Source organism: Candidatus Hydrogenedentota bacterium (assembly GCA_018005585.1).
Classification (GTDB): domain Bacteria; phylum Hydrogenedentota; class Hydrogenedentia; order Hydrogenedentales; family JAGMZX01; genus JAGMZX01.
Genome location: JAGMZX010000014.1, coordinates 1 through 49,601 on the forward strand (window position 1 = coordinate 1; position 49,601 = coordinate 49,601).

The 49,601-nt window shown below is 65.0% G+C and carries 30 protein-coding genes; 16 read left to right on the plus strand and 14 right to left on the minus strand.

Going from position 1 to position 49,601, the window contains the following annotated elements; all coding sequences use genetic code 11:
* Positions 1-734: hypothetical protein (locus tag KA184_04070; protein ID MBP8128733.1), on the minus strand; the 734-nt coding region annotated here is incomplete at its 3' end.
* A gap of 302 nt (positions 735-1,036) precedes the next feature.
* Positions 1,037-1,936 (minus strand): histidinol-phosphatase, encoded by a 900-nt coding sequence (locus KA184_04075; GenBank protein ID MBP8128734.1) that lies wholly within the window; start codon positions 1,934-1,936, stop codon positions 1,037-1,039.
* 222 nt (positions 1,937-2,158) lie between these two features.
* Between KA184_04075 and KA184_04080 the strand changes: the two genes are divergently transcribed.
* The 7 genes from KA184_04080 (at position 2,159) to KA184_04110 (ending at position 14,628) form a co-directional block, all read left to right on the plus strand.
* The gene (locus KA184_04080) at positions 2,159-3,241 is read left to right on the plus strand and encodes a GntR family transcriptional regulator (GenBank protein MBP8128735.1); all 1,083 of its coding nucleotides are present in this window, start codon (positions 2,159-2,161) and stop codon (positions 3,239-3,241) included.
* A 224-nt stretch (positions 3,242-3,465) separates the two neighbouring features.
* Positions 3,466-5,220, plus strand: coding sequence for a leucine-rich repeat domain-containing protein (locus KA184_04085; protein ID MBP8128736.1), 1,755 nt, complete (start codon positions 3,466-3,468; stop codon positions 5,218-5,220).
* Between the two features lie 273 nt (positions 5,221-5,493).
* Entirely contained in the window at positions 5,494-7,725 is a 2,232-nt protein-coding gene (locus tag KA184_04090; GenBank protein MBP8128737.1) for an SLC26A/SulP transporter family protein, read from the plus strand.
* Positions 7,726-7,914: 189 nt separating this feature from the next.
* The gene (locus tag KA184_04095) at positions 7,915-9,309 is read left to right on the plus strand and encodes a DUF2961 domain-containing protein (protein MBP8128738.1); all 1,395 of its coding nucleotides are present in this window, start codon (positions 7,915-7,917) and stop codon (positions 9,307-9,309) included.
* Between the two features lie 170 nt (positions 9,310-9,479).
* Positions 9,480-11,348 carry a sulfatase-like hydrolase/transferase gene (locus tag KA184_04100; protein ID MBP8128739.1) on the plus strand — a complete coding sequence of 623 codons (1,869 nt, stop codon included), beginning with the start codon at positions 9,480-9,482 and terminating at the stop codon, positions 11,346-11,348.
* Complete coding sequence (locus tag KA184_04105; protein ID MBP8128740.1) at positions 11,345-13,243, plus strand: glycosyltransferase family 39 protein; 1,899 nt, start codon at positions 11,345-11,347, stop codon at positions 13,241-13,243. Before KA184_04100 ends, KA184_04105 begins: the two co-directional genes overlap by 4 nt.
* On the plus strand, positions 13,219-14,628 hold the full coding sequence (locus KA184_04110) for a hypothetical protein (protein MBP8128741.1): 1,410 nt from the start codon (positions 13,219-13,221) through the stop codon (positions 14,626-14,628). Before KA184_04105 ends, KA184_04110 begins: the two co-directional genes overlap by 25 nt.
* Before the next feature lie 12 nt (positions 14,629-14,640).
* On the opposite strand, the gene KA184_04115 is transcribed toward KA184_04110, so the two are convergent.
* From KA184_04115 to KA184_04145, 7 genes are all read right to left on the minus strand, one after another.
* Positions 14,641-16,044: a HAMP domain-containing histidine kinase gene (locus KA184_04115; protein MBP8128742.1), complete on the minus strand. Its 1,404-nt coding sequence runs from the start codon at positions 16,042-16,044 to the stop codon at positions 14,641-14,643.
* A 155-nt stretch (positions 16,045-16,199) separates the two neighbouring features.
* Complete coding sequence (locus tag KA184_04120; GenBank protein ID MBP8128743.1) at positions 16,200-16,571, minus strand: response regulator; 372 nt, start codon at positions 16,569-16,571, stop codon at positions 16,200-16,202.
* Positions 16,572-16,576: 5 nt separating this feature from the next.
* Entirely contained in the window at positions 16,577-17,026 is a 450-nt protein-coding gene (locus KA184_04125; GenBank protein MBP8128744.1) for a hydrogenase maturation protease, read from the minus strand.
* A gap of 5 nt (positions 17,027-17,031) precedes the next feature.
* The gene (locus KA184_04130; GenBank protein MBP8128745.1) at positions 17,032-18,483 is read right to left on the minus strand and encodes a Ni/Fe hydrogenase subunit alpha; all 1,452 of its coding nucleotides are present in this window, start codon (positions 18,481-18,483) and stop codon (positions 17,032-17,034) included.
* Positions 18,484-18,558: 75 nt separating this feature from the next.
* Positions 18,559-19,101, minus strand: coding sequence for an NADP oxidoreductase (locus tag KA184_04135; GenBank protein MBP8128746.1), 543 nt, complete (start codon positions 19,099-19,101; stop codon positions 18,559-18,561).
* A gap of 33 nt (positions 19,102-19,134) precedes the next feature.
* The gene (locus KA184_04140) at positions 19,135-19,851 is read right to left on the minus strand and encodes a (2Fe-2S)-binding protein (protein MBP8128747.1); all 717 of its coding nucleotides are present in this window, start codon (positions 19,849-19,851) and stop codon (positions 19,135-19,137) included.
* Positions 19,852-19,856: 5 nt separating this feature from the next.
* Positions 19,857-21,623: an NAD(P)H-dependent oxidoreductase subunit E gene (locus KA184_04145; protein ID MBP8128748.1), complete on the minus strand. Its 1,767-nt coding sequence runs from the start codon at positions 21,621-21,623 to the stop codon at positions 19,857-19,859.
* 414 nt (positions 21,624-22,037) lie between these two features.
* Here KA184_04145 and KA184_04150 point away from each other — a divergent pair, with 414 nt between their 5' ends.
* From KA184_04150 to glgX, 9 genes are all read left to right on the plus strand, one after another.
* Positions 22,038-22,898 carry an SMP-30/gluconolactonase/LRE family protein gene (locus KA184_04150; GenBank protein MBP8128749.1) on the plus strand — a complete coding sequence of 287 codons (861 nt, stop codon included), beginning with the start codon at positions 22,038-22,040 and terminating at the stop codon, positions 22,896-22,898.
* 244 nt (positions 22,899-23,142) lie between these two features.
* Positions 23,143-30,894, plus strand: a complete 7,752-nt coding sequence (locus tag KA184_04155; GenBank protein ID MBP8128750.1) for an AMP-binding protein — start codon at positions 23,143-23,145, stop codon at positions 30,892-30,894.
* Complete coding sequence (locus KA184_04160; GenBank protein MBP8128751.1) at positions 30,891-35,195, plus strand: amino acid adenylation domain-containing protein; 4,305 nt, start codon at positions 30,891-30,893, stop codon at positions 35,193-35,195. Before KA184_04155 ends, KA184_04160 begins: the two co-directional genes overlap by 4 nt.
* Before the next feature lie 103 nt (positions 35,196-35,298).
* Entirely contained in the window at positions 35,299-36,042 is a 744-nt protein-coding gene (gene recO, locus KA184_04165; GenBank protein ID MBP8128752.1) for a DNA repair protein RecO, read from the plus strand.
* Positions 36,033-37,862 (plus strand): translation elongation factor 4, encoded by a 1,830-nt coding sequence (gene lepA / locus KA184_04170; GenBank protein MBP8128753.1) that lies wholly within the window; start codon positions 36,033-36,035, stop codon positions 37,860-37,862. The genes recO and lepA overlap by 10 nt, the downstream gene beginning before the upstream one ends.
* Complete coding sequence (lepB, locus tag KA184_04175) at positions 37,862-38,746, plus strand: signal peptidase I (protein ID MBP8128754.1); 885 nt, start codon at positions 37,862-37,864, stop codon at positions 38,744-38,746. Before lepA ends, lepB (KA184_04175) begins: the two co-directional genes overlap by 1 nt.
* 100 nt (positions 38,747-38,846) lie before the next feature.
* Entirely contained in the window at positions 38,847-40,355 is a 1,509-nt protein-coding gene (gene lepB / locus KA184_04180) for a signal peptidase I (GenBank protein MBP8128755.1), read from the plus strand.
* Between the two features lie 19 nt (positions 40,356-40,374).
* Positions 40,375-41,451, plus strand: coding sequence for a radical SAM family heme chaperone HemW (gene hemW / locus KA184_04185; protein MBP8128756.1), 1,077 nt, complete (start codon positions 40,375-40,377; stop codon positions 41,449-41,451).
* A 197-nt stretch (positions 41,452-41,648) separates the two neighbouring features.
* Positions 41,649-43,715 carry a glycogen debranching protein GlgX gene (gene glgX / locus KA184_04190; protein ID MBP8128757.1) on the plus strand — a complete coding sequence of 689 codons (2,067 nt, stop codon included), beginning with the start codon at positions 41,649-41,651 and terminating at the stop codon, positions 43,713-43,715.
* Between the two features lie 3 nt (positions 43,716-43,718).
* On the opposite strand, the gene KA184_04195 is transcribed toward glgX, so the two are convergent.
* The 5 genes from KA184_04195 to KA184_04215 form a co-directional block, all read right to left on the minus strand.
* On the minus strand, positions 43,719-44,621 hold the full coding sequence (locus KA184_04195) for a PspC domain-containing protein (GenBank protein ID MBP8128758.1): 903 nt from the start codon (positions 44,619-44,621) through the stop codon (positions 43,719-43,721).
* Between the two features lie 155 nt (positions 44,622-44,776).
* Positions 44,777-47,410, minus strand: a complete 2,634-nt coding sequence (gene mutS / locus KA184_04200) for a DNA mismatch repair protein MutS (GenBank protein MBP8128759.1) — start codon at positions 47,408-47,410, stop codon at positions 44,777-44,779.
* A gap of 101 nt (positions 47,411-47,511) precedes the next feature.
* The gene (locus tag KA184_04205; protein MBP8128760.1) at positions 47,512-48,453 is read right to left on the minus strand and encodes an SDR family oxidoreductase; all 942 of its coding nucleotides are present in this window, start codon (positions 48,451-48,453) and stop codon (positions 47,512-47,514) included.
* Between the two features lie 23 nt (positions 48,454-48,476).
* Positions 48,477-49,142, minus strand: coding sequence for a cytidyltransferase (locus KA184_04210; protein ID MBP8128761.1), 666 nt, complete (start codon positions 49,140-49,142; stop codon positions 48,477-48,479).
* A gap of 110 nt (positions 49,143-49,252) precedes the next feature.
* Positions 49,253-49,601 (minus strand): ATP-binding cassette domain-containing protein (locus KA184_04215; GenBank protein ID MBP8128762.1); only part of this gene is annotated, 349 nt, incomplete at its 5' end.

Below are 49,601 nucleotides of genomic sequence, written 5' to 3' on the forward strand. Positions count from 1 at the left end.
TACCACCACTCACCGGCGTGGTGAATTTCCCCGTTAAGGCTGCCATAGTAGCCACTGGCAATGGCCGCGCACATGCCTTCTCGCTGCATGAGATTTGAGAATGATACGTGCATGGGCAGCATGAAGGAAATACCCAGAAAACCGGCAGAACAGGTGTCATAGACATGTTTTATGTTCGTTCCCGGCTGTTGGATCATATAAGCCCCTGATGGCGCAATGACATTCAGGGAACATGTCGGTCCCATGCCTGCGGACGGCCCCGCTGCCACCTGGAGTCGAATGGACGCTTGCCCCGGCACGGCTCCCGCATCAAAACGGTTTTCGTCCAACCGACCAATACCATTGACCTTTACCCATTCGAGATCCACTGCCACGCCGTCTGGCGTCTTGTCATGCTGGAGCGTAATCTCTTCTTCGACCCCAAAGTCGACGAGGCTGCGCCCTTGGAAATTGTCGTTCGGCTCCAATATCACCTCCAAATCAAATACAGCGACGTTAACGCTCATCTCATTGTTACAGGTGGCAACGACTGTCTTGTAATCACCGGCAGACTGCGAAAGCGTGTTGAAGGTGACCGTCGTCTCTTCGCCAATGCCGGAGGCGCCCGAGGTCAGTTCCCGGTAGGCCTCGGCTTCGGTCTTCCCGATTTCCGCCTGGAACTGCGCGGTGGCAAGCCCCGGAACCAGTAGAGAGCAGACAAAAATCGCCTGAAAGGAGAAACTTCCCAATCGCATGGCCTGTATCCCCTGCGGGCACATGCCCTTTTCCCGTCAAGTCCCGCTACTTGACCTACACATATCCTACCCCCCCCCGCCGAGATTTGTCAAGGGGGGCAGCAGGCTCTCAGAAAACGGCGTCGATGATGTAGACAATGACGGCGACGGGCAGGAACAGCCAGAAACAGACGCTGCCGGTGTCGCTGATGTCGCAACTGTCGAAGAAGCCTTTGCGCATGGTTGGCCCTCCTTCCGCCGTGCCCGCGATCTCCGAATCGTGCGTATCCGTACCGTCCAGACGGATGGTAGTCAACGCGGACCTATGGGTCAAGCAGGGAGATGGGGCGCTGCTCCAACCCGTTCGGACCCCGGCCGAAGGTTATGATCTCGCGCACGTCGAGGTCGAGCAGGTATTGGCGCGCGGTGTCGAGGTCGGCGGCCACCTCGGACGGGCGGTGGCTGTCGTCGCCGAACGTGAAGGGGATGCCGCGTTCGCGCGCGGCGCGCACGACCCACGGCGCGGGGTAGGGGCGGCCGAGGCCGCGCCGGTAGCCGGACGTGTTGACATCGAGAATGCCGCCGTGCTCCTTCACGGAGTCGAGCGCGGCGCAGGCAGCGGCGCGCACGCGCGATGTGCTCACGGACGCCTCATCGGCAGCTTGTTTGCGGACCAGGTCGAAGTGGCCGATGATTTCGGGTTTCAACGCCGCCGCCATCTCGGCGAGGGTCTCGTAATAGCGGACCGCAAGCGCTTCGAGACCGCCGCAATGGGCTACGGCGCGGTCGAATTCCGCGCGCGTGTAGTCGATGATGATCTCATCGACATAATGGACGGAACCGACGATGTAATCGAAGGCGTGCTCCCGCCGCAAGCCGGTCATGACCTCGACATAGCGCGCCCGCGGCACGACCTCGATCTCGAAGCCCTTGAACAGAACGATACGGCCCCCGTATTGCGCCGCCAACGCATCCACGCGGCGCGCGTAGCGGTCAAACAGCCGTTCCAAATGGGCAACGTCCCAGCCAAGGGCGCGTTCTTCGGCAAAGAGAAACCGCGGTTCGATGCGGGGCGCATGTTCCGTAAGACCGTAGGCCGGACATCCGGCCGCGACCGCGGCCAGCACAAACTCTTCCAGTGCGCCTTCGCCATGGTCGCAGAATTCGCCGGAATGGCCGCCATGAAACGACACGCGCCAAGGGCCTGGACAATCTGAAGACATTCATCCTCCGTCCGAAACTGTAGCTACAAAAGTTGCGAAAAACACAAATTCTCGGCGCCGTTGAGGTACTAATCAATCGGAATGTCGTTTCTAATAACCGCTCGGTTGTGATTGGGATTCCGCCGCTGCTATAATCATTGTCTGGAAGGGGCTATTATGGGGGTGTGGCGATTATGATGCAATATTCCGCGTCCGGCGCGATTTGGGAGTACCAATAGCCTCGTGAAATTCTCGTCGGAATTGCCCTTGTATGAGTCGTTGAAACGCGCATTGCTCGAGCGCATCAAGAACGGCGATCTTCCCGAGGGTACCCGCATCCTCCCTGAAATCGAGTTGGCCAGGACGATGGGCGTCAGCCGTAGCACCGCGCGCAAAGCCTTGCAGGCGCTGGAGATGGACGGATATTTGTCCCGGACAGCGGGCCGGGGTTCGTTCGTGAAGTCGCGGCGGAAGACAATGGGTTCCGCCTCGGCGGCACGGGGTACCTTCGGGGCGGCGTTTTGCGCGGCGGACCGGTTCAACCACGTGGGGGAGGTGCTGCAGGGTTTCACGAACAAGGCGGTGGCGGACGGTTTTCGGGTGCTGGTACACCCGCAGAGCGCGGAGCAGGCCGATCAATTCGAGTATCTGGTGGGGGTCTGCAACAGCGATATGGACGGGTGGGCCTTGTGGCTGGCCGCGCCCACGGAGAAGACCGTCGGGTTGCTTCGCCACGTTCAGGATGCCGGCTGTGCGCTGGTGCTCGTGGACCGTTTCGTGCGCACCCTGGACACGGACAGCGTGGTGACGAAGAACGAGAAAATGACCTTCGAACTCACCCGGGAGCTGACCCGGCGCGGCCGGCGCGAAGTGGGGTTCATCAATTTCAGCGATGCAAACACGGTGAACGAAGACCGCGAAACGGGCTACCGCCGCGCGCTTGCCGATGCCGGCCTGGATGTGAACCCGGATTACTTGATCCGGGACGGGCAGGGCGGCCAGGAAGCGTTGCGCCTGCAGATTCTCGCGACGTTGGGGCTGCGCCGCCGCCCGACGGGCATGTGTTGCGCCTCGGCACGCCACGCCGCCGTGCTGGCCGAGGAACTGCAGCGTCTCGGCTACGGCATCCCGGAAGACGTGGAACTGGCCGTCATCGACGACGAACGCATGGCGGACCGGGCGGAGTTTCCCATCCTCTGCGCTCGTCAGCGGTCCTACGATATGGGGAGTATCGCCGCGGAACTGCTCTTGAACCGGCTGGAGCACCCGGACAGCGAATGGCAACAGGTCCGGCTCGACTACGACCTCAATTTCCCGCGGGAATAGCCGTCCCGGCCCGCACGCCTGACCTGTAGCGTTCCCGTGCAACGGCTACGCCTGCATTGGCACTATTGTCAACTACTATTTCTGTTGCGCTCGCGCGGGTGATGTGGTATGCTGCAGGGGTGCGCGGTTGCGTAGACTGGTCGCTCGGGGAGGCGGCGATTGCGTGGTGCGGGGAGGACAGAACATGGCACAGACTGCGCGCCAAACGTGAAAGGGTGGGACGTATGAAGCACGCATGTTGCCTGGTTGCCGTATTGTTGTCGGCGGGCGCGCAGGGGGCGGTCATAGTCGAATTCTCGGACCGGGGGCTGGAGGAACGCGTCCGGGACACGATTGACAAGCCCACGGGCGATATCCTGGACACCGACCTTCTGTACTTGACCTATCTGGACGCTCGAGAATCCGCGATATCGGACCTGACCGGTCTCGAATACTGCGTGAACCTGCTGCACCTCAATCTGCGGCATAACCATGTCCGGGACTTGCAGCCGATCGCCCGATTGACAAAGCTGGACTCGTGCTACTTGACACGGAACGGACTTGGAGACGAGGACCTGGCTGCGCTCGCGGACTTACAGGGTCTGGCCGAACTGGACCTTTCGGGCAATCAGATTACGGACATGTCCGTTCTCGGCGGCTTGACGAACCTCGCCCACCTGTATCTCGCCCAGAACGAGATTTCCGATATGAGCCCCGCGGCGAATCTGCCGCGATTGCGTTCCCTGGACCTTTCGTGGAACAAGATTTCGGACATCAGCGCGGTGGCTTCGCTGCCGCTCCTCTCATGGCTGGCCTTGAGCGGCAACGAGATTTCGGACATTTTCCCCGTCGCGGAACTCGTGGAACCGCGACACCTGGACCTGGCCTGGAACCAGATTTCCGATATCAGCGCGATAGCGAATCTGACCCGGCTGACCCGTTTGGACCTCGGCGGCAACCAGATTACGGACATCAGCCCCGTCGCCGGGCTGACTTATTTGTTGGAGGAGCTGTATCTCGACAACAACGCCATTGTTTCCATCGAGCCGGTTACCGGGTTGCACGGACTGAGGACGCTGTCGCTTTTCTCGAATCAGATCGCGGACCTCGGCCCCGCGGCGGCGAATCCCGGGCTGGGCAGCGGCGACCTGGTGGTCGTGACGTACAATCCGCTGGCGGAATCGGCGTTTTGCGTGGACATTCCCGCGCTGGTGGAACGGGGGGTGTTTGTGATCTTTATTGGCGCCTGCTCCAGCGGCGAAGGCGAGGGCGAAGGCGAAGAACCGGTGGCGTGCGGGGGCGCGGAGCCGGTCCGGCCGCACAGCGCCGACCAGGATGGGAACTGGAGCATTTCGCTGCCGGAACTGATGCGGGTCATTCAGTTCTACAATTCGGACGGCTACCACATCGACCCGGTGAGCGAAGACGGCTACGCCGCAGGACCCGGAGAGACGGCCGCCAGCGGCCGCCACGACAGCGACTACGATGCGGCCGACTGGCGGATCAGCCTGAGCGAAATGCTCCGGCTGACGCAGTTCTATCATGCAAAATCGTATGCCGTCGCCGTATATCCCACGGAGGACGGGTACGAAGCCAATCCCAGCCCAATGCAGGAGGTGATGACGCTGGCGCGCGCCGTGACGCAAGGCGGCATCTGCGAAGCGGGACAGACGGTCGAGGTTACGCTGACGCTGAATTACGATGGCTTGGAGAGGATAACGGCTCTGGCCGTATATGAATTGCTTCCCGAAGGTTGGACCCTGGACGGGTGGGTGTCCGGCGCCATCCCGAACATCGTGCTGGGGCAAAGCGACCTGCTCCAAATGGCCTGGATTTTCGTGCCGGCCATGCCCGTCACGCTCACGTACCGCGCCAAGGCCCCGGCCGTGCCCGTGGGCTGCCAGGATATCCGCGGCCAGGTCGTGTACCGAACGTCCGGGGGGGAACTTCGCTCACAAGCGACCGTGACCGCGGTCGAGGTTGTTGCGCCGACGCAATAACGCCACTGATTGAGATGTTGCCGCCGAGCACTATCGTTTCACATCGGTCCACAGGTTCTCTCTTGGGGCGTTTGCGAAGGGAGAGAGCGGGGTGTCCCCTCGACAGGGACGCAAGGGCCGGCATGGGATTTCGTTGCCGAACCCCGAACGCCTGCTTGACGCGTTTGTCTTTTCGTTCTCTGATGCCTTAGGGTAATTCCGGTTTTGGGGAATAAGGGTTCTGCAAAAGTCTGGCGGACGCCGGGCAGTACCGCGTGCGCCGAGAGGCGAGGCATGCAAGCGGAGTCAGGGCATCTCTCCGATAGAACTTGGTCCTGGTCTGCTGAGGCGTGGGGCGGCCTGGCCGCCATGCTCGTGGCGTTGCCGTCCGCGGTCGCGTTCGGCATGCTGGTCTATGCGCCGTTCGGCCCGGACTACGTGGGGCAGGGCGCGCTGGCGGGCGTTGTCGGCGCGGCCGCGCTGGGTCTTGTGGCGCCGTTGATCGGCAGGAACGGCGGGCTCATCTCGGCTCCCTGCGCACCCGCGGCAGCGGTGTTGTCGGCGCTGGCCGCGGATCTCGTCTCCGGGAACACGGGCGGCATTGAGCCGTCCAGCCTCCCCGCGTTGCTTGCGCTGACGGTGATGTTGTCATCGGTGCTTCAGGTACTGTACGGGGCCATCGGCGGCGGCCGGCTGATCAAGTTCATTCCCTATCCGGTGGTGAGCGGCTACATGTCCGGCGTGGGCGCGCTGATTGCGATCAGCCAGCTGCCCAAACTGCTGGGGCTGCCGCCGGGCACTCCGCTGGTTCAGGGAGTGACGTCGCCCGCGCTGTGGCAATGGCAGGGCCTGCTGGCCGGCATGGTCACGATCGCCGCCATGTGGGTGGGGCCGCGCATTACCACAAAAACCCCGCCGGCCATACTCGGCCTGCTGGCCGGCATAGTGGTCTATCTGGTTCTTGCCTTGTTTTCTCCCGGGCTGCGGACACTCGAAGGCAACACGCTCGTCATTGGCCCCTTGCTTGCCACCGGCTCGTTTCTTGACGCGGCGGCGGAACGCGCCGCGTCTTTCTTCACTTTCGACCCGGCCGCGCTCCGCCACGTACTGATACCCGCGCTCACCCTCTCCGCGCTGCTGTCCATCGACACGCTGAAGACCTGTGTCGTGCTCGACGCGTTGACCCGCAGCCGCCACAACTCGAACCGCGAACTTATCGGCCAGGGCTTTGGCAACGCCGTCGCGTGCCTCGCCGGCGGCATGCCCGGCGCGGGCACGGTGGGGCCGACGCTCGTCAATGTCACTTCCGGCGGGCGGACGCCGCGTTCGGGTGTTATCGAAGGGGCCTTGACCGTCGTGGCCTTCCTGCTCATAGGCAACTTGATAGCCTGGCTGCCCGTCGCCGCGCTGGCGGGCATCCTGCTGCTGGTCGCATGGCGGATGGTGGACAAGAGCATGCTCCGGCTGCTGCGGTATCCGGGCGGCCGCCTGGACTTCGCCGTGATCGCCGGGGTCATCGTCGTGGCGGTCACAGTTGACCTGATCGCGGCCGCCGGGGTTGGCGTGATCCTGGCGATCGTCTTGTTCATCCGCGACCAGATGCGGGGGTCGGTCATTCGCCGGAAACGGTATCTCAGTGAAGTCTCCTCGAAGACACGCCGCCTCGCCGCGGAGCGGGAACTGCTTGCGCAACACGGCGGCCAGGGGGTCTTCTGCGAACTGCAAGGCAACCTGTTCTTTGGCACCACCGACCAACTGTTCTCGCAGTTGGAACAGGATCTCCGCAGGAGAAAATATATCCTGTTCGACATGCGCCGCGTGCAGTCCCTGGATTTCACGGCCGCCCATCTTCTGTACCAGATGCAGGCGCAACTGGCGGAACGGGGCGGGCGCCTGCTGTTCAGCGGTATGCCCTCCACCGTGCTCGACCGGCGTCACTTCGAGCACGACCTGGCCCGTGCCGGGGTTCTGCGCAAGGATGGCGGCGCGATGGTATTCGAGACCCTGGACGCGGCCCTGGAGTGGATGGAAGAGCAAATCCTCGAGAGCGCCGCGCCCGGGCCGCCGAACGAGGAACCGCTCCTTCAATTGCGGGACATCGACCTGTTCCGTGGTTTGGACGAAAGCGCCATGCACGTCCTGGGCGCGTGCGCGCGGGAGTTGTCGATACCGCCGGGCGAGAAGGTCTTTGCCCAAGGCGATACCGGCGACGAGTTGTATCTGGTGCGGCGGGGCAGCGTTCGCATCCTGCTGCCTCTCGAAGGCGGGAAGCGCCATCACGTGGCCACGTTCGGCCACGGCGACTTCTTCGGCGAGTTGTCGTTCCTGGACCGCGGCCTGCGCTCCGCCGACGCCGAGGCGAAGGCGGCGACGGAGTTGTACGCGTTGCCGCGCGCGCGGTTCGACGCGGAAGTGCAGCGTTCGGCGGCGGCGTTCAGCGGGCAGTTTTTCGCGCGGCTCGCGCTGGTCATTGCGAAGCGCATGCGGCAGACCGATATCGAGCTCCAGGCATTGGAGGAGCGTTAAGAGGCTTCCTGCCTTGAGCCGGGGGACTCCGGGCCAGCCCCGCTCAACCGGGAAGCGCGCCGACAATTCAGCGCGGGCTGAGTAGAATAGGAACCACAGGGGAACAATAACCTGGAGGAGGAACTTGTCATGGCCTATGGAAGAAGGACCGCGGCGCTGTCTGTCTCGATACTGGCATTCGCCTTTCTGATGACCGGTTCGTGTGGTCAGCCGCAGCAATCCCAAGCGCTTGACGATGAGCCGCGGCTTCCGGCCGCGTATGAGGTGTCGCTCAGGGAATCCCTTTTCTCCGACCTGTTGTATCTGCGCGACAGCACCAGCGCGCGCGTTTCCAGCTGGGACCGCAGCGGTGCGAACGTGGATTTCCGGGACGTACCCGCGGGAGAAACGCTCGAACTCGCGAATATTCCGGGGGCGGGCTGCATCCGGCACATCTACTTCACGGTCATGACCTCGATGGGTCACATCGGCGATTCGCGGTATCTTCGCGACCTTGTTCTGCGCGCGTACTGGGACGGCGAAGCCGAACCCAGCATCGAGACGCCGTTCGGCGATTTCTTCGGCCAGGGCCATGGCTGCATCCGGTATTTCCGTTCGCTTATGGTCACGGTGAACGAGGGCGCCGAGACCATGGGCCCCAATGCGCCGGCGTTCTCGGTGGGCTTCAACAGTTATTTCCCCATGCCGTTTTCGCACGGTGCGCGGCTGACCCTGACCAATGATGGCGAAACGGATGTGGGCGCCGTCTGGTATCACATTGATTACGAGGCGATGGGCAGTCTCGAGCCGAATATTGGGCGCTTCCACGCGCAGTGGCGGCGGCAAAACCCCACGCCGCCCGTCGGTGACGCGCAGACCCCCGTCAACACGACGATCACAGGCGCGCGGAACGGGGACGGCGCAAATAACTACGTCATCCTTGAAGCGGAGGGGCACGGGAACTTCGCCGGTTATTTCCTGAACGTGCACAATTTCTTCACGACGTGGTACGGGGAGGGCGACGACATGATCTTTATCGATGGCGCTGCATGGCCGCCCGCGGTCCACGGCACGGGCACGGAAGAGTGCTTCGGCGGCGGCGCGTGCCCGAACATCGAGTATGCCGGGCCGTATACGGGTTTTCACCTGATTGGCAACAAGGATTACGCGGGCAAGACGTCCATGTACCGGTTCTACGTGGCCGACCCGCTGCGGTTCCGGAAGTCGATCAAGGTGACGATTGAGCACGGTCACGCGAACAATTTCGCGAACGATTATTCGAGCACGGCGTTCTGGTACCAGGAGGAGCCGCATGCGCCATTCCCCGCGCTGCTTTCTGCCGCGCAGCGCAGGCCGGCCGTGGGCGACGACGCGCACGACCGCGCGGCGGCGGGTTATCAGCGGCTGCAGGCGAACAGAGGCCGATACGCCGCGTTCCTGCATGAAAAGCAGGTTGACCCGCCCGCCGACATAGAAGAGACGGTCATGCAGCAGCTCCTGCCGCAGATTGCGGACGCGCTCACCGCGCACGACTACGCGGCGGCGGCGGAGAAGTGCCAGTCGGCGAATCAGCTGCTCGAAGACTTTCTCGGCAAGAGCCAATAACCGCGCGGCAAACCGTGCCGGCGCGCGCCAATCGCCGGAACCGCGGAAGGGTCTGTTGACCCCTTCCTGATACGCCGCTATACTCGCGACGGGCGTGGCGGCGCGCCCCAAAACGCGTGTGCCGCGGCGTCTCTTTGCCCGAACGCCCGCGCGATTTTACGAGTGTCTTCATGAGCGTAGCGACAAGGTCTTCGCGTATTCGCCGCTGTTCCCTCGCGGCGATTTTGCTGTTGTCTGCGGCGGTGCTCCGCGGCTGCGGAGACCGGGCCGGCGCGCCGCCCGCGCGCGTGATCTGGATTACGATCGACTCGCTGCGCGCGGACCATCTCGGCTACGCGGGGTATGACCGGCATGTTTCGCCGAACCTGGACGCGCTGGCGGCTGCGTCCGCCGATTTCCGTTTTGCCATGGCCCCCTCGAACGTGACGCGGCGGTCCGTGACCGCGTACATGACGGGCAAGCATTACTCACAGGTCCACGAAGACCCCATGCAGATTGGCCTGCCCGAGGACGAGGTTTCGATAGCGGAGGCATTCCAGGCGTCGGGCTGGCGCACCATCGGCTGCGTGACCAATTTCTTCCTCAGGCCTGAAGAAGGCCAGGCGCAGGGCTTCGACGTCTATCACGCTCTCTATCAATACAATGCCCCCTACGGCACGATTGATGAAATCATCGAAACGCTGCGCAAGACCTATGCGAGGAGCACACGTTCCGAATTCATCTACATTCACACGATGGACGTGCATCATCCGTACCGTCCGCCGCTGCCGTATGGCGCGGAATTCATACCGCGCTATGACCGCCGCGTCGTCCGCGAGGGCAACCTGTACAACGACGACGGCTCGGTAGTGATCGGCGACCTGCCCTACTATGCCGAAGGGCACGACGTGCAGCCGGAGGACATCGCGTTCTTGATGAGCCTATACGACGGGGCCATTCAGTACACGGACGCGCGTCTGCCGGAACTGCTGGACGCGCTGGCCTACGACCCGGCGCGCGACATGCTCGTCATAACCTCCGATCACGGCGAGCAGTTTTTTGAACATGGATTCTGGCGGCATGGCGCCATGCTCATGCCCGAAGAACTGCATGTGCCGCTGCTCGTGCGCTGCCCGGGCGTGCAGCCCGGACGACACGGCGGCGCGGTGAGCCTTCTCGACCTTTACCCCACCTTCTGCGAACTCTTCTCGCTGCGGCGGCCCGGCGGGCTGGCCGGTGAGAGCCTGGTGCCCGTCCTGCAGGGCGGGGCCCCGTCCGGCCGGACGGTCTACTGCGAAACGCCTGATGGCACCGGCCCCGCGGCCGCCGTCGTGAACGGCACGCACCTTTACTCCGTGTGCGCCGACGCGCAGTACACTCGACCGGAGGCCATCTGGCCGTTTGCCGAAACCCTGTACGACCTGCGTACGGACCCGGGGTGCGTGCGCAATATCGCGGCCGAGTCGCCGGAAATCGCGGATACGATGAACGCGGAGTTGCGGCGGCTTAACGCGCGCTGGATGCACTTCACGCGCGATGTGTTCCAGGGCAGTGACGGCGCGGTCACTCTCGGACCCGACCTGCTTGCTCCCGCGTGGGCGCGGAGCCCCAGCGTGCCCGCCGCTCAGGTTGCGGGCGCCCAAGACAGCGTGCGCTTCGACGCGCCCGCCCCGGAATTGGTGCTGGCCGCGCCCGTCGACGCGCCCGGCGCGCCTCACGTGCTGGAAATTCCCTACCGGCTTTCCTCAGGCGTGCTTGAGGTCACGTTGTCCGAAGGGGACGGCACGGACACCGTCTGGCGTTACGCGTGCAGGAAGGCGTCGCCCGCGTGGAAGACGCTGCGCCGCCGTGTTTACCCAAACGCGGCGGAGGTGCGGCTCGTAATGCGCATGCGCGAACCCGGCGCCGTGGAGTTTCGCGCGCCCTCGTTGCGCCGGGCCATGCTGCCCGCCGCGCCGTTCGCGTCGCCGGCGACGCGCGCCGCCGCGCCCGATGAGGCGCAGGGTTTGAGCGATGAGGAGCGACAGCGCCTCGAAACGCTGGGGTATATCGGGCCATGACGCAACCCGGAACGCAAGGAAACGCATCCCTGGAACGCGCGGGCAGGCTGCGGTGGGTCTGGTGCGGAGGTGTGTTCTCGGCGGCGTGCTGTCTCCTGATTCACGGGCTTGCGGCGGGCCGCGTCGCGTGTCCGCTGATGCGCGCGTGGTATCCCGTGCCTCTTGTTGCCATCGCAGCCGCGATGGCATACGTGTTGCTGCTGCGGGGCTGGCTGCGCCTGGAATCCGCTCCCTTGACGCGCGAGACGGAGTCTCAACTGGGCCGGGCGCATGCGCCCTTGTACGCCGCCTGGGCGACGCTTGCGGTGTACCTGCTGCCTTCGCAGAACGCGGCGTACCTGCATGCGCTGGCTCCGTGGCTTGTGCTGGGATTGTGGGCGGCATGCCTGGGTTGGTGTGTATTCACGTGTGCGCCGCACCGGAAGCACGCCTATCTGTTCCTGGTTATCCTGCTGTTCGCCGCGTTCCTGCGTCTGAAGGGCCTGACCAACCAGAGTCTCTGGAATGATGAACTGCTGAGCGTGACGCATGCGGACCCGGGACGCACGTTCGGGGGGGTGCTGCGTGAAAGCGACGAACACAACTACATGCCGCCAGGCTATTTCGTGCTGCTGTGGCTCTGGCTCAAGGCGTGGGGTTCCAGCGAATACACCGCGCGCCTGCTCAGTGTGCTCATCGGGCTGGGCGGGATCGCCGCGATGTACGCGCTCGGCGCGCGGTTGGCCAAGCCTTCGGTGGGCTTGGTTGCGGCGTTTCTCACCGCCGTCAACTGGTCGCACTTGCTGCATTCGCAGGACGCGCGGCCATACAGCCTTTTGTTCCTTCTCAGCGCGGCGTCGTATCTGGCGTTTCTGAGACTGCAGGAGCGCCCGAAAGCCAAGGCTTCCCTGACGCAGGCGCTTGTTCTGACGCTGCTGATCTACACGCACTACTTTGGCTGGCTCGTGTGGCTTGCGCAGGCGGCCGCGTGGGGATATATCGCGGCGGGGGCGTGCGCGGAACGGCGCGGGCCGCTCGTGCGGGCCGGGGTGGTCGGTTTCCTGATTCCCGTGGCGGCCTATCTTCCGCAGCTGCCGCAAACCCTCGAATCGTTCCGCGCGACGGTGTATTGGGTGCCGAAGCCGCAACCCGCGGCGTTTGCGGAGATCTTTCTTTACTTCTTCCATGACCCGGCCGTGGCGCTGCTGGTTGCGGCGGCGTTGCTCGTCCTGTTCTTGCGTCAATACACCGGGAACGGGGTTGCGGAAGAGCCGGAGCGCGGCAAACACGCGCTGGGACTGCTCTTGTGCTGGCTCGCCGTGGCCTACCTGGTTCCCTACACGCACTCGCTGAACGCGCACGTCTCCGTCATGCTGCCCCGCTATTTCATGGTGCTGCTGCCCGCGCTCCTGCTCTTGTGCGCTATCGGGATCGACGTATCGCGCAAGACGCGGTCCCGCGTCATGCTGACCGCGGCGTTGGGCGCATTTTCGTTGCTCGACATCTTCTCGGCAAGCGATTACTACCATCGTCCGGCGATACAGGAATACCGGGAACTGGTGCAGGGCCTCCCGCATGATGCGGAAACGCTCTTTTTCGCCAGGCATCGTCAGACCTTTAAATTCGAGTACTACTTCCGGTTGCAGGGCGCGCGGACGCGCGTGCATGACGCCGACTCGGAGACCTTGCGAAGGCTGCTGAAGGAGCGTTTCCCTCGCGCGGACGCCGCTTTCTGGCTGCTCGAGAACATCGAGTTCTATGGCGTGGTGAATGATCCCGAAGTGCTCCGTGCTATCGATCAATTCATGGCGCAAGACCAGGAAATCACGCGCGCCCAGGTCCGCGCGCGGCGGTACGTAGTCAAACCGGATGCCGTTGAGGCGTTGCGCGCATGGTTGCAGGCTGCGCCCGGATGAGCACGCCCGGCCCGCCAGAAACGGGGTTGCCCGCGCCGTGCCGGTGGTTCGCGCGCGCCGTTTTCCTGCTGACGGTGGTCTTTCTTGCACTGGCCGCGGGCGCACTGGCGGCGTCGGTGTTTTCCGCGCGGTTCCGGGCCGGGGAGCTGCCCCTGGCGCTTGGCGCCGCGGCCGGTTATTGGTTGCTGTCCCTTTTCATCACGGGCGCGCTGTGGCTGGCGTGGTATCGCAGGAAGGAGTTTCTCCTGCTGCTTGCCAGCCTGGCCGCGGCGTGCGTGCTGATAGAGGCGCTGACGCCGTATGTGCTGCCGGAACGCGCGATGATGCGATTCCGCTGGCAGAACTCGCGCAGGTATCACCACCTCGCGCCGCCGAACCGCACGATGTTCAAGACGTACTACGAAAACGAGCCGATTCTGGTCGCCACGAACGAGGATGGACTCCGGTCGGAGTATTCTCGCGAAGCGTTTCTCCAGTATTCCGAGCGAATCGTCATGATGGGCGATTCGTTTACCTATGGCTACGGCGTGCGGCAGCGGTTTGCGTTTCCGGAGGTCTGCCAGCAGTTGCTTCGAGAGCGCCTGCACCGCGACGGGCTCGCGGTCTTGAACGCGGGCATCGTGAGTTATTCACCGTTCCTTGCCAATCTGCTCTTCGACGGCGTCATTCGCGCGTACAAGCCGCAACTGGTCTTGTATTTTCTGGACGCAACGGACTTCGGAGACGACTACCAATACGCGGCGATGGCGAAATGCGACGAGCACGGCGTCTATTTCGATATCGATGAACGAGGGCAGTTCTACTACGGTGTCATTGGCGAGCTGGTTTATCGCGTGTTCACGCAGCCGCCCCTTTCACAAGCGCTGGAGTGCGCCTTGTACCCGAAAGAAGTGGTCCTGCGCAAGGTCCTGGGTTGGCCGTCCCGGGAACGGAAAGAATACTACGATTTCACGGTGCGCATAGACGGCGTGACGGAATACAACCGCTATTTCATTTACCGGCATCCCCCGGAATCGCTGCGCCCGTATTTCGCCGCGACGCGCGAGAACATCGATCGGCTCGCCCATGAAGTCCGCCGCGCGGGTGCGGCGTTTGCGCTCGTGGTAGTGCCGCGCTTTCATCACTATGATCCCAAGGAATCGCCGGACTACTGGGAGCGCGGCCAATACGCCACGAACGAGCCTTATCAATACGCCTATCTGGAGTACTTCGACCAGGTGAAAGAGCAAGCGGACTATCCGGTGCTCAATCTGCTTTCCGCGTTTCAGGCCGCGAAGGAGCGTCCGCTCACCTTCCGTCAGGACGCGCACTGGAACGACCGCGGTCATGCCTTCGTCGCGCGCACTATCGCGGATTACCTGGTGGAGCAAGGCTTGCTCCGGTGACGTCCGCGAAGATCATGCGGGTAATTCAATGGCGAAGACGCTGCCCTGGCCTTCCACGCTGCGCACATCGATGCGGCCGCCGTGCGCCTCCGCGATGCGGCGCACAATCACGAGGCCGAGACCGGAGCCCGGCACTTTTGCCACCTCCGCGTGTGTCTTGTGCACGCGCACAAATTCCTGGAACAGCCGGGTCTGGTCCCCGTACGCGATGCCTACGCCGTTGTCTTCGACTTCGATGCGCACGCACTGTTCGCGATTCATCGCGCGCACCGCGATGCGGCCGCCGTCCAGCGTGTACTTGACGGCATTGGTGAGGAAGTTCACGACCGCTTCGCGTACGAGCCGGGGCACGCCCCGCAGCGGACGCAGGTCTTCCGCGACCTCGAGCGTGAGGGTGTGCCGGTGCTGCTGCACGAGGTCCTGGTTCTCTTCGACCAGGTTTTCGAGCAGGGCGCGCAGGTCGATGTTCTGCATATAGGGTTCGAGGTCGCCCGATTCGAGCAGCGCCAGAGACTCGAGGTCGCGGAGAAAGGCGGTGAGTTCATGCAGCCGCAGCTGCGCGCGGTCTACCCAAGCGCCCTGCTGCTCGTTCAGTGCGCCTGCGTAGCCGCCTGCCAGATTACTCAGCAGCATGCTCACCGCGCCTATGGGCGAGCGCAGGTTGTGCAGCGCAATCTGCAAGAAGTCCCGGCGTTGCTTCGAGAGCCGGTCGAGCGCCCGGTTGGATTCGCGCAGTTGGCGCGCGCCGTCGCGGAGCAGGCGCATGAGATAGGTCATCAGCAGCGCTGTCAGCGCGAAGAGCAGCCCCTGCACGACCAGCACCGTAATGACGTAGCGCCCGTCGAGCGGCCCGGTGCCGGGCCGTGGCACGGCGCCATCGGGATAGTGAGCGGGGATGCATCCGCGCCACGTGCCCACGACCATGAGCGCGAACAGGGCGTAGCCGAACACGACGTAGGCGAATGTCGCGCGCGGCGACAGCAGTACGCTGGCGATGATGACATTGAAGATGAAGAAGGCCTGAAACGGCGATTGGGAACCGCCAACGAGCCAGAGCGCCGCGGTGAGACAGAGGAAATCGATGGCGATGCTGATGTCCATCACCAGAATGAGCAGTTCGCGCCGCGCGTTCGCCCGTTCATAGTTGCCCCGGTACGGGCGGGCGATGAGATAGGAAATCGAGTTACAGCAGAACAGGACCGCGGCAAGGATGACGAAGGCCCGCAGGTTGAGCCCTTGAATGCCCACTATGTAGTGGGCGAAATACGCGGCTACGACAATGCCTGCCGCCACAAGGAAGCGCACCACGATAAAGGTGTACAGGCGGTCGCCCAAGTGCATGCCGCGCCCGAACAGCGGCTGATCTTCTTCGTACAACGCCTGTTTGCGCACCGGGTCGCCGTGCTTTTCGATCATCAGCGGCCTCTCCTGATTGTGTCGTTCGTCCTTGCCCTCGGCTGCCGGCGCAAACACCAATGCGCCGGAACGCAACGCCCGGGTACTTCCCTGACGCCGCCCCGGCGCAACTCGGTCACGGGTGAAGATTGCCGCGGCACTTCAAGCGTTCGTGCTTATGTGTCTCTCAGCTTGGCCCTGAGCGTGGCCACCAGCGTGGACGGATCGATGGGTTTCTGGAAGATACCCGCCAAGCCAAGGTCGCGCGCGTCGATATTGTACCGCACGGTGTCGCCCGCCGAACTCAACATGTAGACCGGCCCGGCGAAACCGATTTCCTTCAGCTTCTGCGCGACCCAACTGCCGGAGTCCACATTCTCCATCATCAGGTCCACGATGATCGCATCCGGCTTGATCCGTTCCGCAACTTTCAGGCCCTCTTCGCCGTTGGCCGCTTCGCCGACGGAGAAACCCTCGGCTTCCAGGACGACGCGCAGCGCCGCACGAACATCGGGGTCGTCGTCGATGGCGAGAATGGTCTTTTCCATATTCCTTACTCCTTACGCGTGCCGATCCATGATCGGATGAAGGAAAACGCCTTGTCAAAATTCCCGAGGGCCTGTTCCGTCAGACCCTCCGCAAACTCAAATGCATAGCCGCGGATGCCCAGCACCCACGCCTCGGGCGCCCGGCCAAAGTGCTCCGCCGCGATAGCCAGGACCGACTCGGGCGATACACTGTGGCTGGTGAACGTGACCTCCGTGGCCGGGGCGACCCGCTCGAACGTGAACGGCGCGGCCGCGGTCTTGCTCGCGTCGACAAAGACAACCCGCAGGTACCGGGCCAGCGCCGCGCCTTCCTCGACATTCAACTGGTAATCAGAGTCAACCACGACGCCGGGCAGACCCAGCTCGCCGACCCGGTCCGCCATTGCGGGCCCCAGGCCGTCGTCTTGCCGCCCGGGGTTCCCGTAGCCGAAGATCAGCGTGCCGCTCGGCGCCATGGTCGTCACCCGCGGGTGCGCTCGTCGAGCACGGCGCCGTCCTGACCGATGATCTGTACGTGAAGCCGCATCTGGCCCAGCGCGTGCGTCGCGCAACTCAGGCACGGGTCGTAGGCGCGGATGCCGACTTCAATGTGGTTAAGCAGGCCGTCGGTGATCTCGTTCTTGCCCTCCAGGTGCGCCCGGGCCACCACGTTCACGCAACGGTTCATCGCCTCATTGTTGTTGGTCGTCGACACAATCAGGTTCGCCCGCGTGATCTGGTCGAGGTCGTTGACTTCGTAGTGGTGGAACAAGGTGCCGCGCGGGGCTTCGATCCAGGCAACGCCCCGATTGCGGCGTTTCCCGGTTACAACGAGGTCCGTGCCCTGGAGGTCGGGATCGGGCAGCAGTTCCTTGATTTTCTCCGCTGCGTGCACCAGCTCGATCATGCGCGCCCAATGATAAGCCATTGTCGCGTTGATCGGTTTGCCGTTGCCGATCGCCATGAACTCGCGGCGTTCCTGCTCCGCGATGGGCGTGTCGATGAAATCGCAGTTGTTGATGCGCGCCAGCGGGCCGACGCGGTACCAGCCGTCTTCCTTGCCGAGGGCCTTGATGTACGGGAACTTCATGTAGCTCCAGGGGCGCACTTCCTCGGCGATGTAATCCAGATAGTCCGCCGGGGCGACCTGATCGAAGATGATGCCGCCTGCGGCGTCTTTTGCGCGCAGCTTGCCGTCGTAGAGGTCGAGGCAGCCGTCCTCGCGCACGATGCTCAGATGGTTGGACGGGAATGCGCCGAAGGCCAACAGCATATCCGCGTTCTCGAGCGTGACCTTCTTGCAGAGTTCCAGGCCCTCGACCGCCCACTCGAGCATCGTGTCCGTGTCTTTGAGCAAGGCGTCGCGTTCCTCGATACTGAGGTTCTTATTGATGCCGCCGGGAATCGCGCCGGTGCCGTGGACTTTCTTGCCCGCGGTCGCCTTGATGACTTCCTGGCCGTACTTGCGCATGAGCACGGCCTTCTTCGCCACTTCGGGAAAGGCGGCAAGCACGGCGAGCACGTGCCGCTTTTCGACCGGCGCGTCGAACCCGAAGAGCAGGTCCGGCGAGGCCAGGTGGAAGAAGTGCAACGCGTGCGACTGATACGTCTGCCCGTAGTGCATGAGCCGGCGCATTTTCTCGGCCGTCGGCGTGAGCTTGTCCGCGCCCACGACCACGTCCATCGCCTTGGACGCGGCGAGGTGGTGGCTCACGGGGCAGATACCGCACAGGCGCTGCACGATGGTCGGCGCCTCCCAGTAGAAGCGGCCCTGGGCGAACCGCTCGAAACCGCGAAACTCGATGATGTGGAAGCGGGCCTGTTGCACCTTGCCGGCCTCGTCGAGGTGGATCGTGACCTTCCCGTGCCCTTCGACACGGGTAACCGGATTGATGACGATCTTCCGCTTGCCAGTTGACGCTGTTTTTGCCATTGCCATCAGCCTCCAAAGCGTAGCACGGGCATCCTGCCCGCGAGCCTCATGGGCGCGACGCCCATGCCACGGTCATCAGTCATACTTGACCAGTTCATAAGGCAGCGCGACCTGCTCGCCCTTGAGCAGCGCCACCAGGGCCGTCCACAAGGTGTCCGCCGACGGCGGGCACCCCGGCAGGAAGTAATCGATCTTGACCACTTCGTGACACGGGTACACCTTGTCCAGCAGCGTCGGGATGTCCGGGTCGTTTGGGATGACCCCGTCGTGCTGGAGCGTCGGACCGTTCAGGTAGGCCTCTTCGAGGCATTCCTTGAGCGGGACCGTATTCCGCATCGAAGGCACGCCGCCCGTAATGGCGCACGAGCCCATCGCGATGAGAATCCTGCAATGTTTGCGGAACTCGCGCAGGAATTCGACGTTTTCCTCGTTGCTGACGCCGCCTTCGACAATGCCGATGTCGACCGGCCGCGTGAACTCCTTGATGTCGTTAATCGGCGACTTGTCGAACTCGATCAATTCGACGAGGTCGATAATCCGCTCGTCGATATCGAGAAACGACATGTGACAGCCGAAGCAACCCGTGAAGAAGCCGGTCGCTACCAGTGGTTTCGCCATGACTCCATTCCTTTCCCGGCCGTACCGCGCCGTTCAGACCTTTGCCGCTTTTTTCTCGATTTCGGCGCCGATGGGCGTCTTGTCGTATTTTCGCCGGCCCACGGGCGTCGCGTAGCCCTTCCGTTTCACGGTCAGGCAGCCCGTTGGGCACACCTGCGCCGCCTTGTCGGCCGCGGTCAGTGACGTTTCGCCAAGGCCATGCTCCGCATCCACGGCAAGACGCATGTGGATTCCCCGATTCTCAAAGCCGAAAGCATTCTTCCCGTCCACCACCGACGAGGCGCGCGCGCAGCGGCCGCACAACACACAGCGGTCACGGTCGATGTATACGTCCTTATGGCTTGCGTCGAGTTCGCGCTTCTCGCGCAGATACGGCAGCGTCGGTGCAATCATGCCGAGCCGGTACCCGAGCGCCTGCAACTCGCAATTACCGCTCGCCTCGCAGGACGGGCAGAAATGATTGCCCTCCGCGAAGAGCATTTCGATGAGCCGCCGCCGCAGCGTGTTCAAGCCGTCCGTATCGTTCTCGATAACGAGCCCTTCACTGACCGGAAAGGTGCATGAACTGGTCGGACGCCCGTTGACTTTCACGGTGCACACGCGGCAGTGGCCGCCGGGCGGCAGGTCCGGGTGATGGCAGAGCCGCGGCACATAGATGCCCGCGGCATCGGCCGCTTCGAGGATGGTCTGGCCCGCTTTCGCTTGCACTTCGACGCCATCGATAATGATGTTGACAGTGTCCTGGCTCATGGGTGTCAATCCTCCAGCACGGGTGTCTTGCCCGTGATTGCGCAGCCTTCGGCCAGTGCCGCCTTCAAGTCGAAAGGCGGAATGAAATCCTCCTTCCGGAGCCGCGCCTCGTACAGCCCCGCGAAGCTGCGCAGCGTGGTCAGAATGGGGTTGGCCGCGGTCTGGCCCAATCCGCACCGGCTCATGGTCTTGACCGTGTTGGCCACCTCCTCCATCTGCGCAAGGTCGGCGTGTGTGCCCCTGCCCGAGAGGATCTTGGCCAGTTGCGTGGACAGCATCGTCGTGCCAACGCGGCACGGCACGCACCAGCCGCACGATTCCTCGACGAAGAACTCGACGAACTGATGCATGCACGCAAGCAAATCGCGTTTCGGGCCAAACACGATGATCGAACCGCCCGTGGGCAGGTCCTCGAACGAGATGCTGCGCCCGAAATCCTTCGGCGCGACGCACTGGCCCGAGGGGCCGCCCACCTGAACGGCCTGGGCTTCTGCCGCGCCGACCATTTCGAGCAGCTTCTCGATGGTAATGCCGTAGACGACCTCATAGACGCCCGGGCGCGCGCAGTCCCCGGAAACGCTGAGCAGTTTGGTCCCGTTGGAATCGCGCGTGCCCATCGCGGCGAACCACTCGCCGCCCTTCTCGAGGATGCGCGCCGCGCAGCACAAGGTCTCGACGTTGTTCACGCACGTCGGCTCGCCGTTGTACCCTTTTTGCACCGGGAAGGGGGGCCGGTCGCGCGGGGCGCCGCGCTTGCCTTCGAGCGACTCTATGAGCGCCGATTCCTCGCCGCAGATATAGGCGCCCGCGCCCAACTGGACGCGGATGTCGAAGTCGAAGCCTTCGTACCCGACGATGTTCTGGCCGAGCAGGCCGAGGTGGCGACGCTTTGCAAGCACCTGTTCGAGGTGCGGCAGCAGCGATTCGTATTCACCGCGGAGGTACAGCAGGCCTTCCTTCGCGCCAAGCGCGTGGCCGGCCACGGTCATGCCCTCGAAGAGCAGGTCCGGGCATTCGGTAAGAATCACCCGGTCCTTGAAAGTGCCCGGCTCGCCCTCGTCCGCGTTGCAGATGAGATAACGGGCGTTACCCTTCGCCTTGCGGCAGAAGTCCCATTTCATCGCCGTCGGGAAACCCGCGCCGCCGCGGCCGCGGAGACGCGCCTTGTTCAACTCGCCAATCACCTCTTCCGGTTTCCGGTTTGCCGCGACGCGGACCGCCGCGCCGCGTTCCATTGGCGCGAAGATGACCGGGCCGGGCTTGCGCAGGTTCAAGTCCACGTTAGCCTGCGGCAGCATCGCGATGTCTTTCCCCTCGCGGATTGCCGCGGCGATCTTCGGCGCGTCCGCCGGGGTCAGGTTGGTGACGGGCGTCGTGCCGATCAATGCGCCGGGCGCTTGGTCGCTCAGGCCGATGCACGGCGCATACTGCAGCGTGATTGCGCCGTCCGGTGTCGTCTCGCCCACCTTAATGCCCAAGACTCTCTCAAACGCCTGCGCCACCTGGTCCGCGCCCTTCATCCGCTCCGGCACGGCACGGCACACACGGATCACCGTCTTGCCCTGCGGCCGGCGCGAGAAAAGCGCGTAGAAGCTGACCATATCGCGCACCTGTACGCGGTGCATGCCCAAGGCTTTGGCGATCTGACCGACGGTCTCCTCGGTCAGGCAACCCAGCTTCGCATGCACCGACCGGGCGATGTCCATGAGGCGCCCGCGGTCGCGCCCAAACTGTTCTACCACCTGGGTCACGAGTGCTGTGTCCCCTGCCATATCTCTTGACCTCCACTGTTCCGGTCACCACTCCCGGGAGCCGCACGCTTGTGCCGCGATACGTCCCCGAAGGGGCAATCCCATCGTCTGAACAAAGAGCAGAATTCATACCAAGTCCATCGCAGTCCCTCCCGTATCCGTTAACGTGTTTATTTAAAAGAACTTAAGAAACACCGGGCAACAACGCCCCTATGCATGAATGCTCAAAATGAGCATATATGCACTAAACAGTAATGCACAAATTGCGCATATGAGTGCGCCGCTTGCAGCGAATGACCTGACCCGGCGATGGCCGAGTTGCGCAGCCCACGAGACTCCCGGGGTCTTTCGGTCCGGGCCCCTCTTATGGCATGATGACGGGCACGGTCGCGTTGTGTTTTTCACGGTGGCTGATGACAAGAAAGGTTCTGGACCATGCTGGGACTGCTGGTGCTGATTGTATTGAATGCTTCTGACAGTGACCTCATCGCCGGGCCGGTGGAAGTGGTCGCGGAAGGCTTCCAGTTCACGGAGGGGCCGGTGTGGCTGCCGCGGGAAGGACTGTTGTTCAGCGACGTGCCTGCGGATACGATTTATCGCGCGGACAAGTCAGTGTTCCGCAGTCCCAGCGGGCAGTCCAACGGGCTGACACTCGACCCGCAGGGCCGGCTGGTCGTGTGCCAGCACCAAGCCCGTTGCGTGACGCGAATGGAAGCGGACGGCGGCGAGACGGTTCTGGCCGAGCGGTTCGAGGGCAAGCGGTTCAACAGCCCGAACGACGTCGTGGTGCGCAGCGACGGCGCGGTCTTTTTCACGGACCCGCCCTATGGGTTGAAGGGGGGCCTGCAGGGGCCAGACGCGGAACTCGATTTCTGCGGCGTATTCTGCATTACGCCGGACGGGACGGTCCGGCTCCTGGCCCGGGACTTCAAGAAACCCAACGGCATTGCGCTGTCTCCGGACGAAAAGACGCTCTACGTCGCGGACACCGACGGGGGTCACATCCGCGCGTTCGACGTTGCCGACGACGGCGCGCTGGGCAATGACCGCATCTTCTTTCACGTAACACATCCCGACGGCATGGCGGTCGACGAGCGGGGCAATATCTGGACGACCGGCGGCAAAACGGTGACGGTGGTCAACCCGCGCGGAGAGCAATTGCAGCAGGTCGAATTCCCCCTGATTCCATCGAACTGCACGTTCGGCGGCGAGGACGGCAAGGTGCTGTTCGTGACCGCGCGCACGGCCGTCTACAAGGTGCCCACGACGGTTGCGGGGCTGCGCGCGCTGAAATGAGGGAATCCTCGGGCCTGACAGTGCACCCCGTGCAGCTGGCAATGTTGCCGCAGGGCTCCGGAGCGCTCCGGAGTTGCGGCGCGGCGCGGCGGCGTGGATACTGAGGGCTTGGCCTGAGCGGCGTGCGGCGTGGGTGCAAGCGAAGGGGCCGCCGCCGCAGGCATCTATGCATTGATGGGAAAAGCAGTCTTCCCGGCGTGGTCATTCGAGCCGGAGCGTTCGTCATTACGGATGTGAGGCAGGCATGGGTGAGGAAGTGCAGCAGGAAACGCTTGTGGGCGTATTGCGCGGGCGCGCCGCGCTGACGCCGGATCGCGCCGCCTTCACGTTCTTGCGGGACGGCGAAGACGATGCCGTCACGTGGGATTATGCGTCGCTTGATGTGCGCGCGCGCGCCGTGGCGGCTGCGCTTAGGGCGCGCACGGCGCCGCGCGACCGGGCCATGCTGCTGTATCCCGCGGGACTCGAATTCATCGCCGCGTTTTTCGGCTGCCTGTATGCAGGGGTGATTGCCGTGCCCGCGTCGGCGCTGTGGGGCCGCCGCGGCCGCGGGCGGCTGGAGAGCATGATTGCGGACGCGCAGCCGTCGGTGCTGTTGACGGATGCGGCGAACTGCGAACCGCTGCGCGTGTCGCTCACCGGTGTCTTTGACGCCACGGATAGACTCCTCGCGACAGACATCCTGCCGGGCGCGGTGACCTTCACGCCGCCGGAAATCAGCCCCGGCGCGACCGCGTTTCTGCAGTACACGTCCGGGTCAACCTCCCAGCCTCGCGGCGTGATGGTGACGCACGGCAACGCGGTCCACAACTGCCGGTTTATGCAGGAGCGGCTCCGCCATGCCGCCGACAGTGTCGTCGTGAGCTGGCTGCCGCATTTTCACGACATGGGGCTGGTGGCGGGGATTGTCAAACCGGTTTTTCTGGGCTGTCGCGGCGTTCTGATGCCGCCGGAGCATTTCGTGCAACGGCCCGCGCGCTGGCTGCGCGCGATCTCGGCGTATCGCGGCACTTTCAGCGTCGCGCCGAATTTCGCCTACGATCTATGCGTTGACCGCGTGTCGGAAACGGACCGCGAGGGGCTCTGCCTCTCGTCCTGGCGTAATGCGTGCAATGGCGCGGAACCGGTGCGCGCGCAGACGCTGCGGCGGTTTACAGAAGCGTTTGCGCCCTGCGGATTTCGACCGGAGGCGCTGTCGCCGTGTTACGGACTTGCGGAGGCGACGCTCGCCGTTACGCTCACGCCGCCGGACCGGCCGCCGGCCGTGTGCGCAGTGGACGCGGCGGGCGGCCCGCGCGAGCGCGCCGGCTGCGGGGCGCCGTCCGCGGACACGGAGGTCCTGGTCGTGGACCCCGAGACGTTTCGGCCGGTCGCGCCGGGGGGCACAGGCGAGGTCTGGGTGTCGGGCCCGGGCGTGGCGCGGGGATACTGGGGCCGGCCGCTGGAAAGCGCGGAGGCATTTGCGGCGCGGCTCGCGGACGGCCGGGGCCCTTATCTGCGGACGGGCGACCTTGGCGCATGCATCGCGGGGGAGTTGGTCATTCTGGGACGGCTGAAGGACGTGGTGATCATCCACGGTTACAACCATCATCCGCAGGACATCGAGGCGACGGTCGAGGCGGCGCACGGAGTCTTGCGCCGGGGCGGGTGCGCGGCCTTCGGCATCGACGTGGACGGCGAGGAACGGCTGGCGGTTGCATGCGAAGTCGAGCGCGGCCATGAATCCGGTTTCAACGCGGACGAATTGGCGGCGCAGGTCTGCCGCGCCATCGCGGCCAACCACGAACTCGAGGTCCATGCGATCGCGTTTGTGCGCGCGGGCGCGATTCCTAAGACGACCAGCGGAAAGGTGCGGCGGCACGCTTGCCGCACCGCGTTTCTGGATGCCTCTCTGAGCTGCCTGGCCCGGTGGCGGCGTCCGGCGGCGGGCGCGTGTGTGCAGGCCGCACCGTCCGGAAACGCGCCAGACTTCCCGGCCATCCGCGAGTTTCTGCTGCGGCTCGTGGCGGGGCGTACGGGCCTTTCTGGGAAGGTGTTGACCGGAGAGGAACCGTTTTCGGGCTTGGGGCTGAGTTCGCTGGCCACGGTGCAGCTGGCGGGCGAATTGGAGCGATTCCTCGGACGGGCGCTTGCCCCGACGATCGCGTACGTGCATTCTACCATCAACGCACTGGCCCGGGCGCTGTCGGGAGGCGCGAGCGGGACCGGATACGGCGCGCGGGCGCGCCCGCGCGGCGAACCGCTGGCTATTGTCGGCATGGCGTGCCGTTTCCCGGGTGCGGACTCGCTGGACGCCTTCTGGGAACTGCTGTACAACGGCGTGGACGCGATTTCGGAGACGCCGCGCGACCGGTGGGACAATGACCGTTTGTACGACCCAAATCCGGGGACGGCGGGCAAGACGAACACGCGCTGGGGCGGTTTTTTGAAGGATATCGACCAGTTCGACGCGCAGTTCTTCGACGTTTCGCCGCGCGAAGCCGCGCGCATGGACCCGCAGCAGCGCCTGCTGCTCGAAATCTCCTGGCACGCGCTGGAACACGCGGGCATTCCGCCGGCGGCGCTGTCCGGCTCGCGGACGGGCGTCTTCATCGGCATAGGCAATATTGACTACATACAGGTGCAGTTGACGGCGGGTTGTCCGAACGACGCGTATGTGGCCTCGGGAAACGCCACGTCGATTGCAGCCAACCGGCTCTCCTACTTCTACAATCTGCAGGGGCCCAGCGTGGCCGTCGACACGGCGTGTTCGGCATCGCTCACGTCGGTGCACCACGCCTGCGCGAGCCTGCGCGCAGGCGAATGCGACTTGGCGTTGGCGGGGGGGGTCAACCTGCTGCTCAGCCCCGTGGGCACCGTGTCGCTTTCACAGGCGCGCCTGATGTCGTCCAGCGGGCGCTGCAAAGCCTTCGATGCGTCGGCGGACGGCTACGTGCGCGGCGAGGGCTGCGGCATCGTGGTGTTGAAACGGCTTTCCGACACGATCGCGCACGGCGACCGCGTGCTCGCCGTCATTCGCGGCACGGCGATCAACCACGATGGGCGGACCAATGGCCTCACGGCCCCAAACGGCCTGGCGCAGGAAGCCGTGATTCGCGCCGCGCTCGAGGACGCGCGGGTTGCGCCCGAGGCCGTGCAGTATCTCGAAGCGCACGGCACCGGCACGCCTGTCGGCGACCCGATCGAATTTGAAGCCGTCAAGGATACCCTGCTCACGGGCCGCGCGCCGGACGCCCCGCTGCGCATAGGCTCGGTCAAGACGAACATCGGGCATCTCGAGATCGCGGCGGGCGTTGCGGGACTGATCAAGACAGTGCTCGCGCTGATGCACGAAGTCATTCCGCCGCATCTTCATCTGCGGCAATTGAACCCGTTGATTCGCGCCGGCGGACTGCCCGTGCAATTCCCGGCGGCGCCGGTCCCGTGGCCGGCAAACAGGGGAACCGGATTGCCGGATCGCCGCGAGAACCGCGCGCCCGCGCATTCCCCCGCGGACAGGGAGGGCAGAGTGGGCATGCGCCGCATCGCGGGCGTCAGCGCGTTCGGCTTCGGCGGCGCCAATGCGCACATTGTGATTGAAGAAGCGCCCGCGCCGCCGTTCCTGGCCGAGCACAGCGGCACACGGCCGGTGGCGCGGCCCCGGCATGTGCTTACGCTGAGCGCGCACAGCGACGCCGCGCTGCGCGTGCTGGCGGCATCCTACGCCGCGCACGCGCGCCGTACCGCGCCGCCGGTCAGCGACCTCTGTTTCAGCGCGAATACGGCGCGCGCCGGCCTGCCGCACCGGCTGGCGATCGTGACGGATGGCGATGACGGCGCCGGGCGAGAAAGCCTGTTGCAGGTATTGGACGCCGCAGCCTCGGGCACACCGGCGTCCGAGGCGGTTTTGGGCGAGACCCGGCCCGGCGTGCCGCCGCGCGTCGTCTTTCTGTTCACGGGCCAAGGCGCGCAATTTCCGGGTATGGCGCGCGAACTGTACGAAACCAGCCCGGAATTCCGCGAGATGCTCGACCGGAGCAGCGCGATTCTCGGGGACGCGCTGGACGTGCCCCTGACCGATGCGATCTATCCCCCTCACGGCGCGCAAAGCCCGATCCACCAGACGGCCTACACGCAGCCCGCCCTGTTTGCGCTCGAAGTGGCGCTCGCGCAACAGTGGATGCAGTGGGGCGTCGTCCCGGACGCGGTCATTGGCCACAGCATTGGCGAACTGGCCGCGGCATGCGCCGCGGGCGCATTTTCCCTGGAGACCGGACTGCGGCTGGTGGCGTTGCGGGGCAGACTGATTCAATCGTTGCCGGATACGGGCGCGATGACGGCTGTGTTCGCGGACCGCGAGACGGTCGCGCATGCGTTGCGCGGCAGCGAAGCGTGTGTGGTCATCGCGGTATTCAACGGGCCGAACCTGCAGGTGATTTCCGGAGAACGCGACGCGGTTGCCGCGGTGACGGCCGGGTTCAGGGAGCGCGGTGTCCGCACCGAGCCGCTGAACGTGTCGCACGCGTTTCACTCGCCGCTGATGGACCCGATCCTCGACGCGTTCGAGCGCGAAGCGGGCCGGTTCGCATATACGCCGCTGCGGGTGCCGCTGGTCTCGAACCGTGGCGGCGCGGTGCTGCCCGCGGGCACGGTGCTCGATGCGCGCTACTGGCGCGACCACGTGCGGAATCCCGTCGATTTCGGCGCAGGCATGCGGGCGCTCGAAACGGACCAGCCGGCGTTGTTCATCGAGACGGGCCCGGCCCCAACGCTCATCGGCATGGGCCGCCGCTGCATCGCGGCGTCAAAGGCGGCGTGGCTGCCCTCGCTCTCGCGCGATTCCGACAACTGGCGCGTATTGCTGTCGAGTCTCGCGAAGGCGTGGACGCGCGGTGCCCCCGTCGATTGGGCCGCCTTCCACGCGAGCCGTCCGCACCGCCGTGTCGATTTGCCGTTGTATCCGTTCCAGCGCGCGAGCTATTGGTGCGTGAAGGAAGGCCCCGCCTGGACCGCGCAGGCCGCTGTTGTCCGCGGAAACGCTGCTCAACCCGAGGCCCTTGACAAGGCTGCCGTGTCGCGCGTCCAGCCTTTGCTCTACGATGTCGCTTGGGAACCGGCCACCGTCGATATGCGTGCGCCGGGCGCCGCCGGTGATTGGCTCGTTTTGTGCGATGAACAGGGATTCGGCGCGGCCTTGGCGCACGCGCTGGCACAGTCCGGGCAGAAGACGTTCTGCGTGCGCAGGGGCGGGGCCTATCGCGAGCTGGCCGCCGCCTGTGCGGCGACCCTCAATTTCGAGGACCTGCATTGTCTCGTCCGCGATTTTCTCGCGCAAGCGGATCTGCCGCGCGGTATCGTCAACTGCTGGGGTCTGGATTCTTGCGCGCGGACAGCGCGGCAAGGAGAGACGCCCATTGAAAAGGGGCGCCGGGCGGCCCTTGCCTGCGGCGGGAGCCACGAACCCGCGGAGATGTTTCCGGAACGCGGCGGGGCCGCCGTACCGGCGTCCATATCCGTGGCCGCGGAGGCAGGGGACGGGTGCAACTCGTCTCCCGGTTTGTTGGCGTTGCTCTACTTGGGACAGGCCCTCTCGCGACACGCCGGCTCGCGCGAAGCGCCTCGCATTCATCACGTGACCCGCAACGCGGTACGCGTCACAAACGATGACCCCGCTCCCGCGCTGGACCAGGCGCCCGCCTGGGGGCTTTTCCGCACGATGGCGGTCGAGTACCCGGATTTTGCCGGAAAGCTGTTCGACCTGCCGGCGCATGCCGGGCCGGCACTGGTTCGGCGCGCACTTTCGGAATTGCTCGCGGGCGACCATGAGAACATCGTTGCATGGCGCGGAGACACGCGTTATGCCGCGCGTTTGCGCCGCCTCATTCCGGCGCTCGCAGAGCCGTTCTGGTTTCGCCCCGACGGCGCTTACGTGATTACCGGCGGCTTTGGGGGGCTGGGTTGCGCCGTTGCGCGGTGGGCGGTCCGGCGCGGCGCACGGAGGCTGATTCTGCTGGCGCGGCATCCGCTTCCGCCGCGCACGGAGTGGGCAAGCGTGCCCGCGGATTCGGAGACAGGCCGCCGCATCGGCGTGGCGCGCGAACTTGAAGGACTGGGCGCATGCGTGCACGCGGCGGCGGTAGACGTGGGGGACCTGCCGGACTTGGAAGCATTCCTGGCGTGCTATGCGCGGGAACAGTGGCCGCCGGTGAGGGGGGTGTTCCATCTCGCGGGGGCGCTACAGGACCGGCTCCTGCCGCAGCTTGACCCCGCGTCTTTCGATGTGGTGTTTCGCGGGAAAGCACGGGGCGGATGGAACTTGCATCATGCGTTGCGCGATGCGCCCCTGGACTGTTTTGTGCTGTTTTCTTCCGTGGCTTCGTTGCTGGGCGCGGCAGGCCAGGGCAACTACGCGGCGGCGAATGCGTTTCTGGACGCCTTCGCCGCGTGGCGGCGCGCGCAGGGGCTTCCTGCGCTGAGCATCAACTGGGGCCCCTGGGCGGAGGCGGGCATGGCGGCGTCGGAATTGCGCGGCGGCCGCATGGCGCGGCAGGGCATGCACAGTCTTGCGCCGGAGGAGGGCCTTGGCGCGCTGGACGTGCTGCTCGCGTCGGGCGTGACGCAGGCGGGCGTATTCAACGCGGACTGGACCGCCCTGGCCGAATCGTATTGGCAGTTCTCCGCGTCGCCTTTCTTGGGCGCGATACTGCAAGCAGACCACAAGAAGGGCCCGAGCGCCGGGGCCGCGGACATTCTGGCCGCGTCGGGCGCATCGCGCGAAGCGCTGCTGCTGGAACTCGTGCGCGCGCGAGTGGCCGCGGTGCTTGGCGCTTCCCCCGACCAGATTCCGGTGGACCGCGGCGTGGCGGAACTCGGCATGGACTCGATCATGGTTACGGACCTGCTGAGCGGGCTGAGCCGTGACCTCAAGTTCCGAGTCCACCCGCGCGAGGTCTTTGACCGCCCGAACCTGGCGGCGTTTGCGGGCCACTTGACCCGCGAATTGGATATTCACCAGCGGAAGTCAACGGGCGAGACGCCGCCGGAGGGCGGCTACCTGAAAGCCAAATTCGACGAGATGGCGCGCAAGGTCAAGCAGCCGCGCAAGGCCGTGCGCAAGAATCCGCCGTGCGTGTTTGTTTTCGCCGCGCCGCGCTCCGGCTCAACGCTGTTGCGTGTTATCCTCTCGGCGAACAAGGCGCTCTTCAGCCCGCCGGAACTGCACATTCTCCCGTTTGAAGATTTGCGGGACCGCGGCATTGCGCTGGGCGACGGCAAATATCTCGGCGACGGCCTGCAGCGCGCGTTCATGGAGCTTCGAGGCTGCGGCGAGGAGGAAAGCCGGGCCTTGATCGACCGCATGACGGCGGACCTCACGCCCGTGCAGGACGTGTACCGGATGTTGCAGGAGGGCGCCGCGCCGCGGCTGCTGGTCGACAAGTCGCCGTCGTACAGCGGCAGCGTTGACGCGCTGCGCCGGGCGGAAGACCTCTTCGAGAACGCGCGCTACATATACCTGCACCGGCACCCGTACGCGGGCATTGCGTCCTACGTGAAGAATCGCACTGGCCGCATGTTCGATTTCGGCCACGCCGACCCGTACCTTTTGGCCGAAGAGGTCTGGACGGTGCACAACGGGAACATCCAGGCGTTCCTGGAAGAGGTGCCGCCCGGGCGCAGAATACGCGTGTGCTACGAGGAAATGGTGCGCGCGCCGGAACAGGTGTTACGCACGGTTTGCGCCGTGCTTGACGTGCCGTTCGACGCGGACATGCTGTTCCCGTACGACAAGGGGTCGATGCTCGACGGCGTGCGCCCGGGCAAGCGCGCGACGGGCGACCCGAATTTCCTGACCCATACGTCGATTGACCCCGCGCTTGCCGAGGCATGGCGCAAGGAGCGGCTGCCGCGCCTGCTGGGCGAAGCCGCCCGGCGCATCGCGAGGCGCCTGCAGTACGAACTGCCGCACGAGACGCCGCGCGAGCCCGCTGTCGCGGAGTTTGAGGAAGAGCGCCTATGACGCCGCGCGAGGCGCTGGCCGCACTGCTGGACCACAACGCGCAGGTGTGGTCGGACGGCGGCGAATTGTGCCTGCGCGCGCCGCAGGGCGCGATGACAGACGCGGTGCGCGCGGCGGCGCGGGAAGTGAAGGCGGAACTGGCGCGGATGATTGGGCCGGGCCGCAAATACGCACCCGCTTCGCACTCGCAGCAGCGATTGTGGTTCCTGGAAGCGCTCGAACCGGGCAGCGGCGCTTACACGATGCACGCGTCGTACGTTCTCGAAGGCGATTTCGGCCTCGAGCGCGCGCGCGAGGCGGTTGCGCGAGTCTCGCGGCGGCATGAGGCGCTGCGGACCCAGTTTGAGCGCGTGGAGAACATCCTGGCGCAGGTGATCGTCGCCGAGGCGCCGCCGCCCGTCATATTTCACGACTTCTCGGAGCTTGCGGACGAAATCGCGGAAGAGGATGCTCGGCGCGCGGCCGTGGCGCTGGCGCAGGAACCCTTTGATCTGGCGCAGGCGCCGCTTCTGCGCGTTCTGGTCTGCCGTCTGGCCGCGAAACGGCACGTGCTCGCGTTCATCATGCACCACATCGTGTCCGACGGTTGGTCCGCGCGGCTGTTGACTCGCGATTTCCTGGCTTGTTGCGAGGCCGCGCGCGGGGGGACCGAGCCCGCGCTCCCGCCGTTGCCGGTGCAGTTCGCGGATGCGGTGTGCCGCCGCCGCGCAGCGCTGGCGGACGAACTGGACGCGGACCTTGCGTACTGGCGCGGGAAGCTGTGCGGGCCGCTGCCGGTAGTCGAACTGCCGGGCGACCGGCCCCGGCCGGCGGCGCAGTCGTTCCGGGGCGGGCGGGAGGCGCGGGTGCTGCCGGAAGCGCTGCGCGCAGCGCTGCAGCAAATGGCGCGGCGCGAAGACGCGACCCTGTACACCGTCCTGCTAGCGGCGTTTCACGTGTTGCTATACCGGTATTCCGGCGCGCGCGACATTGTCATCGGGTCGCCGGTCGCGGGCCGGACCGAGCCGGATGTCGAGCACGCGATCGGTTTTTTCGCGAACACGCTGGCGCTGCGCACGCCGGTCGCGGGGGAACAGTCTTTTCGTGCGTATCTCGGGCAAGTGCGCGAAACCGTGCTGGATGCGCAGTCTCATCAGCAGATGCCGTTTGACAAACTGGTCGAGACCCTGCAGCCTGCGCGGAGCCTCGCTCATTCGCCCGTATTTCAGGTCGTATTCGCGCTGCAGAACGTGCCGCGCCGCGAATTCGAAATGTCTGACCTGCGCATCACGAAATTCCCCTTCGAGACCGGCCGGACGCGCTTCGATCTCAGCCTGACGATCGGCGAACGGGCGCGCGGCTTTGTCGCCACCGTGGAATACAGCCGCGACCTCTTCGACGGCGAGCGCATGGCGCGTCTTCTTGAGCATTACGAGCATCTGCTGCAAGGCATCGCGGACGCCCCGGACACGCCCATCGCCGCATTGCCGATTCTCAGCCCGGTCGAACTGCGCAATGTGCTTGTCGCGTGGAACGAGACCGCGGCGTCTTATCCCGAGCGCCTTACTCTGGACGCGATGATCAAGGCGCAATCGGAGCGTACACCCGGCGCCGTGGCCGCGCAAGAGGAGCGCGATTCGGTTACCTATGCGGGGCTTGAAGCCCGCGCCGAAGCGCTGGCGGAACGGTTGCGCGGGCTGGGCGCGGGACCTGGCAAGTGCGCGGCCTTGTTGTTGCCGCGCGGAATCGGGATTGTCGCCGCGGTGTACGGCGTACTGAAAAGCGGCGCGGCGTTTGTGCCGATCGACCCCGACGCGCCGCCCGCGCGCATTGCCTTCTCTCTGCGCGATTGCGCTGCGGTGGCCCTGGTCACGACGCGAGCGCTGCAGGACCGCGCGGAAGCGCCGGCGTGTCCCGTGATCGTGATCGAAGACGTTGCCGGCGAGGCAACTTGCGGGTGCCGCGCGGAATGCGACGTTACTCCGTCCGACGCGGCCTATGTGGTCTACACCTCGGGTTCGACGGGTACGCCGAAAGGCGTAATAGTCCCGCATCGCGGGGCGGTGAATCTCGCCGTCTGGCAAGGGCGTTATTATGACCTGCAGCCGGGGGATCGCGTGCTGCAATTCGCGTCGCCCGCGTTCGACGCGTTTGTGTCTGAATTGACGATGGCGCTGTGCACCGGCGCGGCGCTGGTGGTCCCGGAGCGCGAGACGATTCTCGACCCGGCGGCATTGGCGCGGTTCCTGGCGGACCAGCGCATCACGCACGCTACCTTTCCGCCCACGATGCTGCGTTTGCTGCCGGAAGTCGCTTTGCCGGACCTGAAGGCGCTGCTCTCGGCGGGCGAGACGTGCGATCCGGCGCTGGCCGCGCGCTGGGCGGCGCGCGCGCCGTTCTACAACGCCTACGGTCCCACGGAATGCAGCGTCTGCGCATCCGTGTATCGCTGCACGGGCGCCGAATCGCAACTTGTGCCGATCGGCGCCCCGGTCGCGAATGTGCGCCTCTATGTGCTCGATACGCACGGGTGCCCGTCGCCGGTTGGCGTCCCCGGCGAATTATACATCGGCGGCGTCAGCCTGGCCGACGGGTATCTCAACCGGCCTGACCTCACCGCGGCCGCCTTCGTCGAGATGACGTTGCCGCTCGCGGGCAGGCAGCGGCTCTACCGCACGGGCGACATGGTTCGCCGCCGCGCGGACGGGTTGCTCGAGTATCTGGGCCGCCGCGACAGCCAGGTCAAGCTGCGCGGTTTCCGCATCGAGCTGGGCGAGATCGAGGCGGCGCTATCTGAACACGCCGGCGTGCGGGCGTGCGCGGCGCACCTGCGCGCCGTCGAGTCGGGCGGACAAGAGCTGGTTGCCTGTTATGTGCCCGCGGACGGGCCTCTGGAACCGGCGGCCGTGCACGCGCATATGCGCGCCCGTGTGCCGGCGTACATGATTCCAGCTCGATTCGTGGCGCTCGATACGTTGCCGGTCACCGTGAGCGGGAAGATCGACCAGCAGGTAATGCGCGCCGCGGCCCGGCCGCTTCCGGAGGAACAGACACTCGGCGCATTGCCTGACGAGACGGAAGAACGCCTGTCTCGGGTCTGGCGCGAGGTGCTTCGCCGCGAACACGTATCCGCAAGCGAGAACTTCTTCGAGGCCGGGGGGCATTCGTTGCTCATCTTCCTGCTCCTCGACGGCATTCAGAAGGCGTTTGGGGTGACACTACCCGTTTCCGCCGTGTTCGAGCACCCGACGCTGCCGGCGCTCGCCGCGCGGGTACGCGAGGCCTTGACCGGTGACCGCGCCGCGCCTGCAGGGGATGCGGCATACGCAGACACGATCATCCCGCTGCGCACGGGCGGCGCGCGGCCGCCGCTCTTTTTCGCCGCGCCGGCGAGCGGGCTGGTCTATCCCTATTACAACCTTACGCTGGTCCTCGGACCAGACCAGCCCGTGTTCGGGCTGCAGGACCCGCGCCTCGCCCGGCCGTGTCCCGGCATTCGCGGCGTGGGAGCCTTGGCGGCTCATCATGTGGCGGCGGTCCGCGCTGTCCAGCCCAATGGCCCTTACTATCTTGCCGGCTGGTCCTATGGCGGGCTTGTGGTGTACGAAGCTGCGCGGCAACTGGCCATGGCGGGCGAAACCGTCGCGCTGCTCGCCATCTTCGATTGCCCCGCGCCGCGGACGGCGCGTCAGCGCGGTTCGCGCTGGCGGCGTGTGCTGACCCGTTCCTGGCGGGTGCTGCCTGCCGCCGTACGCCTGGGCTGGTGGATCGTTCCCTTTGCCCGCGACGGGCTATACCTGATCGCGGCGGCGGTGCGGCGCGAAGTCGCGGCCCGGTACGAGCGCGGCACTACCCGCCGTTATGTGCGCTGGTTTGTCGCGGACAGGTACCATCGCGTCATGCGCCGGCACGCCGGGGTAGCCCGCGCCCTTGACCGCAACCAGCAACTGGCGCTCATCGACATGCCCGCCATACGGCGGATGTTCCTCACTTTTGGCCTCAACCTGCGGGAACACCGCCGGTATCGCGCGCAACCGTATCCGGGTGTCGTCACGTTTTTCCGTGCTACGAAGGGCATCAGCCCGGCCGGCCGCAGCTCGCGGACCGGAGACTGGGAGCGCTACGCGCAAGGCGGCGTACAGGTCGTTTCGGTTGAGGGCAGCCATACGAGCATCTTCATTCCGCCCGACGTCTTCCGGCTTGCGGAACAGTTCCGCGTCTGCCTTGTTGAGGCGCAAGAACGCGCCTTTGCCACCCGCGAACGCCCCGTGGCGGTCGCCGGGCCGGGCGACGTATCGCAGGCATCCGGTGTTTCAAAATGACCCCTGTTTGCGCGCCTTTGAGCACCGGTGGTATCATCGTTCTGGTTTGACTCGCCCGAGTTTGCAGTTGCCTGCCCCCCGAGATCGAGAGCCGGAGGTCGCCGTGCCGCAAGAGCGAACGGAAGCGGTGGTGTTGCGTGGGGTCGACTTCAGCGAGTCGAGCCGGATTGTGACGTTCTTAACGCCCGGCCGGGGCCGCATGTCGTGTCTCGCGAAAGGCGCGCGGCGCAAGAACAGCCCGGTGGCGGCCGCGCTCGACACGTTCAATCGCGTCGAACTGGTGTATTACTGGAAAGACGGGCGCGGCGTGCAGAACCTGGGCGAGGCGACGCTGCTGGACGCATATTCGGGGCTCAAGAGCAACCTCGAAAAGAGCGCCTACGCCGCGTTCGCGCTGGAGTTTGCCGCCAAGGCAGCGCATGAGAACGACCCGTCGCAGGGTCTGTACGCAGCCTTGACCGGCGGTCTGGCGTCCATGGCTGCGTGGCCGGGCGACGCGCGGACCCACGTGTGCTGGCAGGTACTGCGGCTCCTGCGCGAAGCCGGGTTTGAGCCTGTGCTCGACCGATGCGTGCGGACCGGCGCGCTTGTGTCCGAGACGCCGGGCTTTGCGTACGAAGGCGGCGTGGTAGCGCCGGGCTGCCATGCGGACCGGCGCCTGTCGCGCGAAACGTATGCCGCGCTGCGCGCGCTGGCCGCGGCGCGCGGCGTGTGCCCGGAAATCCGCGCGCCGGCCGATGCATTTATCGTGCTGCGCCAATATGCGGCGCGGCAGTTGGAGGCGGAATTCCGCAGCGTGCGGGTGATAGAAGAAATGTTCGGAAACGGCAGGTCTGAATGCCCTTGAATATGCCGACACCCCAGGAGCGCATACGCAACTTTTGCATTATTGCGCATATCGACCACGGGAAATCGACGCTGGCGGACCGCCTGCTCGAATTCACGGGCACGGTCGAACGGCGCAATTTGAAAGAACAGACGCTCGACACGATGGACATCGAGCGCGAGCGCGGCATCACGATCAAGGCGGTGACCGTGCGCATGACCTACCGCGCGCGAGACGGGCAGGAATATGAACTGCACTTGATCGACACGCCCGGGCACGTGGACTTTTCGTATGAGGTGTCGCGCAGTCTCGCGGCGTGCGAAGGCGCCTTGCTGCTCGTGGACGCGGCTCAGGGCGTGGAGGCACAGACTCTCGCCAACGCGTACAAGGCCATCGACGAAAACCTCGAGATTATCCCGGTCATCAACAAGATCGATTTGCCCAACGCGGACGTGGACGATACCCGCCGCCAGATTGAGGACGTGCTCGGCCTCGACGCCGAAGAGGCCGTCCTGACCAGCGCCAAGGAAGGCGTCGGCACGGCGGAGATTCTGGAGGCGGTCGTGAAGAAGGTGCCGCCGCCGTCGGGCCGGCCGGATGCGTCGTTGCGCGCGCTGGTGTTCGATGCGGTGTACAACACATACCGCGGCGTTATCGTGCATATCCGCATCGTGGACGGATCCGTGCGTAAAGGGCAGCGCATCCTGTTCATGTCCACGGGGAACCGGTATGAGGTCGACGAGGTGGGCGTGTTCCGTCCGCAGGACACGCCGCACGAGGCGCTCGGCGCCGGGGAGGTGGGCTACCTCATCTGCAATATCAAGACCCTTGACGACACGAACGTCGGCGACACGATTACGGACGCGCAGGACCCGGCGCGGGAGCCTTTGCCCGGCTATGAGGAAGTGAAGCCGGTGGTGTTTTGCGGCATGTACCCCGCCGTGGCGAACGACATCGACGAATTGCGCGACGCCCTGGAAAAACTGCACCTTAACGACTGCTCGTTCGAGTTCAAGGCGGACAGTTCCGACGCGCTGGGCCTGGGGTTCCGGCTCGGGTTCCTGGGCCTGCTGCACATGGAGATTATCCAGGAGCGGCTCGAACGCGAATTCGATCTGACGCTCGTGACCACCGTGCCGAACGTGGCCTACCAGGTGCGCAAGACCGACGGCGCGCTGCTCGTGGTCGAAAAAGCCTCGCAAATGCCGTCCGCGGGCGAGATCGAGGTCATTGAGGAGCCGTACATCGAGGCGGACATCATGTGCCCGACCGAGTACGTAAGCCCGGTGATTGAACTGTGCAAGCGCAAGCGCGGCATTCACGTGCGCGTGGATTACATCGACAGCAAGCGCTGCCTGGTCGTCTATCAGATGCCCCTGGCCGAGATCGTGCTCGATTTCTACGACAAACTGAAATCGTACACGCGCGGCTATGGCTCCTTTGATTACCGGATCATCGGCTACCGCGCGGGCGACCTGGTCAAGCTCGATATCGCGCTCAACGGCGAGCCGGTGGACGCGCTTTCGGCCGTCGTGCACCGGGACCAGGCGGAGCGGGTCGGGCGCGCGCTCGCGCAGAAGCTGCGGCGGCTGATCCCGCGCCAGCAGTTCGAGGTGGCTATCCAGGCGGTTATCGGGCGGCGCATCGTCGTGCGCGAAACGATCAAGCCGGTGCGCAAGAACGTGACCGCCAAGTGTTACGGCGGCGATATCACCCGCAAGCGCAAATTGCTCGAAAAGCAGAGAGAGGGCAAGAAGCGCATGAAGCAGGTCGGGGCGGTCGAAGTGCCGCAGGAAGCGTTCATGGCCTTATTGCAGGTGAATGAGGAAGCGGAGCGCTAGTGTCCGTCCATCACGAAGACGCCGGAGACCGAAGGCCCCTTTGGGTGCGCCTGATACAGGCGGTCACGGGCCCGTGGACGCGGCGCAACCTGCTCGGCTGGCTCGCGGTCCTGGGCCTGTTCTTCTTCCTGAAAGGCTGCGTGATCGACCAGTTCACTGTTCCGACCGGCTCGATGGAGCCGACCATCCACGGCGACCCGAATTTCTTCAAAGGCGACCGCGTGCTCGTGAACAAATGGCTGTATGGCCTGCGGATTCCCTTCACCACGAAGTGGCTCTGCCACTGGGGCGCGCCCGCGCGCTGGGACATCGTCGTGTTCCGCAATCCGGACCCCGGCAGCCCGAACCGGTTTCTGGTCAAGCGCGTTGTCGCGCTGCCCGGTGAGCGCGTGGTGCTGCACAATGGCAAGGTCACCATCAACGGCGAGGAAGTCCCGTTTCCGGAGGATATGCCGGCCGGCGTTTATTACGTGAACAACGTGGATGTACAGGCCATGATCACCCGCTGGGAGGACTCGCTGGAACAACGCGCGTTCCTGAGCATGGTGATGAGCGAGCACCCGATGCGCTACGGCGTCGAGCTTGCCAGAGGCGTCGCGCCCGCCGATGCGTTCTGTGTCGTGCCAGAGGATTGCTACTACGTGCTCGGGGACAACAGCGTCAGCGCGGGCCAATTCAGCATTGACAGCCGCGTTTGGGGCTGGCTTCCGCGCGAGAATATCCTGGGGCGCGCGTTCGCCGTCTGGTGGCCTTGGGACCGCCGCCGCGATTTCACGGGCTTCTCGCGCACCTGGTGGGGCATGAGCCTGTTTTACGGAATACCGGCGTGCATCGTGGTTTTCGAAGCAATTCGCCTGACCAGACGGCGCCGCGCGCGCCAATGACGGTTGGCGTGGGAAAAGGGGATTTTCACGAGCACAATGCGGTATTCTTTGATGCTCCTGCATCATAATGAGTCTTCAACCGGATTTACTGCCAAGCAACATGTCAAGAAAACAATCGGACAATTCTCAACAGCCGGGGAATGAGCAGGTGGTCGTGAGCGGTTGGCTGGTCGGCGGCGTAATCGTGCTGATTGGCGGCGCGCTCTTTTACTTCGGGGGCAAGTATGCCCGAATCAGCGGCTTTGACTGGGTGCAAATGGGCGGCGTGTTCTTCCTGGCCATCGGCGCCATGGTGATGTTTTCGGGAGACATCACCCGGGCGAGCGCCATCGAGTGGCTGCGAAGCCTGGGCATTGCCGTCGGCATCGCCCTGCTCATCCGCTGGCCTATCGCGGAGCCGTTCCGTATTCCTTCCGGGTCGATGCTGCCGACGTTCTACGGCGAGGAAGGGCTTCTCAAGGGCGATCGCGTGTTCGTGAACAAGTGGGTCTACGGCGTGCGGTACCCCTTCATGAACAAGCGCATCTGGCACGGTCGGCCGCCGGAACGCTGGGACATTGTCGTGTTCAAGGCGGTGGAGCCGAACGCGGAACACCCGACGCTGGTGAAGCGGATCGTCGGCATGCCCGGCGAGCGTATCAATATCCACGGCGGAAGGGTCTTTCGCGTGTTCCGGGAAGGCGAACCGGTTCCCGCCCCGGAAGCCGCGCCCGACCTCGATTTCGTCTCGGCGGAGCACGTCGAGCGGCCGGGCGCCGCGCCCGAGCTCCACGTGCCCTTGCGCATCCCCGATTTCATGCCGCCGGACCAGGAATACGTCGCGCCGCCGGGCTACATGTCCGGCATGATGTACGGCATCCGGCCTGAGGACAAGTACGCGCTGATTCCCGAGGGCCACTACCTGCTGCTTGGCGACAACAGCCGGAACAGCCGCGATGGCCGCTACTGGGGCTGGGTGCCGAATGAGAACATCGTTGGCCGCGTCTCGTGCATCTGGTTTCCGCCCGCGCGCTGGCGTGATTTCACGGGCTTCTCGAAGACCTGGTGGTGGCGTTCCCTGCTGGCGGTGCTGGGTGTGCTGCTGCTCGTTCGCTTGCTGATTGGCCGTTCCTATGCCGTGCACGCGGACAATGGAAGCGGGGTCGAGCATGTCTACGTGGATTTCCTCGGGCTCGGCCTGCGCATTCCGTGCACGCGGTTCTGGGCCGCCTACTGGGGCCGCGTGAGCCGAGGCGACACCGTGGTGTACTGGGCACGGCCCGGCGAGAGTGCGGAACCCGTCCTGTTGATTGGCCGTGTTGCCGGTCTGCCGGGCGAGAAAGTCGTCATCGAAAATGGACGGCTGCACATTGACGACGTGCCCGTGGCGGCTCCCGCCGCGCTGGCGGAGGCCCGTTACGTCTTGAATAGCCCGGAGGCCAAGTACGGGCGGTCGAAAAGCAAACAGCATTCCGTCGTGCCCGAAGGCCATTATTTCGTCCTGGCCGACCATGACGAATCTGACCAGCCACTGGACAGCCGCACCGTCGGCTGGGTGCCGCGGCGCGCGCTCGCGGGCAAGCCCCGCGCGGTGTGGTGGCCGCCGCGCCGCTGGCGGCGCATCCGCTGAGGGCCGTACAATCGTTCTCATGTTCGGCATCTATATCCACATCCCGTTTTGCCGGACGATCTGCCCCTACTGCGATTTCGTGCGCGAGCGCGCCCCGGGCGCCGTGCCCGAGACCTATGTCGGCGCCTTGTGCCGCGAAATCGCGCAGTTTGAAGGGCCGCAGGCCGCGAGCAGCGTCTTCCTGGGCGGCGGGACGCCCTCTTTGCTGCGCGGCGAATCGCTCGCGCGGATTCTTGAGGCCCTGAAGCGCCGGTTCTCGCTCGATGCGCCGGAAATCACCCTCGAGGCGAATCCCGACGACGTGACCGGGGCGCTGGCGCGCGCATGGCGCGATGCAGGGGTGAACCGTGTCAGTCTGGGCGTGCAGAGCTTCGACGACGGCGCGCTGCGTTATCTGGGGAGGCGGCACGACGCGCGGCGCGCGCGCGCGGCGTGCGAGACCGTGGCAGGTTTCTTCGAAAACTGGGGCATGGACCTGATCTTCGGCGCGCGGCCCGTCGAGGCTTGGGGCGATACGTTGCGCGCGTGCGTTGACTTGGGCCCGCCGCACGTTTCGGTTTATGGCCTCACGTATGAGGCGGGCACGCCCTTCGAGAGGCGCGCCGCGGACGCCGTCGAGCAGGACGAATCGCTCCAACTCTACCAGGAAGCCGAGGCGGCGCTCGCGGATTACGGTCACTACGAAATCTCGAACTACGCGAAACCCGGCTTTGAAGCACGGCACAACCTCAGGTACTGGCGTAACGAAGAATACGCGGGATTCGGTACGGGCGCGTTCTCGTTCGTGAACGGGGTGCGCGCCCGGAACCACGCGGACACGCGCGCTTACATGGCGCGGCCCGGCGAGAAGAGCGAGGCGCTGCGCCTGACCGCACGCGAAGTGCGCGTCGAAACGGTGATCCAGCATTTCCGCCTGCGCGATGGCTTGCCCAAGCAGTACTATCGGGACCGTTTCGGCGGGGAGGCGCGCGACGATTTCGGCCCGCCACTGGATGAGTTGATCCAGCGGGGGCTGGTCCGCGAGTTCGAGGGCGCATACCGGCCTACCCCCGAAGGCTTCTATCTCAACAACGAGATCGGGCTCGCGCTGGTGTAGCGGCGCGGTCCGAGAGACGGAAAGGGACGGCAAGGCACTGAGAGACAGGAGATAGGCGGGCGCAGGAAAACCAACGGGTTCTGGAGGCGCTGCGCTCCCGGCGCGCCTCGAGCAGAGGCATTTCCCTTGATCCCCGCCGCTTGCGCGTCGCACAATACGCTTCCATCGGATGCTGCCGGGTTGAGGCCGAATGGACTATGCCTCCAATTGACACTTCACGATTGCGCGTCACGCCGGGGCGCCTGTTCCCGCTCGGCGCCGTGGTCTATGAAACAGGCGTGCGCTTTTCCATCTTTTCGCGCCACGCGAAACGCGTGTGGCTGGCCCTCTTTGAAAACATCAAGGATGCAAAGCCCGCATGGGAGTTTGAATTCGACCCGCAGCGCCACCGGACCGGCGACGTCTGGTCCATATTCGTACGCGACCTGCCCGAGGGCATCTATTACAAGTATCGGATGGAGGGTCCCTACGAACCGTGGGCGGGGCACCGGTTCCGGTCCAACATCTACTTGCTTGATCCCCACGCGAAGGCGTTTGCGGGCGATATCCACGATGGCACGATGAAGTGTGTCGTGGTGCATGAAACGCTCGGCTGGCCCGATTCCGCGCGGCCGCGCACGCAGCTGGCGTCGTCCATCATTTATGAGACGCACGTGCGCGGGTTCACCCGGCACGCCTCCTCCCGCGTGGAGCATCCCGGCACGTACGCGGGTCTCGTCGAAATGATTCCGTACCTGCTCGATTTGGGCGTGACCGCGGTCGAACTGCTGCCGATTCAGGAATTCGGCGAGACCTGGCTGGGCCGGTGCAGCATTGCGACGCGCGACGAACTGAAGAACTACTGGGGCTACAGCAATATCGGCTTTTTCGCTCCCGCGGGCCGCTATGCGTGCAGCGCCGTCAATCGCGAGCACATCGACGAATTCCGGGAGATGGTGGGCGCGCTGCACGGCGCGGGTCTCGAGGTGATCCTGGACGTCGTCTTCAATCACACGTCGGAGGGGGACGGGCGCGGGCCGACCCTCAGTTTTCGCGGGCTGGACAACAGCATCTATTACATCCTGGACGAGGCAGGCGACTACCTGAACTTCTCCGGCTGCGGCAATACCGTGAACTGCAATCATCCCGTCGTGCAGGACTTCATCGTAGATTGTCTGCGCTATTGGGTCGCAGCCATGCACATCGACGGCTTCCGCTTTGATCTGGCGTCGATTTTCGGACGCGACCGCAAAGGCAATCTGCACTACGAGACGCCGCTGATCGAGCGCATCGCCGAAGACCCGGTCTTGCACGAAACCAAACTGATCGCTGAGGCGTGGGACGCCGGCGGTGCGTACCAGGTGGGCGCGTTCGGCAATACGCGGTGGGCGGAATGGAACGGGCGCTACCGCGACGACGTGCGCCGGTATTGGCGCGGCGATTGGGGTACGCGCGGCGCGTTCGCGTCGCGGCTTTCCGGCAGTTCCGACCTGTATCAGGATGACGGGCGCACGCCCGCGCACAGCGTCAATTTCGTGACGTGTCACGACGGGTTCACGCTGCGCGACCTCGTCTCGTACAACCAGAAACACAATCTGGCCAACGGCGAGAACAACCGCGATGGGCTCGATGACAACTTGAGCGACAACTGCGGCGCGGAAGGGGATACAGACGACCCGCGCATCAACGATCTCCGGAACCGCATGCAGAAGAACTTCCTCGCAACGCTGTTCCTTTCCGTGGGAGTGCCCATGCTCCTGCACGGCGATGAGATGGGCCGCACGCAGAAGGGCAACAACAATGCCTATTGCCAGGATAACGAAGTGTCCTGGCTGGACTGGTCCCTGACGAAGCGGTACGGAGACCTGCTTTCGTTCTGCCGCAAACTGATTCAATTCCGGAAAGCCAACCCGGTCTTCCAGCGTGATGCCTTCTTTACGGGCAAGCCGGAACGCGAAGGCGGCGAGCCCGACCTGCGGTGGGTCGACCCATCTGGCGGTGCACCATGGTGGGACGCTACCGATACGCCGATCGGCTGCGTGGTCGGCGCGGCGCAGAACGGCGGCACGAGGCTTTGTCTGCTGTTCAACAACACGCGCGAGGCCGTGGTGTTCACCCTGCCGCCGGGCCGGTGGTCAATCCGCGTCGCTACGGCCGCGCCGCCGCCCTATGACATCGTGCATCCGCTTCCGGAACACGCCCGGTGGGTGCGCGCGCAGACCACGCTCGCGCCGCGCTCGATGGTGGCGCTATCCCAGGCAGCGGAGGAAGCGGCGGGGCCGTAACGCTCAGGGGAGGAACCCCTGAAGGGTCTCGAGGTTCCCGGCGAGGTCCATGATTACGCCGGTGATAAAAGACGCGACCCCGAACGCGAGCGCCGTGCCGTAGACCGCGAGGCCCGCATGGCCGGCCTTCTTCAGGCTCTGGTCCCATCCGTTCGCGAGAGGCAGGCTGCCCAGGATGGCCAGCGGCACGCAACAGGCAAGGGCCCAGAACAGCATGCCGCCCGCCTGGTATTCGATCCAGCCCCAGGACCCCACATCGGGGAAGGGGCGCTTGAGGAACGTTTCATGCGCGTAGCGCAGCAGGTCGAGCAGGTAGCCTACGCCGAGGTGCAGCGCCACGGCAATGATCAGAGTCACGGTCACGTTTACAAGGATGGGAAACACGCGCACGGGCGGCAGCGCGCGCGGCCCGGCCACAATGCGCAAATACGCGAACAAAAGCAGGTACGTCACGAGCGCCAGCGATATCGTGAAGAGGCCCAGGGTAACGCTGCTCCAGTCGCGCAGCGACGCGATGGTCAGCAGGCTGAGCGCGGGGCCGCCCAGGCAGACCAGCAGCCCGACCAACCGCAGCATCCAGGGCTCGACGCCGATCTTCGCCGCCAGGCCAGCGCACACACCCAGCCAGACGCGGTCGCCTTCGGGCAACAACACGCGCGTGTCGAATTCGCCGGAAGCCAGCGACTGCGCCTGTTCCTTCGGCGTGCCGAAGCGAGCGAGCGCGGCCGCGACTTCGGCGTCGCCGATGCGATCGCGGCCCGTCCCTTCCAAGGCGCGGTAGAGGTCCGTACGCAATTGCGCGAGCGCCTGGTCCCGCGCCTCGGGCGAGAGGTTCTGGTCGAGCGCGGCCGCGACGTCACGCAGGTAGTCAGTGATAAGCACGCCCTGTTGCTGGGTGAGTTTCATGCTGCGGCCCCCGCGTCCAAAGTGCCGGTCCTCCAGTCTCTTCCTTGATGCGCCTTCCGTGCGGAGTATACACAATTCCAGGCGGGCATTTGCAGACTGCCGGATGCCGGGGTCTGAATTCTCAAATCTGAAATCTCACATGCTCCGGCTCGCCGCTATGCAGGGCCCTTCTCGTGCCGGGGCGTACGGAGCATATGCTTGAGATGATAGAGCAGTTCGTGCGCTTCCTTGGGGCTGAGCGCGTCAGGGTCGACGAGTCCGAGTTCGCGCTCAACGGGGCTGGGCTCGGGCGGCGTCTGGGGCCCGAACAGGTACATTTGCTGTGGCAGGCCGGCCGACACGGGGTTGCCCGCTTCCAGGGACTCGAGTATGTCGCGCGCGCGCCGGATTACCTGCGGCGGCAATCCGGCGAGTTTTGCCACCTGGATGCCGTAGCTGTGGTCTGCTCCGCCATCGACGATACGGTAGAGGAACACCACCTTGTCGCCCCATTCGCGCACGGCGACGTTCAGATTCTTCGCGCGTTCGAGCTTCTCGCCGAGTTCGGTCAACTCGTGATAGTGCGTGGCAAAGAGGGTTTTCGCGTGGATATGGTCATGGATGTGTTCGGCGACGGACCACGCGATGGAAATGCCGTCGAAGGTGCTCGTGCCGCGGCCGATTTCGTCGAGCACGATCAGGCTGCGAGCGGTCGCCGCGTTCAGGATGTTCGCGGCCTCGGTCATCTCGACCATGAACGTGCTTTCGCCGCGCACGAGGTTGTCCGATGCGCCGACGCGCGTGAAGATGCGGTCCACCACGCCGACCCGGGCTTCCGCCGCGGGCACGTAGCTGCCGATTTGCGCCATCAAGACGATGATTGCGACCTGCCGCAGGTAGGTTGACTTTCCGGCCATGTTCGGGCCGGTGACTATTTGGAGCGCGGCCGTTGCGGGGTCGAGAAGCGTATCGTTGGGCACAAAATCGCCGCGCGGCATCAAATCCTCGACGACCGGATGCCTCCCGTCGCGGACGTGGACCGTGTCCCCGTCGTCCACCGCGGGTTTGCAGTAGCCCTTGTGTACGGCGGTTTCCGCGAGTCCCGCGAGCACGTCGAGCGCGGCCATTGCGTTTGCCGTGCGGCGGATGCGCCGCGCCTCGGCGGCGACGCGCCCGCGCAGCGCCGCGAAGAGGTCGTACTCCAGCTTGCACATGCGCTCCTCGGCCGTGACGATTTCCTCTTCGCGCGACTTGAGCGCCGGCGTTACGTAGCGTTCCGCGTTGACGAGCGTCTGCTTGCGCTCGTAATCCGGCGGGACCAGGTGTGTGTTGGCGCGGCTGACCTCGATGTAGTAGCCGAACACCTTGTTGTAGCCGATCTTGAGGTTCTGGATGCCCGTGCGCTCCGTTTCTTCCTTCTTCAGCGTCGCGATCCAGTCGCGCCCGCCGCGGACAAGGCCGCGGAGCCGGTCCAGTTCGGGGTCGCAGCCGTCTTTGAAGATCCTGCCTTCGTTGAGCGCGAGCGGCGGTTCGTCGGAGAGGGAGGACTCGATCCACCCGGCCACGTCCGCGAGTTCGTCGATTTCTTCCCGCAGTTCTCGCAGATACGGAACCTGCGCCGCCGCGATTGCGGCGCGCAGCCCGGGCGCGCGGGTCAGCGACGCGCCCAGCGCCTTGAGGTCGCGCGCGTTGCCCGTTTTCGAGGAGATGCGGCCCAGCAACCGCTCGAGATCAGCGACGCCACGCAGCAAATCACGCAGGGTCATGCGCAATTCCGTGTTGTCATGCAGCGTCTCGACCGCGTCAAGCCGCGCGCGGATGGCCATTACGTCGACGAGCGGATGGAGTATCCAGTGGCGTAACATGCGCGCGCCCATGGGCGTGAGCGTGCGGTCGAGCACGCCGAGGAGCGTGCCATGCTTGCGCTTGTCGGCGAGCGACTCGATCAGTTCGAGGTTGCGCTGCGTGTTCCCGTCGAGCACGACGTAGCCCGCGGGGCTGTACCGGCGCGGATATTGCAGGTGCGGCGCCATGTCACGCTGCGTCTGCTTCACATACGCAATAGCCGCGCCCGCCGCCGCCGTGGCAACCGGCGCGTCTTCGAGGCCGAAGCCCTTCAGCGTGCTTACGCCGAAAAAATCAAGCAGCAGTTCGCGCGCGGCCTGGGGATCGAAGTCCAGTTCCGCGCGCGGCGTGAACGTTGCCGCGGCATGCCGCTGGCGCAGGCGCTTGAGCGCGGCCTCGTCCATGTCGCGCGCGATCAGCACCTCCGCGGGGTTCATGCGCGTGAATTCGTCGGTGATCGCGCGTTGCGAGTTGCCCTCGGCCTGCGCGACGAGAAACTCCCCCGTCGAGATGTCGACGAACGCGAGGCCGGCATTCTCGTCGTGCAGCGCCAGCGCGCACAGGTAATTATTCGCCGTCTCTTCGAGCAGTTCCGGTTCGATGACGGTGCCCGGCGTGATGGTGCGCACGACCGCGCGCTTCACGATGCCCTTGGCTTCTTTCGGGTCCTCCATCTGGTCGCACAGCGTGACGGTGCGCCCGGCCTTGAGCAGGCGCGCCACGTACGCGTCCACGGCCCGCGCTGGCACCCCGGCCATGGGCACGCGCCGGTCTTTCCCCGCGTCGTCGCGCGAGGTCAGGGTCAGGCCGAGCAGTTCCGATGCCTCGAGCGCGTCCTCAAAGAACAATTCGAAGAAGTCTCCCATGCGGAAGAAAAGAAGGGAATCGCCGCATTCCGCCTTGGCCTGCAAATACTGGCGCAGCATGGGCGTAACGCGGTGGGGGGAAACCTCTTCGAGCTTCATCCATTTCTCGGGCATAGGCTCGTATTATACGGATTCGGGGCCGGCGGAGACACAAGAGGCGGGCGCGCCCGCGCGAGCATACGGCGCGCCCGGGGTGCGCATTACCCCTTGCGCAGGAGTTCGTCAAAATAGGCAATGGTCGGGACCAGTCCGTCGCGGAGGGGTACGGTGGGGCCCCAACCGAGTTTCTCCTTGGCCAAGCTGATGTCAGGCCGGCGCCGCACAGGATCATTAGGCGGAAGTTGCCTGAAGATGAGTTCCGACTTGGATTCGGTCAACTCGATGACCATCTCGGCCAGTTGGCGGATGGTGAACTCGCCGGGATTGCCCAGGTTCACGGGCCCGGTGAAGCCGTCGGCATCCATCATGCGGATGAGCCCGTCGACGAGGTCGTTCACGTAGCAGAACGAGCGGGTCTGGCTGCCGTCGCCGTAGATGGTGATGGGTTCGCCGCGCAGCGCCTGCACGATGAAATTGCTGACGACGCGCCCGTCGTTGACGAGCATTCGCGGTCCGTAGGTGTTGAAAATGCGCACGACGCGGATGTCGACCTTGTTCTGCATGTGGTAGTCGAAGAACAGCGCTTCGGCCACGCGCTTGCCCTCGTCGTAGCAGGAGCGCGGCCCGATGGGATTGACGTGGCCCCAGTAGGATTCGACCTGTGGGTGAATCTGCGGGTCGCCGTAGACTTCCGACGTGGACGCCTGCAGGATGCGCGCGCGCACGCGCTTGGCCAGCCCGAGCATGTTCAACGCGCCCATGACGTTTGTCTTGATCGTCTTCACGGGGTTGTACTGGTAATGGACGGGCGACGCCGGGCACGCCAGGTTGTAGATGCGGTGCACCTCGAGCATGACCGGGTTGATCACGTCATGGCGTACCAGTTCAAACTTCGGATTCTGCAGCAGGTGCGCAATGTTGTCTTTGCGCCCCGTGAAGAAATTGTCCAGACACAACACTTCCTGGCCCCGCGCGAGCAGGGCTTCACAGAGATGCGAGCCGATGAAACCGGCGCCGCCGGTAACGAGGTTCACGTATGCCACGGAAAGCCTATACTCCCCTTTGTTTACAGTCCCGCGCGCAGCGGCAACAGCGCTTCCGCCATGCGCAGGTCTTCGTCCGTCTTGATAATGACGCCCGCGAGCCGGTCGACCGGAAAGAACCCGATACGGCCGGAATAGGTCGCGGTCCTGCCCGCGTCCGCCGCGGCCAGATACGTCGCGCGGCGCCAGCCGGTGATGCTCCAGGGGATGCGCTGCACGGGCTTCAATTCCTGCGAATTGGTCTTCGCGTCGAAGCTGAAATTGACCGGCTGCCCTTCATAAGCGCACTCGATCTGTTCGGGTGTGTAGCACAACATCGTATCACAGCCGCTTTCGGTCATGCCTCGCACGAATTCCCGCGCCTGGTCCGCGGTCAGGAGCGGCGCGATGGAATGCACCTGAAACACGCGTTCACAGGGGTGTTTCATCAGGAACTCGTAGACAAACTGTTCACTCGTAGCCACGTGGTCAGCCAGTTCCGCGGGCCGCCGATGAAAGGAAACGCCCTCGGCCGCGGCGATGTTCCCGAACGCCAGGTCCTCGGAATTGACCCAGATTTCGTCGAAACATGCGGCGTCTTTGCATTTGCGTATGGCGCGCGTGATCAGCGGCACGCCACCGAGTTCGCGCAGGTTCTTCTGTTTCAGCCGTTGGCTGCCCATTCGGGCGGGAATCATGGCGATATTCATAGGAAACCTCGAGCATGCCTGCTACGGCCGATATCAGGTCAGGCGGTCAGGCGTGCATGACTTCAAGTGTATGAAAAGACGCATTCGCCGCGTCAGCCGTTCGCCCAGGCTCAATCGAACGCAGGGGCCGCCTCGTCCGGATTGCGCGGATAGGCCTTGCCTTCGTGCAGGTGAACGCAGCGGTGCGCCCGTCGCGCCAGCGCGTCGTCGTGCGTCACCAGGACGAGCGTGACCCGTTCCGTGGCGTTCAGTTGCAGCAGGAGATCGATGATGCCTTCTCCGGTGCGTTCGTCCAGGTTGCCCGTGGGTTCGTCGCCGAGCACGATGGTGGGCTTGTTGAACAGGGCGCGGGCAATCGCGACGCGCTGCTGCTCGCCGCCGCTGAGCTTGCCCGGCTTATGCGTCATGCGGTCCGCGAGCCCGGCCTTTTCCAGGAGTTCCGCGGCGCGGTCGCGCCAC

What these genes read in the sequence shown, in the direction of transcription:
- KA184_04075 (MBP8128734.1), bottom strand. Translation starts at nt 1,936, where the DNA reads ATGTCTTCAGATTGTCCAGGCCCTTGGCGCGTGTCGTTTCATGGCGGC.
- KA184_04085 (MBP8128736.1), top strand. Translation starts at nt 3,466, where the DNA reads ATGAAGCACGCATGTTGCCTGGTTGCCGTATTGTTGTCGGCGGGCGCG.
- KA184_04090 (MBP8128737.1), top strand. Translation starts at nt 5,494, where the DNA reads ATGCAAGCGGAGTCAGGGCATCTCTCCGATAGAACTTGGTCCTGGTCT.
- KA184_04095 (MBP8128738.1), top strand. Translation starts at nt 7,915, where the DNA reads ATGACCGGTTCGTGTGGTCAGCCGCAGCAATCCCAAGCGCTTGACGAT.
- KA184_04100 (MBP8128739.1), top strand. Translation starts at nt 9,480, where the DNA reads ATGAGCGTAGCGACAAGGTCTTCGCGTATTCGCCGCTGTTCCCTCGCG.
- KA184_04105 (MBP8128740.1), top strand. Translation starts at nt 11,345, where the DNA reads ATGACGCAACCCGGAACGCAAGGAAACGCATCCCTGGAACGCGCGGGC.
- KA184_04110 (MBP8128741.1), top strand. Translation starts at nt 13,219, where the DNA reads ATGGTTGCAGGCTGCGCCCGGATGAGCACGCCCGGCCCGCCAGAAACG.
- KA184_04115 (MBP8128742.1), bottom strand. Translation starts at nt 16,044, where the DNA reads ATGATCGAAAAGCACGGCGACCCGGTGCGCAAACAGGCGTTGTACGAA.
- KA184_04120 (MBP8128743.1), bottom strand. Translation starts at nt 16,571, where the DNA reads ATGGAAAAGACCATTCTCGCCATCGACGACGACCCCGATGTTCGTGCG.
- KA184_04125 (MBP8128744.1), bottom strand. Translation starts at nt 17,026, where the DNA reads ATGGCGCCGAGCGGCACGCTGATCTTCGGCTACGGGAACCCCGGGCGG.
- KA184_04130 (MBP8128745.1), bottom strand. Translation starts at nt 18,483, where the DNA reads ATGGCAAAAACAGCGTCAACTGGCAAGCGGAAGATCGTCATCAATCCG.
- KA184_04135 (MBP8128746.1), bottom strand. Translation starts at nt 19,101, where the DNA reads ATGGCGAAACCACTGGTAGCGACCGGCTTCTTCACGGGTTGCTTCGGC.
- KA184_04140 (MBP8128747.1), bottom strand. Translation starts at nt 19,851, where the DNA reads ATGAGCCAGGACACTGTCAACATCATTATCGATGGCGTCGAAGTGCAA.
- KA184_04145 (MBP8128748.1), bottom strand. Translation starts at nt 21,623, where the DNA reads ATGGCAGGGGACACAGCACTCGTGACCCAGGTGGTAGAACAGTTTGGG.
- KA184_04150 (MBP8128749.1), top strand. Translation starts at nt 22,038, where the DNA reads ATGCTGGGACTGCTGGTGCTGATTGTATTGAATGCTTCTGACAGTGAC.
- KA184_04155 (MBP8128750.1), top strand. Translation starts at nt 23,143, where the DNA reads ATGGGTGAGGAAGTGCAGCAGGAAACGCTTGTGGGCGTATTGCGCGGG.
- KA184_04160 (MBP8128751.1), top strand. Translation starts at nt 30,891, where the DNA reads ATGACGCCGCGCGAGGCGCTGGCCGCACTGCTGGACCACAACGCGCAG.
- lepA (MBP8128753.1), top strand. Translation starts at nt 36,033, where the DNA reads ATGCCCTTGAATATGCCGACACCCCAGGAGCGCATACGCAACTTTTGC.
- lepB (MBP8128755.1), top strand. Translation starts at nt 38,847, where the DNA reads ATGTCAAGAAAACAATCGGACAATTCTCAACAGCCGGGGAATGAGCAG.
- hemW (MBP8128756.1), top strand. Translation starts at nt 40,375, where the DNA reads ATGTTCGGCATCTATATCCACATCCCGTTTTGCCGGACGATCTGCCCC.
- glgX (MBP8128757.1), top strand. Translation starts at nt 41,649, where the DNA reads ATGCCTCCAATTGACACTTCACGATTGCGCGTCACGCCGGGGCGCCTG.
- KA184_04195 (MBP8128758.1), bottom strand. Translation starts at nt 44,621, where the DNA reads ATGAAACTCACCCAGCAACAGGGCGTGCTTATCACTGACTACCTGCGT.
- mutS (MBP8128759.1), bottom strand. Translation starts at nt 47,410, where the DNA reads ATGAAGCTCGAAGAGGTTTCCCCCCACCGCGTTACGCCCATGCTGCGC.
- KA184_04210 (MBP8128761.1), bottom strand. Translation starts at nt 49,142, where the DNA reads ATGAATATCGCCATGATTCCCGCCCGAATGGGCAGCCAACGGCTGAAA.